Origin of the sequence: Streptantibioticus rubrisoli, assembly GCF_024436055.1 — a bacterium.
Classification (GTDB): Bacteria; Actinomycetota; Actinomycetes; order Streptomycetales; family Streptomycetaceae; genus Streptantibioticus_A; species Streptantibioticus_A rubrisoli.
In genome coordinates, this window is sequence record NZ_JANFNH010000046.1 from 1 (window position 1) to 57,671 (window position 57,671).

48 protein-coding genes and 6 pseudogenes (1 of these 54 running past the window's edge) are annotated in these 57,671 nt (G+C 67.9%); 19 read left to right on the plus strand and 35 right to left on the minus strand.

Annotated elements, in window-relative coordinates:
- The 6 genes from NON19_RS27285 to NON19_RS27310 form a co-directional block, all read left to right on the plus strand.
- On the plus strand, window positions 1-899 hold an 899-nt coding region (locus tag NON19_RS27285; protein ID WP_255931767.1), incomplete at its 5' end, for an MBL fold metallo-hydrolase.
- A gap of 699 nt (window positions 900-1,598) precedes the next feature.
- Window positions 1,599-2,453, plus strand: a complete 855-nt coding sequence (locus NON19_RS27290; RefSeq protein WP_255931768.1) for a 3-hydroxyacyl-CoA dehydrogenase family protein — start codon at window positions 1,599-1,601, stop codon at window positions 2,451-2,453.
- On the plus strand, window positions 2,450-2,713 hold the full coding sequence (locus NON19_RS27295) for an acyl carrier protein (RefSeq protein WP_255931769.1): 264 nt from the start codon (window positions 2,450-2,452) through the stop codon (window positions 2,711-2,713). Before NON19_RS27290 ends, NON19_RS27295 begins: the two co-directional genes overlap by 4 nt.
- Window positions 2,714-2,720: 7 nt before the next feature.
- Window positions 2,721-3,830, plus strand: coding sequence for an acyl-CoA dehydrogenase family protein (locus NON19_RS27300; protein ID WP_255931770.1), 1,110 nt, complete (start codon window positions 2,721-2,723; stop codon window positions 3,828-3,830).
- A 9-nt stretch (window positions 3,831-3,839) separates the two neighbouring features.
- Entirely contained in the window at window positions 3,840-4,934 is a 1,095-nt protein-coding gene (locus NON19_RS27305) for an HAD-IIIC family phosphatase (protein ID WP_303654398.1), read from the plus strand.
- Between the two features lie 45 nt (window positions 4,935-4,979).
- The gene (locus tag NON19_RS27310) at window positions 4,980-5,657 is read left to right on the plus strand and encodes an O-methyltransferase (protein WP_255931772.1); all 678 of its coding nucleotides are present in this window, start codon (window positions 4,980-4,982) and stop codon (window positions 5,655-5,657) included.
- Window positions 5,658-5,710: 53 nt separating this feature from the next.
- Here the strand turns inward: NON19_RS27310 and NON19_RS27315 are convergent, their stop codons facing one another.
- A complete protein-coding gene (locus NON19_RS27315) occupies window positions 5,711-6,934 on the minus strand; it encodes a carboxymuconolactone decarboxylase family protein (RefSeq protein WP_255931773.1) in 1,224 nt (407 codons plus the stop codon).
- 457 nt (window positions 6,935-7,391) lie between these two features.
- Between NON19_RS27315 and NON19_RS27320 the strand changes: the two genes are divergently transcribed.
- The gene (locus NON19_RS27320; protein WP_255931774.1) at window positions 7,392-18,983 is read left to right on the plus strand and encodes a type I polyketide synthase; all 11,592 of its coding nucleotides are present in this window, start codon (window positions 7,392-7,394) and stop codon (window positions 18,981-18,983) included.
- An 82-nt stretch (window positions 18,984-19,065) separates the two neighbouring features.
- Here NON19_RS27320 and NON19_RS27325 read toward each other — a convergent pair.
- The 10 genes and pseudogenes from NON19_RS27325 to NON19_RS27370 all read right to left on the minus strand — a co-directional run bounded on the left by NON19_RS27325 (window position 19,066) and on the right by NON19_RS27370 (window position 28,823).
- Window positions 19,066-20,136 (minus strand): annotated as a pseudogene (locus tag NON19_RS27325) (integrase core domain-containing protein).
- 512 nt (window positions 20,137-20,648) lie between these two features.
- A complete protein-coding gene (locus NON19_RS27330) occupies window positions 20,649-21,017 on the minus strand; it encodes a DUF5684 domain-containing protein (RefSeq protein WP_255931775.1) in 369 nt (122 codons plus the stop codon).
- Between the two features lie 77 nt (window positions 21,018-21,094).
- The gene (locus tag NON19_RS27335; protein WP_255931777.1) at window positions 21,095-21,787 is read right to left on the minus strand and encodes an integrase core domain-containing protein; all 693 of its coding nucleotides are present in this window, start codon (window positions 21,785-21,787) and stop codon (window positions 21,095-21,097) included.
- A 9-nt stretch (window positions 21,788-21,796) separates the two neighbouring features.
- Window positions 21,797-22,891: an integrase core domain-containing protein gene (locus NON19_RS27340; RefSeq protein WP_255931778.1), complete on the minus strand. Its 1,095-nt coding sequence runs from the start codon at window positions 22,889-22,891 to the stop codon at window positions 21,797-21,799.
- A 298-nt stretch (window positions 22,892-23,189) separates the two neighbouring features.
- Window positions 23,190-23,525, minus strand: coding sequence for a transposase (locus NON19_RS27345; RefSeq protein WP_372514304.1), 336 nt, complete (start codon window positions 23,523-23,525; stop codon window positions 23,190-23,192).
- Window positions 23,526-23,680: 155 nt separating this feature from the next.
- On the minus strand, window positions 23,681-24,715 hold the full coding sequence (locus tag NON19_RS27350; protein ID WP_255931779.1) for an IS110 family RNA-guided transposase: 1,035 nt from the start codon (window positions 24,713-24,715) through the stop codon (window positions 23,681-23,683).
- A gap of 276 nt (window positions 24,716-24,991) precedes the next feature.
- Entirely contained in the window at window positions 24,992-26,206 is a 1,215-nt protein-coding gene (locus NON19_RS27355; RefSeq protein WP_255931780.1) for a cytochrome P450, read from the minus strand.
- 38 nt (window positions 26,207-26,244) lie between these two features.
- Entirely contained in the window at window positions 26,245-27,618 is a 1,374-nt protein-coding gene (locus tag NON19_RS27360) for an NAD(P)/FAD-dependent oxidoreductase (RefSeq protein WP_255931781.1), read from the minus strand.
- Entirely contained in the window at window positions 27,608-27,817 is a 210-nt protein-coding gene (locus tag NON19_RS27365) for a ferredoxin (protein WP_255931782.1), read from the minus strand. The genes NON19_RS27360 and NON19_RS27365 overlap by 11 nt, the downstream gene beginning before the upstream one ends.
- Before the next feature lie 104 nt (window positions 27,818-27,921).
- Window positions 27,922-28,823: pseudogene (locus NON19_RS27370) on the minus strand (integrase core domain-containing protein).
- Here NON19_RS27370 and NON19_RS27375 point away from each other — a divergent pair.
- Window positions 28,740-29,015: a hypothetical protein gene (locus tag NON19_RS27375; RefSeq protein WP_255931811.1), complete on the plus strand. Its 276-nt coding sequence runs from the start codon at window positions 28,740-28,742 to the stop codon at window positions 29,013-29,015. The pseudogene NON19_RS27370 and the gene NON19_RS27375 sit on opposite strands and share 84 nt — an antisense overlap.
- Window positions 29,016-29,140: 125 nt before the next feature.
- Here the strand turns inward: NON19_RS27375 and NON19_RS27380 are convergent.
- Window positions 29,141-29,773 (minus strand): annotated as a pseudogene (locus NON19_RS27380) (integrase core domain-containing protein); the annotation flags it as partial.
- 283 nt (window positions 29,774-30,056) lie between these two features.
- Here NON19_RS27380 and NON19_RS27385 point away from each other — a divergent pair.
- From NON19_RS27385 to NON19_RS27400, 4 genes are all read left to right on the plus strand, one after another.
- Window positions 30,057-31,079, plus strand: coding sequence for a hypothetical protein (locus NON19_RS27385; RefSeq protein WP_255931783.1), 1,023 nt, complete (start codon window positions 30,057-30,059; stop codon window positions 31,077-31,079).
- A 185-nt stretch (window positions 31,080-31,264) separates the two neighbouring features.
- The gene (locus NON19_RS27390) at window positions 31,265-31,552 is read left to right on the plus strand and encodes a hypothetical protein (protein WP_255931784.1); all 288 of its coding nucleotides are present in this window, start codon (window positions 31,265-31,267) and stop codon (window positions 31,550-31,552) included.
- Window positions 31,553-31,773: 221 nt separating this feature from the next.
- Entirely contained in the window at window positions 31,774-32,385 is a 612-nt protein-coding gene (locus NON19_RS27395; RefSeq protein ID WP_372514307.1) for a caspase family protein, read from the plus strand.
- A gap of 300 nt (window positions 32,386-32,685) precedes the next feature.
- On the plus strand, window positions 32,686-32,994 hold the full coding sequence (locus NON19_RS27400; protein WP_255931786.1) for a hypothetical protein: 309 nt from the start codon (window positions 32,686-32,688) through the stop codon (window positions 32,992-32,994).
- A 350-nt stretch (window positions 32,995-33,344) separates the two neighbouring features.
- On the opposite strand, the gene NON19_RS27405 is transcribed toward NON19_RS27400, so the two are convergent.
- On the minus strand, window positions 33,345-33,989 hold the full coding sequence (locus NON19_RS27405) for a TetR/AcrR family transcriptional regulator (protein WP_255931787.1): 645 nt from the start codon (window positions 33,987-33,989) through the stop codon (window positions 33,345-33,347).
- A 99-nt stretch (window positions 33,990-34,088) separates the two neighbouring features.
- Between NON19_RS27405 and NON19_RS27410 the strand changes: the two genes are divergently transcribed.
- Window positions 34,089-35,081 (plus strand): 4,5-dihydroxyphthalate decarboxylase, encoded by a 993-nt coding sequence (locus NON19_RS27410; RefSeq protein WP_255931788.1) that lies wholly within the window; start codon window positions 34,089-34,091, stop codon window positions 35,079-35,081.
- A gap of 332 nt (window positions 35,082-35,413) precedes the next feature.
- Here NON19_RS27410 and NON19_RS27415 read toward each other — a convergent pair whose 3' ends face one another.
- The 3 genes from NON19_RS27415 to NON19_RS27425 are packed head-to-tail and all read right to left on the minus strand — an operon-like array spanning window position 35,414 to window position 37,514.
- Window positions 35,414-36,412, minus strand: coding sequence for an amidohydrolase family protein (locus tag NON19_RS27415; protein ID WP_255931789.1), 999 nt, complete (start codon window positions 36,410-36,412; stop codon window positions 35,414-35,416).
- Between the two features lie 35 nt (window positions 36,413-36,447).
- Window positions 36,448-37,200 carry an SDR family NAD(P)-dependent oxidoreductase gene (locus NON19_RS27420; RefSeq protein ID WP_255931790.1) on the minus strand — a complete coding sequence of 251 codons (753 nt, stop codon included), beginning with the start codon at window positions 37,198-37,200 and terminating at the stop codon, window positions 36,448-36,450.
- Window positions 37,197-37,514 carry a hypothetical protein gene (locus NON19_RS27425; RefSeq protein WP_255931791.1) on the minus strand — a complete coding sequence of 106 codons (318 nt, stop codon included), beginning with the start codon at window positions 37,512-37,514 and terminating at the stop codon, window positions 37,197-37,199. Before NON19_RS27425 ends, NON19_RS27420 begins: the two co-directional genes overlap by 4 nt.
- A 70-nt stretch (window positions 37,515-37,584) precedes the next feature.
- Between NON19_RS27425 and NON19_RS27430 the strand changes: the two genes are divergently transcribed.
- Window positions 37,585-38,421, plus strand: a complete 837-nt coding sequence (locus tag NON19_RS27430) for a LysR family transcriptional regulator (protein ID WP_255931792.1) — start codon at window positions 37,585-37,587, stop codon at window positions 38,419-38,421.
- 325 nt (window positions 38,422-38,746) lie between these two features.
- Here NON19_RS27430 and NON19_RS27435 read toward each other — a convergent pair whose 3' ends face one another.
- Window positions 38,747-39,358, minus strand: coding sequence for a TetR/AcrR family transcriptional regulator (locus NON19_RS27435; RefSeq protein WP_255931793.1), 612 nt, complete (start codon window positions 39,356-39,358; stop codon window positions 38,747-38,749).
- Window positions 39,359-39,468: 110 nt separating this feature from the next.
- On the opposite strand from NON19_RS27435, the gene NON19_RS27440 reads away from it, so the two are divergent.
- Window positions 39,469-39,942 (plus strand): nuclear transport factor 2 family protein, encoded by a 474-nt coding sequence (locus NON19_RS27440; RefSeq protein WP_255931794.1) that lies wholly within the window; start codon window positions 39,469-39,471, stop codon window positions 39,940-39,942.
- Between the two features lie 84 nt (window positions 39,943-40,026).
- Here the strand turns inward: NON19_RS27440 and NON19_RS27445 are convergent.
- Window positions 40,027-40,323: pseudogene (locus tag NON19_RS27445) on the minus strand (integrase); the annotation flags it as partial.
- 183 nt (window positions 40,324-40,506) lie between these two features.
- Entirely contained in the window at window positions 40,507-40,776 is a 270-nt protein-coding gene (locus NON19_RS27450; RefSeq protein ID WP_308213742.1) for an integrase core domain-containing protein, read from the minus strand.
- Between the two features lie 308 nt (window positions 40,777-41,084).
- Between NON19_RS27450 and NON19_RS27455 the strand changes: the two genes are divergently transcribed.
- The 4 genes from NON19_RS27455 (at window position 41,085) to NON19_RS27470 (ending at window position 43,963) form a co-directional block, all read left to right on the plus strand.
- Complete coding sequence (locus NON19_RS27455) at window positions 41,085-41,426, plus strand: tyrosine-type recombinase/integrase (RefSeq protein WP_255931796.1); 342 nt, start codon at window positions 41,085-41,087, stop codon at window positions 41,424-41,426.
- Window positions 41,427-41,439: 13 nt separating this feature from the next.
- Window positions 41,440-41,874: a DUF4234 domain-containing protein gene (locus tag NON19_RS27460; protein ID WP_255931797.1), complete on the plus strand. Its 435-nt coding sequence runs from the start codon at window positions 41,440-41,442 to the stop codon at window positions 41,872-41,874.
- 456 nt (window positions 41,875-42,330) lie between these two features.
- A complete protein-coding gene (locus NON19_RS27465) occupies window positions 42,331-42,534 on the plus strand; it encodes a cold-shock protein (RefSeq protein ID WP_255931798.1) in 204 nt (67 codons plus the stop codon).
- An 868-nt stretch (window positions 42,535-43,402) separates the two neighbouring features.
- The gene (locus NON19_RS27470) at window positions 43,403-43,963 is read left to right on the plus strand and encodes a YceI family protein (RefSeq protein ID WP_255931799.1); all 561 of its coding nucleotides are present in this window, start codon (window positions 43,403-43,405) and stop codon (window positions 43,961-43,963) included.
- A 443-nt stretch (window positions 43,964-44,406) separates the two neighbouring features.
- Here NON19_RS27470 and NON19_RS33825 read toward each other — a convergent pair whose 3' ends face one another.
- The 16 genes and pseudogenes from NON19_RS33825 to NON19_RS27535 all read right to left on the minus strand — a co-directional run.
- Window positions 44,407-44,844 carry a GNAT family N-acetyltransferase gene (locus NON19_RS33825; protein WP_372514305.1) on the minus strand — a complete coding sequence of 146 codons (438 nt, stop codon included), beginning with the start codon at window positions 44,842-44,844 and terminating at the stop codon, window positions 44,407-44,409.
- 341 nt (window positions 44,845-45,185) lie between these two features.
- Window positions 45,186-46,880, minus strand: a complete 1,695-nt coding sequence (locus tag NON19_RS27475; protein ID WP_255931800.1) for a purine-cytosine permease family protein — start codon at window positions 46,878-46,880, stop codon at window positions 45,186-45,188.
- A 112-nt stretch (window positions 46,881-46,992) separates the two neighbouring features.
- On the minus strand, window positions 46,993-47,223 hold the full coding sequence (locus NON19_RS27480) for an integrase core domain-containing protein (RefSeq protein WP_372514308.1): 231 nt from the start codon (window positions 47,221-47,223) through the stop codon (window positions 46,993-46,995).
- Complete coding sequence (locus NON19_RS27485) at window positions 47,224-47,382, minus strand: hypothetical protein (protein WP_255931812.1); 159 nt, start codon at window positions 47,380-47,382, stop codon at window positions 47,224-47,226. It lies immediately after the preceding gene.
- A gap of 264 nt (window positions 47,383-47,646) precedes the next feature.
- Window positions 47,647-47,856, minus strand: a pseudogene (locus NON19_RS33945) (IS1182 family transposase); the annotation flags it as partial.
- Window positions 47,857-48,307: 451 nt separating this feature from the next.
- A complete protein-coding gene (locus tag NON19_RS27490; protein ID WP_255931802.1) occupies window positions 48,308-49,720 on the minus strand; it encodes a nucleobase:cation symporter-2 family protein in 1,413 nt (470 codons plus the stop codon).
- 1,121 nt (window positions 49,721-50,841) lie between these two features.
- On the minus strand, window positions 50,842-51,489 hold the full coding sequence (locus NON19_RS27495) for a glycine cleavage system protein H (protein ID WP_255931803.1): 648 nt from the start codon (window positions 51,487-51,489) through the stop codon (window positions 50,842-50,844).
- A gap of 85 nt (window positions 51,490-51,574) precedes the next feature.
- A complete protein-coding gene (locus NON19_RS27500; protein WP_255931804.1) occupies window positions 51,575-52,054 on the minus strand; it encodes an integrase core domain-containing protein in 480 nt (159 codons plus the stop codon).
- A gap of 122 nt (window positions 52,055-52,176) precedes the next feature.
- On the minus strand, window positions 52,177-52,701 hold the full coding sequence (locus tag NON19_RS33525; RefSeq protein ID WP_308213743.1) for an integrase core domain-containing protein: 525 nt from the start codon (window positions 52,699-52,701) through the stop codon (window positions 52,177-52,179).
- 162 nt (window positions 52,702-52,863) lie between these two features.
- On the minus strand, window positions 52,864-53,229 hold the full coding sequence (locus NON19_RS33530; RefSeq protein WP_308213744.1) for an integrase: 366 nt from the start codon (window positions 53,227-53,229) through the stop codon (window positions 52,864-52,866).
- An 87-nt stretch (window positions 53,230-53,316) separates the two neighbouring features.
- Window positions 53,317-53,550 (minus strand): annotated as a pseudogene (locus NON19_RS27510) (MerR family transcriptional regulator); the annotation flags it as partial.
- A 7-nt stretch (window positions 53,551-53,557) separates the two neighbouring features.
- Window positions 53,558-55,006, minus strand: a complete 1,449-nt coding sequence (locus NON19_RS27515; RefSeq protein WP_255931805.1) for a biotin carboxylase — start codon at window positions 55,004-55,006, stop codon at window positions 53,558-53,560.
- A 16-nt stretch (window positions 55,007-55,022) separates the two neighbouring features.
- The gene (locus NON19_RS27520; protein WP_255931806.1) at window positions 55,023-55,148 is read right to left on the minus strand and encodes a hypothetical protein; all 126 of its coding nucleotides are present in this window, start codon (window positions 55,146-55,148) and stop codon (window positions 55,023-55,025) included.
- A gap of 61 nt (window positions 55,149-55,209) precedes the next feature.
- On the minus strand, window positions 55,210-55,887 hold the full coding sequence (locus NON19_RS27525) for an HdeD family acid-resistance protein (RefSeq protein WP_255931807.1): 678 nt from the start codon (window positions 55,885-55,887) through the stop codon (window positions 55,210-55,212).
- Between the two features lie 648 nt (window positions 55,888-56,535).
- The gene (locus NON19_RS27530) at window positions 56,536-56,958 is read right to left on the minus strand and encodes a hypothetical protein (protein ID WP_255931808.1); all 423 of its coding nucleotides are present in this window, start codon (window positions 56,956-56,958) and stop codon (window positions 56,536-56,538) included.
- A gap of 397 nt (window positions 56,959-57,355) precedes the next feature.
- On the minus strand, window positions 57,356-57,671 hold the 3' portion of the coding sequence (locus NON19_RS27535) for an integrase core domain-containing protein (protein WP_255931809.1). 212 nt of this gene lie beyond the right edge of the window; 316 of the gene's 528 nt are visible here — the last part of the coding sequence; the start codon falls outside the window, past its right edge — the gene reads right to left on this strand; its stop codon occupies window positions 57,356-57,358.

A 57,671-nucleotide genomic window follows, 5' to 3' on the forward strand; every position in this document is an offset into this window, starting at 1 on the left:
ACACCCACCTCTCGTGGGACCTCGGGGAGGTCACCGTCCGCCGCGTCGACGAGATCGCGCTGCCCCCGCAGACCGGCCCCTGGCTCCTGCCCGAGGCCACCAAGGAGGTGATCGGCGAAGCGCCATGGCTGCGCCCCCACTTCGCCGACGCCGAGGTGCCGTACCTCGCCAGCCACACCTTCGCGGTCGAGGCCGGGGGCCTGCGCATCCTCGTGGACACCGGCATCGGCAACGGCAAGGAACGCGCCAACGACGCGTGGAACGGCCTCAACACGGACTACCTGGGGCGCCTCACGGCCGCGGGATTCGCACCCGAGTCGGTGGACCTGGTGATCATCACGCATCTGCACACCGACCACGTCGGCTGGAACACCCGCCTGGACGGAGATTGCTGGCTGCCGACCTTCCCCAACGCCCGGTACCTCACCAGCCGTACGGAGTGGGACTACTGGGCCGCGACCGACCTGGACGCCAACCGCCGGCAGATGTTCCGCGATTCGGTCCTGCCCGTCCACGACAACGGGCAGTTCGACCTCGCCGACGTCCCCGAGGGCGGACTCCAGGTGGCGCCAGGCATCCGCCTGGTCCCGGCCGCCGGCCACACCCCTGGCCAGACCGCCGTGGAACTGCACGGCGCCGACCGCTCGGCCCTGATCACCGGCGACAGCATCCACCACCCCGTGCAGCTGTCCCACCCCCACCTGACCAGCTGCGTCGACATCGACCCCGAGCAGGCCGTGAACAGTCGCCGCCGCCTCCTCGACACCCTGGCCGACACCCACGACCTGCTTCTCGGCACCCACTTCCCCCACCCCACCGCCGGCCTGGTCCGCCGTGACCAGGGCCGCTACCGCCTGCTGCCCGAGCCCGGCACTCCTACTCCGGCCGCTGCGGGGTGACCGGGTGGGGCGGTCACCGGCCAATTGCCTGTTCCGTTGTCGCCGCGTCAGGCGGTTCATCCCTGCGGTGCGGCTGCCCACACCGGACCACGAACGAGGTCGCGGTGCCAGTGCAGCGCGGTGTCCGGTCCCCCCAGCAAACGCACCTGTCGCAGCGTTTGCTGGGGGCGATGAAGCAAGGCGGCGAGGAGTATGGGGTCCGTAGGCGTGAAACAGGGGCAGGCCCCCTGGAGCTGACGCTCCGGCACCCGTGAGTTGACACCACAACGCCAGGATTTTCCACGTCCTCTTCCCGACTGCTCCTTGGCAGCAGCCGGAGCACGGTGAGAGTGTGCGTCATCGTCAGGTGGGCCAGGCCCAGCAGCACGATTGATGACCGTGCCAATGCACGCCGAGCCGCCCTGGCCAAACCACGCGATCCGTCCTCTGACATGTGCGGGTGGACTTCTCGGCACCTCCACGGTCGCCGGGTGGAAGTAGGTGGTACATCCGGCCGACGAAGTGAGGCTGGAATACTGGCCACCACAATTGCCCACTGGGGTAGTTAGGGGTTGGTCCGAAGATGGACCGCCCATAATCTCTCCAGGGAAGTTGAAATTTTCTGTCAAGTGCTGCGAGACCGGAGGCTGCGGTCGTCGGTGCCGTCCTCGTGCAGGGCTTGTTCGCTCAAATGAGGATTGGTGACAGGTGTTAGCGAATATGCAATCGCATTCGATTGCTGTGTTCGGTGCAGGTGTCATGGGCCGCAGTATCACCGCACTGGCGCTGGGCCGCGGGGTGGACGTTGTCCTGGTGGACGTCTCGGACGACGTACTGCGGGATGCCCGAGCGGAGATCACCCAGCAGATGCGGCACGGACAACTCATGGGTGCCTTCCCGGCTGACAAGACACCCGGAACATTGACGACGTCGCTGTCCAGCAAGGGTGCTGCGGACGCCGCCGTGGTGATCGAGGCGATCACCGAGGACGCCGCGCTCAAGGTACGGGTCATGGCGGAGATCTCCGGCGTGGTCCCCGCGGGTGTCCCGCTGATCACCAACACGTCCGGTATCCCCATCGCCGAACTGGCGAAGTCGGTGCAACGACCCACGGACCTGGCCGGGGTGCACTTCATGAATCCGGCCTATCTGATCGAGATGGTCGAGGTGGTCCGTGGCCCGCAGACTGGCGACGACGCCATGGCCGTCGTCCTTTCCTTTCTCGAGGGGCTGGGGAAGAAAACGGTCGTCGTCCGAGACGCGCCGGGATTCGTCACCAGCAGGCTGCTGCATCCCATGATCAACGAAGCGGCGAGAGTCGTGGCCGAGGGCACCGCGAGCGTTGAGTCCGTGGACCGGCTGATGCACGGATGTCTTGGTCATCCGACCGGTCCGCTGCGCACCGCCGATTTGATCGGACTCGACAACCTCGCGGACGCTCTGCGGCTGCTCGCCGAGCGGACCGGAAATCCCACCTTCGAGCCCTGCGAACTACTCATGGAAAAAGTGAGCCGCGGTGAGCTGGGGCGCAAGACGGGGCGCGGTTTCTACGACTACGGAGAGGTGCTTTCGTGAGCCAGGACCTGACAACCACTGCTGAGAGTATCGCGCAGACGATCGCGGCGTTCGTCTCGAAGAGAGTCGGGGCGGACGTCCCGGCCGACAAGGACCTCTTCGAGTCCGGGCTGGTGTCCTCGCTGTTCGCGATGGAACTCGTCGTGCACCTGGAGCAGGCGTTCTCCGTGCAGATCCTGGGGGACGACCTCAAGCGGGACAACTTCCGCTCCGTCCAGGCCATGACCGCCCTCGTGCTGCGGTTGAACGGCGCGGAGTAGCCCGCCGATGCCTGAATCGCTCGCAGACGCCCATGAGTTGGTCGATGACCTGGTCGGTGATCAGGCTATCGAGTGGGACCGGGCCGGTCTGATCCCCGACGGCGTTCTGCGCACACTGGCGAACCGCGGACTGCTGTGTGCGGAGGTACCGGAGGCTTCCGGCGGACTCGGGATGAGCAGCGCGGCGAACGGCGAGTTCACCGCGTTCGTCGGTAGCCGGTGCAGCTCGCTGCGCAGTGTGATGACCTCTCAGGGCATGGCCGCGTGGACGATCCAGCGCCTGGGCAGTTCGCGGCAGCACGCGGCGTACCTGCCGAGACTGGCCGGTGGCCAACTCGCCGCCGTCGCGTTCAGCGAGCCGGATGCGGGCAGCGATCTGTCGGCGATGACCACCACCATCGAACCCGACGGTGACGCCGTCGTCCTTCGCGGGCAGAAGGTCTGGACGACCGCGGCCCACTATGCCGACCTGATCGTGGTCGTCGGGCGCTACGGTTCCGGGGCCGCCGCGGTCGTGGTGCCGACGTCGGCTTCGGGCGTCACCGTGACCAGGGTTCCGCGGCCGTCCGGCTGCCGGGCGGCGGGCCACGCGGACGTACGATTCGACGACGTGCGGCTGCCAGTCATCGCGGTACTCGGCGGCGGGCAGCCGCTGATGCTCCTGGTGACGACCGCGCTGGCGTACGGGCGGATCTCGGTCGCCTGGGGCTGCGTGGGCATCCTCCGGGCCTGTCTCGACGCCGCCCGTCATCACGCCCGGACCCGGCGGCAGTTCGGCAGGCCGCTCGCCCAGCACCAGCTCGTCGGCCGTCACCTGGCGAACCTGCTCACCGGTGAGCAGATCGCCACCCGGATGTGCGAACACGCCAGCCGGTGCTGGGACAGCGGCTCTCCCGACATGGTGGTCGCCTCTGTCCTCGCCAAGCAGGTGAGCGCCGTCCAGGCCGCACAGGGCGCCGCCGCGGCCGTGCAGGTCCTGGGTTCGGTGGCCGCGCACGAGGGCCATGCGGTCGAGCGTGCGTACCGCGACGCAAAGCTCATGGAGCTCATCGAGGGCAGCACGGAGATCTGCCAGTTGATCCTCTCCGACCACGCGGTGTCCATGACGGCGAGGTGAGACGACGAGATGAGTCAAGGAGACACAGTGGCTGAACAGCCCTCGATCGTGAAGTGCCTGGTGTGGGACCTCGACAACACCCTGTGGCAGGGCACGCTGCTGGAGGACGGCGAGGTGAAGCTCCCCGACTCCGTCCGCGAGCTCATCACCGAGCTGGACAGCCGGGGCATCCTCCAATCGGTTGCCAGCAAGAACGACCACGACCAGGCATGGCAGCAGCTGGAGGCGCTGGGCGTCGCCGAGTACCTCATCCTGCCGCGCATCGGCTGGGGCCCGAAGTCCGACTCGGTACGGGAGATCGCCGACGAGCTCAACTTCGCGCTCGACACCATCGCTTTCGTCGACGACCAGCCGTCGGAGCGGGCAGAAGTCGAGTTCCATTTGCCGCAGGTCCGCTGCTACGACGCCGAGCGGTTGCCCGAGTTCGCCGCTCTGCCGGAGTTCAGCCCGGCGACGGTCACGGTGGACTCGCGCCGTCGTCGGCAGATGTATCAGGCCGGATTCCTTCGCAAGGCGGCCGAGGCGGAGTTCCAGGGGCCGAGCGACGACTTCCTGCGTTCCTTGGAACTGGAGATGCGCATCGGACGCGCCACCGAGGACGAGTTGTCCCGTGTGGAGGAACTGACGCTGCGCACAAGCCAGATGAATGCCACGGGAGTGCACTACTCCATCTCCGATCTGCGTGGGCTGCTCGTCGATCCGCGGCACGAGGTCCTGGTGACCACGCTCACCGACCGGTTCGGGCCGCACGGCGCGGTCGGCCTCCAACTGCTGGAGAGGCACGCGGCTGTGTGGAATCTGAAGCTGCTGGCCACGTCGTGCCGCGTGGTGTCATTCGGCGCTGGATCGGCGCTCCTCGGCTGGCTCGGCGACCAGGCCGCGCACGCGGGCGTCCACCTGGTCGCCGACTTCCGGCGCACCGAACGCAACCGGATGATGGAGATCGCCTACCGTCTCGCCGGCTTCACCGACGAGCCCTGCGACTGCAGGGCCGGGCTGACCGCGCCCGCTCAGGAGGACATCCAGCGGCTACATCTGCTTCCGACGCCTTGCGACCCCCCGCCCACGATGAAGTTGCACACCGTCAGCCTCCAAAGCGCCTGAGTGCGGGCGCCCTCGACCGGTCCGATCAGAGAAGAAGGATGGCGCATGGCGAACCAGCTAGGTCTCCCGGCAAGACTCTCGGAGTACATCCGGGAGTCCTCCCTGCGAGAGGACGAAGTCCTGCGACAGTTGCGCGAGACGACGTCGGAACTCCCAGCGGGCAGCGCATTGCAGGTGATGCCGGAGGAAGGGCAGTTGCTGACGCTGCTGGCCGGTCTCACTAGGGCCCGCAAGATCCTTGAGATCGGTACGTACACCGGGTACAGCACCCTGTGCCTGGCCCGCGCGCTCGCGCCCGGCGGACGGCTGGTCACCTGCGACATCACCCACCGTTGGCCGCGAATCGGCGCCGAGTACTGGACCAAGGCGGGCGTCGACGGGCGGATCGACCTGCGCATCGGTGACGCGGCGAACACCCTCGAGGCCCTCCTCGCGGACGAGGGCCCCGGCACGTTCGACTTCGTCTTCATCGACGCCGACAAGCAGCGCTACTCGGACTACTACGAGTCGGCGCTGTCCCTCGTCGGCGACCACGGCCTGATCGTGGTCGACAACACCCTGTTCTTCGGCAAGGTCGTGGACCCCGAGGCCCAGGACCCGGACACCACCGCGATCCGCGCGTTCAACACGCTGGTCCGCGACGACCCGCGGGTGGAGACGTCCCTGGTCCCTATGGCGGACGGCATCACGCTGATCCGGAAGAAGCAACGGACGGGGGAGTGAAGCCCTCCGCCCCGGCCTGCCGGGCTTCACTCTGCCCGCCGCGAGTGCCGGGCTCAGCCGACCACCCTCGGCACGTACGCGGCGTGAGTCCCGTCGGCGTAGCGGCACAGTTCGACGCCGTACACCTCGGCGGGATAGAGCTGCCGACCGAGGAATTCGATGACCCGGTTGAATTCCGGCGGAAACTGGCTGGCCACGATGGCCATACGAAGTCTGCCGACAGCGAGATTCGCTTCAAGCGTGCGCAGAAACGAACTCTCGCCGAGGAAATAGCCTATTTGCGTTAGCAAATATTCGCCAGTGCTGTTGTGTAGCTGTGATGTGTACTCAAGCGACCGTTGCAGTATGTGCAGCGGCCAGTTTCGAGCACCGCTGCTCGCGTGGTCGAGTGTTTTCCCGAGGGCGTCGTTCTCATTCCATGTGTCGTGTGGCTCCACTACTTCGACCAGTGTCGGCACGCCTTTGGAATCGGCGAACAGGTGGGTGGAACTGAAGGAGTAGCCGTCCGTGTCCGGCATGACGTCCGCGGGGTTCCTGCGGATCAGCAGTAGCCGGGAGTCGGCGTCGTGCGCGTTGCCGACCGCGGACAGCAGGTCCGGGTAGCGGACGAGGATCTCGTGCAGGGGCGGTTCGGGGTGGGCCGTCGTCGGTGTGAGCAGGGTGAGCCCCGCGCCGTTCTGCAGCACGATGCGCCGGTTCCGCGCTTCGGCGCGCGGTGTCGGCGGGCGCGACCCCTGCGGGCGCGCATGCCTGCCCGACTTCATCTGCCCTGGGTCCGCGGGCAGCACCGCCGGGCGTTCCAGCCAGGGGTCGATCGGGGTGACGGAGGAGTTCAGGATGAAGGCCAGCGTCTTGTACGTCCCGGTGAGGGCCAGTAGTTCGAGGAATTGCTCCTCGGTGTAGCGCTCGGCGAGTCGTTTCCAGGTGCTGTCCGAGATCACGGATCCGGTGTGGAGTTCGTCGACGGCTGTGAGGAGGGCGGCTTCGAAGAGTGTCCACTCGGAGGTGTCCTCTGAGGCGACCCGGGCGATCTCCGTTTCGCTCAACCCGACGAGGAGTCCCGCGGGGTGGTGGTGGGCCCAGATGTACGGGGCTTGGGAACGCCATGCCGTGCGCAGGATGACGAGTTCGCGCTCGCGTGCCGGGAGGACTTCGCCGGTGACGTGCTCTATCAGCGGCTGGATCGCGGGCAGCAGCGTCGGATGGTTGGCCATGGTCCGCGTGACGTTCGGCGGGGGCCGGTCCGCGAGGAGCCCGTTCAGCGCCTCCTTGGCCATCCGGGCATAGTCCTGGCCGGCGGGTGTGACGGCGAATTCCTCCGCGTCCTGTGGATCGATCCTGGGGCGCATTCCCTCTTCCTCAAGCTCGCTCGTGTGTCGGCGTTTCAAGGGTGGGCGACTCGGTGGCGGAAGCCCAATTCGGCCGAGAGGTCCCCACGATAATGCAACGGTAAGGGCTCTCATGCATCGAGGATCGGGCATAGGGGTACCCGTCGTCGTGACGAGTAGGGGTAGGGGATGTGATTGCAATAGCAAAGAACACATGTCGATTGAGTGCCTCAAAATCAAACCGAAAGCGATTGGCGACACACGGGTTCCCCTGTAGCATCGCGCTTTGTTGGTCACGACTCGAACGGCGGTTCGGCGCCGCCGGATCCTTGGAGAACGGGCGTGTGGCGACACCTGCCCTCTCCCTGCCGAGCCTGCTGAGACGAAGAGTTAGGGGAGCGGTGCCGTGAGCCGATCCGAGTCCGTCCGCGCGAGCGACAACGCCATCGCGGTGGTGGGGGTGGCCTGCCGGTTGCCGTCCGCAGAGGATCCCCAGCGGTTCTGGCGGCTGCTGACCGGCGGGACGAGCGCGGTGGCGCACGTACCGCCGGGTCGGTGGAGCAACGAGGCACCGGCCTCCGGTACGACGGGGCGGGGTGCCTTCCTGGACGAAGTCGACCGTTTCGACGCCGAGTTCTTCGGGATCTCTCCCCGTGAGGCTCGGTCGATGGACCCGCAGCAGCGTCTCGCGCTGGAGCTGGGCTGGGAGGTCCTAGAGGATGCGGGCGTCCTGCCAGCCGCGCTACGGGGCAGCGACACCGGGGTGTTCGTCGGCGTGACCGCGGACGACTACAGCGCACTGGACCGGCGCAGGGGACCGTCGGCGGTCGGGCACCACACCCTCACCGGCCTGAACCGCAGCGTGATCGCGAACCGAATCTCCTACTTCCTGGGGTTCCGAGGGCCGAGCCTGGTGGTGGACACCGGGCAGTCATCCTCGCTCGTGGCGGTGCACCTGGCGTGCGAGAGCCTGCGGCGCGGGGAGTCGGCGACGGCGCTGGCCGGGGGTGTACACCTCAACCTGGTACGGGACAGTGCGGTTGCGGCGGACCAGCTCGGTGCCCTGTCCCCGGACGGCCGCTGCTTCACCTTCGACGAACGCGCCAACGGGTACGTGCGCGGCGAGGGCGCGGGAATGGTGCTGCTCAAGCCGCTGGCCAGGGCACTGGCTGACGGCGATGAGATCTACTGCGTCATCGAGGGGAGCGCGGTCAACAACGACGGCCCGGCCGAAGGGCTGACGACACCCGATCCACGCGGGCAGCAGGCGGTGTTGCGGGCGGCGTGCCGACGTGCGGGCGTGGACCCGGCCGAGGTGCAGTACGTGGAGCTGCACGGGACCGGAACCCGGGTGGGCGACCCGGTGGAGGCGGCGGCGCTCGGTGCCTTCTACGGGGCGGGCCGCCTCGCGGACAGTCCGCTGCTGGTCGGCTCGGTGAAGACGAACGTGGGGCATCTGGAGGGCGCCGCGGGCATCACCGGCTTGATGAAGGTCGTGCTGTCGCTGCGGAACGGCGAGCTGCCGGCGAGCTTGAACTTCGAACGGCCCAACTCGCGGATCCGCTTCGACGAATGGCGCCTGGAGGTGGTGACGGCGACCCGCCCCTGGCCCTACCGCGACGGCCGGGCGTTGGCCGGGGTGTCCTCGTTCGGCATGGGCGGCACCAACTGCCACCTGATCGTGTCCGCCGCCGAGCCAGCGCCCGGGATGGTGCCCGCGGACGCGGGAGCCAATGACGTCAGCGGCACTGTGCCGTGGCCGCTGTCGGGGCGAACCCCGGACGCCCTCCGCGCGCAGGCCGCCGACCTGGCCCGCCACATGGAGGAGAACCGGCACCTCGATCCGGTGGATGTGGGTTTCTCCCTGGCGGCCACCCGGACCGCTTTCGACCAGCGTGCCGTCGTCCTCGCACCGGGCCGTACAAGTGGACTGGGTGCGCTGGAGGCGCTGGCCGACGGGGCGTCAGTTCCCGGCGTGGTGCGGGGGACCGCCGACGTCGAGGGCAAGACGGTGTTCGTCTTCCCCGGCCAAGGCTCGCAGTGGGCGGGCATGGGCGCCCAGTTGATGGTGGAGTCCCCGGCGTTCGCCGAGCGGCTAGCCGACTGCGCCGCCGCGCTCGCGCCCCATGTGGACTGGTCGCTGCTGGAGGTGTTGCAGCAGGCCGACGGGGCGCCGTCGCTGGAGCGGGTGGATGTGGTCCAGCCCGTCTCCTGGGCGGTGATGGTGTCCCTCGCGGCGCTGTGGCAGGCGCACGGGGTGCTCCCGGACGCGGTGGTGGGGCATTCGCAAGGGGAGATCGCGGCGGCGTGCGTGTCCGGCTCGCTGTCACTTCAGGACGCGGCGCGGGTCGTGGCGCTGCGCAGCCGGATCATCGCCCGCCGACTGGCGGGGGAGGGCGGCATGCTGTCGGTGCCGTTGCCGCAGGCCGAGGTCGAGGCACGACTGTCCCGCTGGGACGGCCGGATCTCGGTCGCGGCGGTCAACGGGCCCGCCTCGGTTGTGGTCTCCGGTGGACCGGAGCCGCTGGACGCGCTGTTCGAGGAACTCGCGGGCGCCGGCGTACGGGTACGCCGTATCGCGGTGGACTACGCCTCCCACTCGGCACAGGTCGAGCAGGTACGTGAGGAGTTGACGACCGCGCTGGAGGGTATCGTCCCGAACCGTGCACAGGTGCCGTTCTTCTCCACGGTGACCGGCGGGTGGCTGGACACCACCGCCATGGACGCCGGGTACTGGTACCGAAACCTGCGACAGACCGTCGGTTTCGCACCGGCGGTGCGGGCGTTGCTGGGGCAGGGCTACCGGTTCTTCGTCGAGGTCAGCTCCCACCCCGTGCTGACCGGCGGAATCCAGGAGATCACCGATGGGGTCGGCGCCCGGGCGGTGGCCGTCGGCACGCTGCGCCGGGATCTGGGCGGCAGGGACCGGTTCCTGACCTGTCTGGCGGAGTTGTACGTCGGTGGGGCGCCAGTCGACTGGTCGCGGACGTTCGCCGGGACCGGCGCCCGGCGGGTGGCCCTGCCGACTTACGCGTTCCAGCGGGAGCGGTACTGGCTCCCGGAGCCGACCAGCGGTGCCGCGCCGCAGGAGGCAGGCGAGGTCGCGCCGGTGTCTGGGAGCGGGCAGGCCGTCGTGGTGGATGGGCACGCTGCCGGTATGGAGCAGGTTCGCGTGGGATCCGACGCCGCGTGGACGCGCGCCGGACTGGCGCGGCTGGTGCGTACGGAGACCGCGGTCGTGCTCGGCCACTCCTCCGCGGACCAGATGAACCCGGCGCGCTCCTTCCGGGAGCTGGGCTTCGACTCGGCCATGACGGTGGAGCTGGTGACCCGTCTGAGGGCCGCCACCGGACTGCGTATGGCCAACACCGTGCTGTTCGACCACCCCACGCCAGACCGGATCGCGGATCATCTGGCCGCTGGGTTCACCCGCCCGGCAACCGGTGGTGTGCCGCCGGAGCCCGGCGCCGTCGAGGCGGACGATCCGGTCGTGATCGTGGGCATGGCCTGCCGCTTCCCCGGCGGGGTGGCCTCGCCGGAGGAGCTGTGGGACCTGATCTCGGGCGAGACGGACGCCATCTCCGCGATGCCCACCGACCGCGGGTGGGCGTCGGAGATGCTGGCGACCGGCAGGCCGGGCGGGTTTTTGTACGACGCGGACCGTTTCGATGCGGCGCTGTTCGGGATCTCGCCGCGTGAGGCGCAGGCGATGGACCCGCAGCAGCGGCTGGCGCTGGAGGTGAGCTGGGAGGCCGTGGAGCGGGCCGAGATAGCTCCGTCGTCCCTGCACGGCAGCCGGACCGGGGTGTTCGTGGGGGCGATGGCCCAGGACTACGGTCCGCGGTTGAAGGACACCGCCGGTGACGCGGAAGGGTATCTGCTGACCGGTACCTCGCCGAGCGTCCTTTCCGGCCGGATCGCCTACACCCTGGGGCTGCGGGGTCCGGCGCTGACCGTGGACACGGCCTGCTCCTCATCGCTGGTGGCGTTGCATCTCGCAGCGCAGGCGCTGAGGGCCGGCGAGTGCTCCCTGGCCCTGGCCGGCGGTGTCACCGTGATGTCCGAGCCGGGGATCTTCATGGAGTTCGCCCGGCAGGGCGGTCTGTCACCCGACGGCCGCTGCAAGGCGTACGCGGAGGCCGCGGACGGCACCGGGTGGTCCGAGGGCGTGGGCATCCTGGTGCTGCAACGGCTCTCGGACGCGATCCGGGACGGCCACCATGTGCTGGCGGTCCTGCGCGGTTCCGCGGTCAACTCCGACGGCGCGTCGAACGGCTTGACCGCGCCGAGTGGGGTCTCGCAGCGGCAGGTGATCCGCCAGGCCCTGGGCGCTGCGGGCTTGGTGCCCTCGGACGTGGACGCGGTGGAGGGGCACGGCACCGGCACCCGGCTGGGTGACCCGATCGAGGCTCAGGCGCTGTTGGCCACCTACGGGCATGACCGGGACCGTCCGCTGCTGCTGGGGTCGTTGAAGTCCAACATCGGGCACACCCAGGCCGCCTCCGGTGTCGCGGGGGTCATCAAGATGGTCCTGGCGATGCGGCATGGTGTGCTGCCTCGGACGCTGCACGTGGACGCGCCTTCGTCGCAAGTGGACTGGTCGGCCGGTGCCGTGGAACTGCTCACCGAAACCGTTCCGTGGCCGCGGGCTGAGCGGCCCCGCCGTGCGGGTGTGTCGTCGTTCGGGATCAGCGGCACGAATGCGCACGTGATCATCGAGCAGCCGCCACAGAACCGGCCCGCTCGTCCCGCTGTGCCCGCACCGGCCGCGCTCCCGGCACAGGCCGGGCCCGCGGTGGTGCCGTGGCCGGTGTCGGCACGTACCGAGGCGGCGCTTGAGGCCGGGCTGGATCGGCTGACCGCCTTCGTGGCCGAGACCGGCGCGGCGGCGCCGGACGTCGGCTACTCGCTGGCGACGACACGCTCCGAGCTGGAGCACCGGGCGGTCCTGCTGGCGACGACGGGCACGGACGGCACCGTGCGCGGTGACGGGCAGGCCGCGCGGGTGGCCGGGGGCACCGCGGTCGGCGACCCCGGCCCCGTGGCGCTACTGTTCGCGGGCCAGGGCGCGCAGCGGCTGGGTATGGGCCGCGACCTGTACGCGCGGTTCCCTGTGTTCGCGGCGGCATGGGACGAGGTCTGCACGCTGCTGGACGAGCAGCTGGAGCGGCCGCTGCGCGAAGTGGTGTTCGGCGACGACGCGGGGCCGCTGAACCGTACCGAGTACGCCCAGCCCGCGCTGTTCGCCCTTGAGGTGGCCCTCTTCCGGCTGGTGGAGTCCTGGGGGGCGGTGCCCGACGTCCTGGTCGGGCACTCGGTCGGTGAGATCTCGGCGGCACACGTGGCCGGAGTGCTGTCCCTGCAGGACGCGTGCACGCTCGTCGCCGCCCGCGGACGGCTGATGCAGGCCCTGCCGGAAGGCGGCGCCATGGTCGCACTGCGGGCCACCGAGGCCGAGGTGGCGCCGCTGCTCGCCGCTTCTGGGGGCCGGGTGGGGCTGGCCGCGGTCAACGGCCCGCAGGCCGTGGTGGTCTCCGGAGAGACCGCCGCGGTCGAGGCGATCGCGGACCGGTTCGCGGCCGACGGGCGCAAGGCGACGCGGTTGCGGGTCAGTCACGCGTTCCATTCCCCGCTGATGACGCCGATGTTGGACGGCTTCCGCACGGTCGTCGAGCGCCTGGCTCTGGGCGAGCCTCGTATCCCGATCGTCTCGACCGTCACCGGGGAGGAGATCGACGCGGAGCGGATCTGCACTCCCGGCCACTGGGTGGAGCACGTCGGGCTGACCGTGCGGTTCGCCGACGCGATCGCCGCGGCGGCCGCGACCGGAGCGCGCACCTTCTTGGAACTGGGACCGGACGCGACGCTGTCCGCGCTGGTCCAGGACGTCCTGATCGGCGCGGAGGACGTCGAGGCGGTGCCGCTGCTGGGCCGAGACCGCGGTGAGGAGGCCACGGCGGTGACGGCGGCTGCCCGGCTGTACGTCCGCGGCGTGCCGGTGCGGTGGGCCGAGTTGTTCGCCGGGACCGGTGCGCGCCGCATCGCGCTGCCGACTTATGCCTTCCAGCGCGACCGGTACTGGATCGCTTCCACAGACACTGGCCCGGCGGCCGGGGTGGTCTGCGCAGGCCTGGACAGTGCCGCGCCCGCCCGTCGGACCGCCGCCACCGAGGCCTCCGACCCGCTGGCCGGGCTGACGGGCGACCAGGCCCGGGCCCATCTGCTGCAGTTGCTGCGCGAGGAGGCCGCCGCGGTGCTGGGACTGGCGGGCCCGGCGGCGGTCGCGGCCGGACGGTCGTTCAAGGACCTGGGCTTCGACTCCCTGACCGCCAACCAGTTGCGCAACGCCCTGCGCGAACGCACGGGCCTGCGCCTCCCCTCAACACTGGTCTACGACCACCCGACCCCCGAAGCACTGGCCGCCCACCTGATGACCAGGCTGGATGGTGGGACCGGCGAGCGGCACCAGGGCGCCGCACCGGCCCTGGCCACGACGCGCGGCCCGGCGGCCGGGACGCCCGATGCCGAGCCGATCGCGATCATCGGAATGAGCTGCCGCTTCCCCGGCCGGGTGCGTTCGCCCGAGGACCTGTGGGAGCTGCTGGTGACGGGCACGGACGCCGTCTCGCCGCTGCCCGCCGACCGCGGCTGGGACCCGGATGTCTACCACCCCGACCCGGAGCGGGCTGGCAAGACCTCCGCGGGGGCGGGTGGCTTCCTCGACGGGGCCGCCGGATTCGACGCGGGATTCTTCGGGATCTCCCCGCGTGAGGCGGCTGCGATGGACCCTCAGCAGCGGATACTGCTGGAGCTCGCCTGGGAGGCGTTCGAACGCGCCGGGCTCGACCCGGCCTCCCTGCGCGGAAGCACGACCGGCACGTTCGTCTCCGCGCTCCCCCAGACCTACGGTGCGGGAGCCTCGGCGGACGCCGACGGATACCAGCTCACCGGAACGATCCCCAGCGTGCTGTCGGGCCGTCTGGCCTACTTCTTCGACTTGGCCGGGCCCTCGGTGACGGTGGACACGGCCTGTTCCTCCTCCCTGGTCGCGCTCCACACCGCGTGCCAGTCGCTGCGTTCGGGGGAAAGCAGCTTCGCTCTGACAGGCGGTGCGACGGTGCTGGCCAGCCCGGACGTGATGGTCTCGTTGAGTCGACACCGGGTCATGGCGCCGGACGGGCGGTGCAAGCCGTTCGCCGAGACGGCGGACGGCATGGGCATCGCCGAAGGCGCTGGCCTGCTGGTGCTGGAGAGGCTCTCGGACGCCCTGCGGCACGGCCACCAGGTGCTGGCCGTGATCCGTGGGTCGGCGGTGAACTCCGACGGTGCCTCCAACGGGCTGACCGCGCCCAGCGGTCCGGCGCAGCAGCGGGTCATCCGGCAGGCCCTGGCCAACAGCGGACTTGCCGCGTCCGAAGTCGACGCCGTCGAGGCACACGGTACCGGCACCGCGCTGGGCGATCCGATAGAGGCGCACGCACTGTCGGCCACCTACGGCCAGGACCGTGGCGGCAACCCGCCATTGCTGGTCGGCTCGATCAAGTCCAACATCGGGCACACCCAGACCGCCGCCGGTGTCGCGGGTGTCATCAAGATGGTGATGGCGCTGCAGCACGGCCAGCTGCCCAAGACGCTGCACGTCACCGAGCCGTCTTCGCGCATCGACTGGAACGCGGGCGCGCTCCGTCTGCTGAACGAGACCACGCCGTGGCCCCTTCTCGGCCGACCGCGGCGGTGCGCGGTCTCGGCATTCGGTATGAGCGGCACCAACGCGCACGCCATCCTTGAACAGGCTCCCACGCTCGCCGATCAGCCCGTGAGCGGGACCAACGCGCTGGCCGGACTCGTCCCGGCGCCCGCCGACCAGCCCCTGCCGGGCCCGGCATCGGGCGACCCGGTGGCCTGGCCGCTCTCGGGCAAGTCCACCGCCGCGCTACGCGCCCAGGCCCGGAAACTCCTCACCCACCTGGAGAACCACCCCGAGCTGCGGCTCATCGACGTCGGATACTCGCTAGCGACGACCCGTACCGCGTTCGAGCACCGGGCGGTGCTGGTCGGCGATGACCGCGCGGCGTTGCACGAGAGCCTGACCGCCCTGGCCCAGGGCACCCCGCATCCCGGTGTGCTGCGGGGAACCGCGCCCGAACGCGGCCCGGTGGTGTTCGTCTTCCCCGGTCAGGACGCGGCCTGGCCCGGAATGGCGGCCAAGCTCCTGGACGCCTCGCCCGTCTTCGCCGCCCGCGCCGAGGAGTGCCAGGCGGCCCTGGCCCCCTACGTCGACTGGTCGCTCGCCGACGTGATGCGTGGCGAGCGTGGTGCGCCTCCGTTCGAGGGGCGGCCCGACGTGCAGCAGCCCGTGCTGTGGGCCGTCATGGTCTCTCTCGCCGCTGTGTGGCGTTCGCTCGGGGTCGAGCCTGCTGCGGTTGTCGGTCATTCCCAGGGTGAGGTCGCTGCCGCCTGCGTCAGCGGCGGTTTGTCCCTGGAGGACGGTGCCCGTGTGGTGGCGCTGCGCAGCCGCCTGATCCGTGAACGGTTGTCCGGAAGCGGCGCGATGATGTCGGTGATGGCCCCGCCCGAGCAGGTCCAGGCGGTGCTGGACGAGGTCGGCGGCGCGGTTTCGATCGCGGCGGTCAACGGCCCGAGGATCGTGACGATCTCCGGCGACCCGGCCGCTCTGAACGAGGTCGAGCGCGGCCTGTCCGCTGCCGGGCTCATGCGCTGGCGGCTTCCCGGGGTGGACTTCGCCGCCCACTCCGCGCACATCGACCAGATCGAGCCCGAATTGCTGGAGCTGTTGGCCGACGTAACGCCCCGCGCGTCGCAGGTGCCGTTCTACTCCACGGTGACCGGAGGCCGCCTGGACACCAAGGAACTGGACGCCCGCTACTGGTGCCGCAACCTGCGCGAGACCGTGTCCTTCGCCGAGACGATGACGGGCCTGGTGCGCGAGGGGCACGGCGTCATGATCGAGGTCAGCCCGCATCCCGTGCTCGCGGTCGGCACCATCGAGATCATCGAGAACGCGGGCAGCCTCGCGGTCACCCTGGGCACACTGCGCCGCGACGACGGCGGATGGGACCGCGTCGTGCGCTCGCTGGGGGAGGCCCACGCCCACGGGGTGCCCGTCGACTGGCCGACGGTGCTGGCCGGTGGCCGCGCGGTGGACCTGCCGACCTACGCTTTCCAGCACGAGTCCTACTGGACCGCCCCGCCCACCCCGGCACCCCACACATCCGGCTCCGCCGCCGGACCGCTGTGGGAGGTGGTGGACCAGCAGGACGCCGCTGCCCTCGCCACGCTCATCGGTCTCGACGCCGAACACAAGGACGCTCTCGACGCGGTACTCCCCGCGCTGTCCGCCTGGCGCAAGCGGCAGGACCAGCACGCCCTGGTCAGTACCCGCCGCTACCGGACGGCCTGGACCCCCCTGCGCGTCCCCACCGACCCGACCCTGACCGGCACCTGGCTGGCCGTCACCACCGGCGGTGCCGACGACGCGGACGTATTGGACGCCCTGACCGCACACGGCGCCCGACTCCGCCGCGTGGTCCTCGACAAGACCTGCACCGCCCCCGAGACACTCACGGCACGACTCGGCGACCTCGACGGTACTGCCGGAGTGCTCTCGCTCCTCGCCGCGGCCGAGGAAGCCGACGCCGACCAGACCGCACTACCCGTCGGCCTGGCCCTGACCGTCTCCCTGACCCAGGCCCTGATGGCCTCCGGTACCCGGACGCCGTTGTGGACGGTGACACGCGCCGCGGTCTGCACCGGCCCGGGCGACCCGGTACGCAACCCGCGCCAGGCCATGACCCTCGGACTCGCGCGTACCGCCACCCTGGAAGCACCCTCGCTGCGCGGCGGACTGGCCGACCTACCTGAGCGGCTCGATGCCGAGACAGCCAGCCGGTTCGCCTCGCTGCTCTCGCAGGGCCCGGGTGAGGACCAGGCGGCGGTGCGCTCTTCGGGCGTCCTCGTTCGGCGCTTGGTGAAGGCACCCGCACGGGCCGGCTCCCCCGCCACCTGGACACCCCGTGGCACGACTTTGATCACCGGCGGTACCGGAGCCCTGGGCGGCAGGACCGCCCGCTGGCTCGCCCGGCAGGGTGCCGAGCACCTGGTACTGCTCAGCCGCCGCGGCCCCGCCGCACCCGGTGCCGCCGAGTTGATGGCGGAGCTGAACGCCCAGGGGACGACCGCCGAGACGGTGTCCTGCGACCTGACTGACAAGGACGCCGTGGCCGCCGTAATTGACGAGCTGTCAGCGAACGGTACCCCGGTGCGCTCGGTGTTCCACCTGGCCGGTACCCGCGCCCTCGGCCCGCTCGCCACGGCCAGTCTCGACCATGTCGCCGACGCGGTGCACGCCAAGGTGGCTGGTGCCACGCACCTCGACGAACTCCTCGGCGACACCGAACTGGACGCCTTCGTCCTGCCCTCGTCGGTGGCCGGAACCTGGGGCGTGGGCGACCACGCCGCCCAGGCGGCGGCCGGTGCGTACCTGGAGGCGCTGGCGGCACGGCGTCGCGCCCGCGGTGCCTGCGCGACAGCGATCTTCTTCGGCCCCTGGGAAGAAGCCCGCGAGCAACTGGGCGAACGCGCCAGCGAGCGGCTCCTTCGCACCGGGGTGTCCTTCCTTGATGGCGGCATGGCCCTGGCTGGCCTCGCCCAAGCACTCCACGAGGACGAAAGCGCGTTGACGGTCGCCGACATCGACTGGAAGCGCTACCTCCCCGTCGTCACCACAGCAGGCCCCAACCCTCTCTTCAGCGAACTGCCCGAGGCCCAAGACCTCGCCGAGTCCGATCCCACCACCGCGAACGGCGAGTTCACGACGCGGCTACGGAGCCTCCCGGCCACCGAGCAGCGGCGACTGCTCCTGGACCTGATACGCAACGAGGCCGCGGCAGCGCTCGGCCACGCATCCGGCGACGCGGTCGCCGAGCACGCGGCATTCCGCGACCACGGGATGGATTCCCTGGCGGCGGTCGACCTGCGCAACCGGCTCGCTGCGGCGACCGGCACCGCCCTGCCCAGCACCGCCGTCCTTACCCACCCCACCCCGGCCGACCTGGCCAGCCACCTCCTCGACCACCTGGCCACCATGCCGACACCCAACCAGGGCACCGTCGGCGCCTCCCCGACGGACCTGGTCGTCCGCCTCCACCGCGAGGCTGTTCGAACCAGCCGCCTGGAGGACGCCGACGCCCTGCTGTCCAGCCTCGCCGCCCTGAGGCCCAAGAGCACCGAGCCCCTCCCGCCCATCGTGGACCGGCTCACCGCCAGCACCTCGGGCCCCCGCCTGATCTGCGTGGCCCCGGTCGTGCCCCTGACCGGCCCGGACACCTACTTCGCACTCGCCCAAGCTCTCCCCGAACACTGGGCTATCTCCTGTCTCACGCCCCCCGGCTTCGGCAGGGACGAGGCCCTGCCCGCCACCCGCGAAGCACTCGTGGCAGGGCTGGCACGGGCCGTGGACGCCGAAACCAGCAGCGACAGCACCGCCAGCAACGCGGCCGCCGAGCCGGTGGTCCTCCTGGGCACCTCATCCGGCGGCATCCTTGCCCACGAAACCGCCCGTTACCTCGCTGACCACGGCACCGCTGTGCAGGCCGTCATCCTCCTGGACACCTACGACCTGCAAACCCCCACCGCCCGCGCGCTCCTTCCCCATCTGTGGCACGGCCTGTACGAGCGCGAGCAGCTCACCGGCGGCTACACCGCCACCGCCTTGTCCGCCTATGCCTGGACCGAACGACTCCTCCGCACCTGGACCCCTGAGCCCGCCCCCTTCCCGACCCTGCTCCTACAGGCATCGGAGCTCTTCCCGGTCCCGCCGGGAACGGACACGGGACCGCACGGCTGGCAGACCACTCTTCCCCACATCACCACCACTCTCACTACGCCAGGCAACCACTTCACCCTCATCAACCAGCACGCTCTCACCGCCGCAACCCACATCACCGACTGGCTCAGTGAACGGGGGTGCACCGGCTGAACGACTCTGCCGCCTCTCGGCGGCAGACCCCCTCAGAAGAGTCCGGCGACCTTGTAGGTGCCGGAAAGTACATCCACGCTGGTCAGGCGGCATGTCGGTACGCGTGGAGAGTTCCGCCGAGTCGGTCGTGGCGGCGTATGTTCAGTTGGGTGATCTGGTCCGGATCTGTGGTCGGTGTGGGCCGTGCTCTCAAGGGTGTGCCCTGGTCGAGGGTGCGGTGTGGGCGGTGGGTGTTGTAGTGGTGCTCGAACTCGCCTAGTGCGTTGATGAGATGGCGTTGGTTCCAGATCAGCGTCCGGTCGAGGAGCTCACGTCGGCAGGTTGCTATCCAGCGTTCCATGACCGCGTTCATCCGCGGCATCCTGACGCCGGTGAGCACGGTCTCGATCCCAGCGTCGGCGAGGATCGCGTCGAAGATGTGCGGGTACTTCCCGTCTCGATCTCGGATCAGGAACCGGGCCCGGTATCCGGCGTCCTCCAGGTCCATGACCAGGTTCCGCGCGGACTGGGTGACCCAGGCGGCGTTCGGGTGGGCGGTTGCGCCAAGGATTCGAACCCGGCGGCTGGCCTGCTCAATCACCGCCAACACGTCAGCCTGGTACTGGTGAGTGTGACAGCTTCGAAGAAGTCGCACGCCAGCAGGGCGTCGGCCTGTGAGCGGATGAAGGTTCCCCATGTCGTGGTGGGGCGCTGCGGCGAAGGGGCGATTCCCGCGGCGCGCAGGATCTCCCAGACGGTCGAGGCCGCGACCTTGCTCCCGGGCACCGCGAGCTCGCCATGGATCCGGCGATAACCCCAGGTCGGATTCTCGCGCGCTAGCCGGAGCGCGAGCAGCCGGATAGACCGGACCGTTCTTGGTCGACCCATGTGCTTCGGTCGTGACCGCATGGCGTGCTGGCGGCGGAGGATGTCGCGGTGCCAGCGCAGCACAGTGTCCGGTCTCACGAGCAGCCGCAGTCGGCGCAGGGTTTGCTGGGGGAGGGGGTAGAGGAGTGCGGCCAAACAAGGCCCGGCCTGCGGGCGTGAAGCGGGGACGGGCTCCGCGGAGCTGGCGCTCCAGCACGGCGAGTTGGTGCCGCAACGCCAGGATCTCCACGTCCTTCTCCCGGTCGCTCCTGGGCAGCAGCCGTAGCACAGCGAAGGCGTTAGCCATTGTCAGGTAGGCCAGGCGAGCAGCATGATCGATCATCATGCCCGGCAATGCCGACAGCCGGTGGCGAACAGCACGATACGTTCTCTGACCTGCATGGATGGACTTCTCGGCACCCACAGGGCGAAGACCAGGTAGAGCAGACGTAGCGACACAGTCCGAGATCCTTCCGGAGCGCGGTGCTCTACCCATCGCTGCTGCCCAACCGGCCAGGCCGAGTTCTGGAACCCGACAGGCCGTTCTGGTCGCTCTAACCCCAACAATTCGTCAGGTACTGGCCTTCACAACCGTCTTCCCGCTTACCGTCGCTTGGGCCTCCATCGCAGTCCTGCTGTCTTTGACGCCCGCCCTCACTCGCCGGCCTGGCGTCGGATAACCTACGCCACGTCATCTGCTTGCTCCATGGCGTGCCCGTGCCCAACGGCCGCGCCGAGTGGTACCGCAACCGCTGGCTCAAGGCACCCGCACGCTCAGGTAGTTGCTCGTCGGAGCGCCGAAAAGCGTCCGGGGCTGAGCTATGCAGAGGGATTGGCGTCGACGTACCGAGCGCTGCCGAAGCCCAGGATCGGGATCCCGATCCACGGAAGCAGCCACAGACCGACACCGAACATGGTGCCCTTGTCGAACGACCTCGCGACGTCGATCGATACGACGAGGTGCACGATGACGTTGACTCCCGGGATGAGGTACAAGACCAGCCACCAACCCGGCCGTCCCGCCACCTTGAGCCACAGGTACACGTTGTAGATCGGTATGATCACACCCCAGCCGGGTCGGCTGGCCTTCACCAGCACCCTCCACGTCGCCGCGATCTCCAAAACCGCCACGACAAGAGCGACGACCAGCACACCTACGTGGACAGGGGCGAAGCCTGACTCAGTCATCTGAGCAGCTTCCCACGTGAGCTCTCGAAGGGCTGAACATGGGCTCTTTCGTGATCGTGCTGAAACCCTGAAGGGTGTCAAAACTCCGATCCGGCCGCTGATCTGGGCGTTTCCCGTGACGGCCGAGGAAGCGTGATTGACGCGGCGTGGTACTCGTTGAGCAGTCCGCCGAGTACTTGACGGCGCTGAACTGCTGCTGCGGGCAAGGCGATGACGTTGGGTTCGTCGTTGGGGGCTCGCAGCTGCAGGCTGCGGTGGGCGCGGCTGGTGTTGTAGTGGTCGGTGTACTTGGCGAGGACGGTGCGTAGGTGCCGCTCGCCGGTGATGAGTAGGCGGTTGGTGCATTCGGCGCGCAGGGTGCGTATCCACCGCTCCGCGAAGGCGTTCGACCGCGGGCTCTGCGGTGGGGTCTGGATGACCTCGATGTCGTTGCCGGCGAAGACGGCGTCGAAGGCGGCCGTGAACTTGGCATCGCGATCGCGGATGAGGAACCGGAAACCTTCGGCTCTGTCTCCCAGGTCCATCAGCAGATTCCGGGCGAGCTGCGCTGCCCACTCGCCGGTCGGATGTGCGGTGACGCCGAGAACGTGGACGCGCCGGGTCTTGATCTCCATGACGAAGAAGACGTAAAGGCGCCTGAGGAAGACGGTGTCCACGTGCAGGAAGTCGCAGGCGAGCAGCGTGTGAGCCTGCGAGCGGAGGAAGGTGCGCCAAGGCTGTTGCGTGGCACGTTGTGGTGCGGGAGGCAGTGCGCCTGCCGAAAATCTCATCCGCGCAGTTCAGGCGGCATGGTGGTACTCGTGGAGGACTCCGCCGAGGCGGTCTCTTCGGCGTATGTCTAGGCGGGTGATCTGGCCGGGATCGAGCGGTTCGGGGATGGCTCGCAGGGGTGCCGCCTGGTTCATCGCTTGATGGGGCCGGTGGGCGTTGTGGTGCAGCTCGAACTGGCGGAGGGCGTGCCGGAGGTGGCGCTCGTTCCAGATCAAGGTGCGGTCTAGGAGCTCGTGGCGACAGGTCTGCACCCAGCGCTCCATGATGGCGTTCATGCGGGGCCTCCGGACGCCGGTGAGCACGGTCTGGATGCCGGCGTCTGCCAGGATCTGGTCGAAGAGAGCGGGGAACTTCGCGTCGCGGTCCCGGATCAGGTATGTGACGGTGGCTGCGGCGTCCTCCAGGTCCATGACGAGGTTTCGTGCGGCCTGGCTTACCCACTGCGCGGTGGGGTGCGTGGTGGTGCCGAGGATCCGGATGCGGCGGGTGGCGTGCTCGATGACCGCGAGGATGTACTGGCGCTGGCCGGTCAAGGTGACGGTTTCGATGAAGTCGCAGGCCAGGAGGGCGTCGGCCTGGGAGCGCAGGAAGCCGGCCCAGGTCGTGGTGGCCCGGTCAGGCGCCGGGTCGATGCCCTCGGCTTGGAGGATCTCCCAGACGGTGGAGGCGGCGACTTTGATGCCGAGGGTGGCGAGTTCGCCGTGCACCCTGCGGTAGCCCCACGATGGGTTCTCATGGACCAGGCGCAGGATCAGGATGCGGATCGAACGGACGGTGGGCGGGCGTCCTGGTCTCTTGGGTCGGCAGGTGCGGGCGTGGCGTTGTTTGATCAGGTCGCGGTGCCATCGCAGCACGGTCTCGGGCTGAATCAGCAGCCGGAGCTGGCGCAGGACCTGGCGCGGCAGCGGCGCCAGCAGAGCGGCGAGGAAGGTCCGGTCTTCCGGCGAGAACTTCATCCGGTCCGCGCCGAGTTGCCGCTCAAGGACCATGATCTGGTGGCGCAGGGCGAGAATCTCCGCGTCCTTGTCGCGGTCGCTCATCGGTAGCAGACGCAGCGCGGCGAACGCGTTGGTGACAGCCAGGTAGGCGAGGCGAAGTAACACGAGTGCTCATCCTGCCGCAGCACCGAACAAGCGCCTGAGCTGCGTGGATGACATTCTCGGCAGGCGCACTGTCCTTTGCGCCGGCGGCTGGCCCGCTGGTCGTCGGGCTGCGCGATGGTTGCCTTGATCCCCCGTCAGCAGATGGATCTTGCTGGTCAGTCCGCCCCGCGAGCGCCCCAGCGCCTCCCTGCCATCCTCCTCCACGCGTGCACCGCCCCCTTTTGCGGGAAGTCGCGCGGCGGCCGGTGACGGGCCCCGGCCGCATGCTGATGTGCCCGGCAGGAGGTGGAGTCGATGTTCACCGCCCATTCGCGCCTGCTCTGCGCGCTCTCCTCCTCTGCCGCCTTGGCCAGTGCCCCGTCGGGATCGGTGGCATCCGCCTCGATCTGTAACTCGCCCAGGATCTGCCGCCAGGTGCCGTCCGCTGACCAGCGGCGGTGTCGCTCGTAGACGGTTTGCCAAGGGCCGTACCGCTCGGGCAGGTCCGGCCAGGGCACACCGGTACGGGCCGGTACAACACACCGTTGATTACTGTGCGGTGATCGGCCCACTGCCCACCAGGCTTGCCGTTGGCGGGCAGTAACGGCTCGATCTTCTGCCACTGCGCGTCCGAGAGCTCATGTCGCCGCACCATGAGACGCACCTGCCCAGGCCAGGCACTGATCCACCCACCCAGCAAGAGCCATCAGAAACGGCCTAGCTCCTCCACGGCCAAGTGCTCGGTGATGGTCTCGCTCATCAGGCGTCTCCTTGATCATCGGATCCGCCGTTGATTAGCGCCTCTGTGTGTCAAGCAGCTGCTGCGAGTTGAACTCGCTGATCTCGTTTCATGATCCGGTAGACCACGTTGGAGAGGCGTCGTTTGAGGGCTCGGCGGGCTTCGGCGGGTGTCTTTCCTTCGGAGATCTTGCGGAGGTAGTACTCCCGGCCGCGCCCATCGTTACGGATCTGGCAGACCGCGATGATGTGAAGGGCGCTGTTCAAAGCTCTGTTGCCCCCGGTGTTGAGCCGATGGCGTACTCGTTTGCCGCTGGAGGCGTCCAAGGGCGCGCTGCCGACGTAGCTGGCGAAGTGGTGTTCCGTCGGGAAGCGGCTGATGTCGCCGACGTGGCCCACGAGCTTCGCAGCCAGCACCGTGCCCAGTCCGGGCAGCGACGTCAGGCTGGTTCGTGCGGCAGCGAGAGCATCGCGCATCTGGGCCTCGTTGCCCTTGACCTGCCGGTCAAGCCTGCGCAGATCGGCCAGCAGATCACGAGCGATGTCCCGGCGGCAGTGGTCCGTCGCGGTGGCCGGCCGGATGCCCTTCATCAAAGTCGCGGCCTTCTCCGCCGACAGCCGTGTGGGGGCGCCACCGGGCAACAGGTCGCGAAGGACCGCGTGGAGACGGTTGACGATACGGGTCCGCTCGCCGGTCAGGTCGTCGTGCCGCTCGGTCAGCAGCCGCAGGATCGTGGACTGGTCCTCCGCGGTGACCCTGCGCAGATCGGTGCGGAAGAGCGCGACCTGAGCCACGTGAAGAGCGTCTGCGGGGTCGGTCTTCCGGTCCCCGCCGGTGGCCAGGAGACGAGCCCTGGCCGACAAGGTGGAAGGCACGTCAACGACATCCTCGCCCGCGGCGGCCAGCTGCTGAGCAAGAGACCGGCCGAGACCGCTGGCGCCTTCGACCGCGAACCGGCGCCCCGGCCACTGCGCGCACCAGTGCAGAAGCCGACCGAAGGTCCCGGAGTTGACGATGAACCGCCGCTGACCAACCTTGTGGCCTGCTGCATCGACAGCGACTGCGGTGTGCGAGGACTTGTGGGGATCGATCCCGATGATGATCATGCGCATCCTGACCTGGCGGCTGACGGGCAGAAATGTGCGGTGGGCACTCTGACTTGAAGTAGCAGTCACACACATTCATGCCTCTGTCGAGCCACACCGCGCGGGTGCCGGACGGCGGCGGCACGCTAATCATGAGCCAGCCCGCAGGGCGGCAAGACACTACACGAGCCCATGCCGACCGGCACCCTGGACGCTACGGCTGCAGACCGAGCGCCTGCGGTCGATTCAACAAGTCAGACACTCCCCGATTCCCCGCCAAGGTTGCTTGCGAGAGCATCAGCAAGGCCAGGGCTGCTGCATCTCGATGGGCAGGTGGCGGGGGCCGCGAAGCATGGCGGCGTACCGGTAGGGAGGAGGGTCCTGGAGCAGGTATGCCGTGCCGAGGTGGGGGATGAGCGCGCCGAGCGCGGCTTGGGCTTCGACGCGGGCGAGTGGTGCGCCGTAGCACAGGTGAATGCCGCTGCCGAAGCCGAGGTGCTCGTTGTCCGGGCGGGTGGGGTCGAACCGGTCGGGCTCGTGGAACCGCTTGGGGTCGCGGTTGCCTGAGGCCAGCGCGAGCACGGTGGAGGTGCCCTTGGCAATGCTGGTACCAGCGATCTCCACGTCGGCGAGGGGGATGCGCTCGCGCATGTGGACCGGGGGCTCGTAGCGCAGCAGTTCCTCCACCGCCCTGGGTAGCAGGTCGGGCTCCCGGCGCAGCCGGTCGAGCTGGTCGGGGCGGCGCAGCAGGGTGAGTACCCCGTTGGCGATCAGGTTGACGGTGGTCTCGTGTCCGGCGATGAGCAGCAACACGGCGGTTTCCGCGAGCTCCTCGCGGGTGAGCAGCATGGCCGGGTCTGGTTCGTTGACGAAGGCGGAGAGCATGTCGCCGGTGGGGTGGCCGCGGCGTTGCTCGGCGAGGTTCACCAGGTACTGGCCCATTTCGATCCGCGCCTGGTCGCCCGCCCGGTCCTGCTCGATGGAGTCCTTGTCTTCGGGCCTGACGTCGGCGGACGCGACGATGGCGTTGGACCATTCACGGAACAGCGGCTCGTCCTCGCGTGGGACGCCGAGCAGCCGACAGATGACCGTGACGGGCAGCGGATAGGCGAAGTCGTCGACGACGTCGATCTGGGCGCGGTCCCGGAGTCCGTCGAGCAGTTCGTCCGTGACTTCGGTGATCTCGCCGCGCATGGCGTCGATCCGGCCGGGGCTGTGCGGGGGGCCGAACGGCCGCATGGCCAGGGTGCGCAGCCTGTGGTGCTCGGGGTCGTCCAGCCGCAGGAACGGTGGCTTCGGTGCCCCCTCGGGCGGGGCGGTGAGATTGCGGGGGTCTGCGCTGAATCGCGGATCGTGGAGCAGGGCGCTGATCTCGTGGTAGGTGCCGACCAGGTAGCTTCCGTCTTCCTGCCGCACCACTCGACCGGCTTCACGGAGTTCCGCGTACAGCGGGTACGGGTCGGAGCGGTTAGCGTAGTCGGTGATCCGTTCCAGGAGGGTCTCGGCGGCCATGGGGCTCGGCTCCTCGGGGTGTGAGGGGACGCGAGTGGTCAGCTCGTGGGCTGCACCACGGTCAGTCGGCGGTCGGGCAGGTGTCCGGTGAGCGCTACGGTGGGGCCGTGGGACAGGCCCTTCGGATCGGGCACATCGGAGGGAACCGGGATCTCGGCCGCGATCGGACGGTCCGCCGCGCCGGGCACGGGTGGGAACGGTGCGGCGGTTTCGATCAGGTGCTGGTAGTACGGAAGCGACTTGGCCATGTCGACGGTGACCGCGGCGGTGACGCGGCCGCGGTAGCCGTACACCATGACTACACGGCGCTCCTCCAGCGAACCTTGGGCGATGACGACATGGTCGGAGAGGGTGGGTACGCCTACCGCCTTGATGTTGAGCCCGAACTGGGTTGACCAGAACGTCGGGAGGGCGAGGTGCGGGCGCCTCAGCGGCCCGGCACTGACCATGTTGTGGGCTGCCACCTCGGCCTGCGCGACCGCGTTGCCCCAGTGCTCCAGGGAGAGCAACTGGTACTCGAACAGTGGGTGCGGGAAGCGGGAGACATCGCCGGCCACGAAGACGTCGTCGGTGACGATCCCGTACATGTCGAAGGCTCGGCACCCGGCGTCGCAGGCGAGGCCGCGCGGACCCGCCGCCAGTCCCGCCTCGGCCAGCCATTCGACGTTGCGGACCGCCCCCAGCGCCGCGACGCACACGTCTGCTTCCACGCGGCTGCCGTCGGACAGGTCCGCACCGGTGAGTCGGCCGTTGCCATCCCCGCGCAGGGCGGTGACGGTCACCCCGCAGCGCAGGTCCACGCCGTTGTTGCGATGCATGGCCGCAGCCAGCTTCGACAGCGTGCCGCCGAGCGCGCCCACCAGCGGCGCGGGGCCGCGTTCGGTGACCGTGACCTCCAGTCCGCGTTCCCGGCAGGCCGAGGCGATCTCCGAGCCGGTGAAGCCGCCGCCGATCACCAGCACCCGCTGCGGCCCGGCGGCCAGTCGCTCGGCCAGGCCCGCGGCGTCGTCGCGGGTGCGCAGGGTGAAGACCCCGTCCAAGGCGGCTTCCCGTGGATTTGGCCAGGGCCGCGCCCGGGTCCCGGTGGCGACCAGCAGCCGGTCGTACGGCAGCGACTCGCCCTCGGCCAGCACCACCCGTTTGTCGACGGGGTCCAGGCCAGTGGCCCGAACGCCCAGTCGCCAGTCCGCGTCTGGATCCCGGCGCATCGGCAGCCCGGTGGTGTCCGCCGCGACGTGGCCGAGCAGCACCTGTTTGGACAGCGGCGGCCGGTCGTAGGGCGGATACGGCTCGTCGCCCACCACGGTCAGTGAGCCGGTGAAGCCCTCCTCGCGCAGCGCCTCAGCGGCCCGCAATCCAGCCAGCGACGCGCCGACGATCACGATGCGGCCGTCCCGACGGTCACCGGCCACGGGCGCTCACCTCCTCGCCGAGGAGGATGGCCTGGACCGGGCAGGCCGCAGCGGCCTGGCGCACGCGCTCCAGCTGGTCATCGGGGACGGCTGAGGAGTACAGCAACCCCTCTTCGCCGTGCAGCTGGAACACCTCCGGCGCGAGGAACACACACTGCGCATAGCCCTGGCAACGGGTGAGGTCCACAACGATCCGCATCCCACCGCTCCCTCTGCCGCCTCAGCTCCCTGTTCCTTCCAGGATGAGGGACGAATCAGATGCCCGCACGGGCTACCGCCGCCGACACTGCGGGTGCCGATTAATCATCCGGCCTGGTCAAGCGTATGTCGGTACTCGTGCAGGGTTCCGCCGAGTCGGTCTCGGCGGCGAACTTCCAGGTGTCTGATGTGTGCTGGCACGTTGATCGGTTCGGGCAGTGGGCGAAGGGGTGTGGCTTGCTTCAGCGTTCGTGTGGCCGGTGTTCGTTGTAGAAGGTTCGAATTCCCGGTGCGCGCGGAGCAGATGGCTCTGGTTCCAGATCAGGGTGTGGTCGAGGAGCTGGCGTCGGCAGGTCTGTATCCAGCGTTCCGTGAGCGAGTGCGTTCGGGGTATCTGGATGCCGGTGGTGACGACCTTCAGGCCGGCGTCGGTCAGCAGTGCGTCGAGGGCGGCGGTGAACTTCGAGTCTCGGTCTCGGATCAGGAACTTGGCTCTGTTGTCCGCGTCCTGCAGGTCCATGAGGAGATTGCGGCCGGGCTGCACGATCCACGCCTCGGTGGGGTGGGCTGTTGCGCCCAGGATCCGGATGCGCCTCGTGGAGTGCTCGATGACGGCGAAGACGTACAGGCGCGGCCCGGTCAGGGTGCGGGTCTCGAAGAGATCGCAGGCGAGCAGTGCGGCTGCCTGGTTGCGGAGGAAGTCGGCTCAGGTCGTGCTCTGCCGTTCAGGTGCGGGTGGGATGCCGTGCTCGCGGAGGATCTCCCAGACGGTCGAAGCGGCGATCTTGATGCCGAGGGCCGTGAGCTCGCCGTGGATTCGGCGATACCCTCACGAGCTGTTCTCGCGGGCCAAGCGCAGGACGAGGGCGCGAATAGAGCGGACGGTGGGCGGGCGCCCGCGACGCTTGCACGCAGGTCGCAGCATGGCGTCGCTTGAGCAGGTTGCGGTGCCAGCGCAGAAGCGTGTCGGGGTGTGCGAGCAGCAGGAGGTGCCGCAGCTTTTCCATGGGGAGGTGGTGGAGCAGGCTGGCGAGGACAGCGCGGTCGGTGTCGGTGAACGTGGGCTTGCCGACCTGGCGCTTAAGGACCAGCAGTTGGTGTCGCAGCGCGAGGATCTCGATGTCTTTGTCCCGGTCACTCATCGGCAGCAGGCGCAGGAGCGCGAAGGTGTTCGTAGCGGCGAGGTAGGCCAGGCGTAGCAGCACGACAGATCATGATGCCGTCGACGCCCTGAGCAGGTGAAGACTCTGAGCGATCGGCGGTCACGGCCCGGAGATTGGCGATCAAGGGCACGACCTGGACGGATGATTTATCGGCACCCGCAGAGTTGCCCTCGAGCCTGGTGCGGGCGATGACCGTTGTAGTGCCGGGCATAGGCATCGAGGACCTGCCGAGCATGGGACTCGTTCCATATCAGCACGTGGTCGAGAACCTCGCGCCGCAGGGTGCCAATGACCCGCTCGCAGTGCGCGTTCATCCGGGGAGCCCGCGGCGCGGTTCTCACCACCTCGATGTCGTCGGCCGCGAAGACCGCGTCGAAGGACTCGGTGTACTTCGCGTCCCGGTCCCGGAGCAGGAAACGCAGCGAGTCCACCCGCACACCCAACTCGACGGCGACGTTTCTCGCCTGCTGGACCGTCCAGGACCCGGTGGGATGCGCAGTCACTCCCGCGACGCGCAGCCGGCGTGTGCCGTGCTCGAGAAAGACCAGCGCGTACACCCGTCGCAGGTCGACCAGGTCGATGTGCAGGAAGTCGCAGGCGATGACGCCCTCGGCCTGCGCTGCCAGGAACTCACGCCACGTCGGGCCGCTGCGGCGCGGGGCCGGGTCAATGCCGGCCGTCGTCAGGATCTCCCAGACCGTCGTCGAGCCGAGCGAATGCCCGAGCCGAACCAGTTCGCCCTGGATCCGACGGCAGCTCCAACGAGGATTCTCGTGGGCTAGCCGCACCACCACTGTCCTCCCTCCTCTCGGCCTCCCCAGCAGTGAGGGCACCCAAAGGTTGGGCGCGCCGCAGCCTGGCCGCACACCCGGCACCTGCGTAACTGCCACGAACGCTGGGCCCATAACCACCCAGCGCTCCTCCGCTTCGCCTACTCAACCCGGCAGCCACCGCACACTCATGCCGAACTGATCTCCAAGCCCGCGACGTAGCCAAGCCGGGAGCGGCACGGAACCCCATCGTTGGCAGGTTGCGCTTCTCAGCTTTCGTTCAGGATCGCTCCCTAGCGTTTCGTCCATGGTGAACAAACGCATTGCTGCAGGAATCGGTGTGCTGATGGCGATGACCTTCACCGGCGCGTGCGGGGCGGCCTCTGGGGCTCCCGTGCCCGATAGAGCTGCCGCTCCTGCGTCCCACAACAAGATGGCGGCGAACTATCTGTACGCTTCGATCGGAGACTTCGACACCACGGTCAAACCCTTGATCGATCGCCCGGGCATCGCCGGCGTGCAGGTCGTGGTGCCGTGGAAGATGCTCGAACGAAAGGAGAACCAGTATGACTTCGCGCAGATCGAACAGGCCCTGAACTACCTGCAGCCGCGCCACAAGAAGCTGTTCGTCCAGGTCCAGGACCGGTTCTTCGCCTTGCCGGCCAAGCTCCCGAACTACCTGCTGACTAACCCGCGGTACCACGGTGGCGCAGCTCAGACAAAGAACGACAATGGCCTCGGCGCCGGTCCCCCCGGAGCCATCGCGGCACAGTGGGTTCCGCAGGTGAGGGACCGCTTCCAGCGTCTACTGAAGGCACTGGCGCAGCAGTTCGACGGTCGCCTCGCCGGAGTGAATCTCCCGGAAACCGCTACCGAGGTGGACACCAGCAAGGACCACACCGGATACACCGACGATGCCTACTTCAAGGCAGAGCTCGACAACATGGCTTACGGCAAGAAGGTCTTCACCAAGACGCCGTTCATCCAGTACGTCAACTTCTGGCCGGGCGAATGGAACAACAGCCGCAACTACATGCGGCGAACCTTCGCATTCGCCAAGGCGCACGGCATCGGCCTGGGCGGACCTGACATCCTGCCGAACCGACCGGCGCAGATGCAAAACTCGTACCCCTTCTTCGCGCGGTACCGAGGACAGCTCCCGATCGTGGCCATGGCTGTACAGGAGCCCGACTTCCAATACACGAACCCTCAAACGAAGAAGCCCTACACCCGGCAAGAGTTCACCGATTTCGGCACGAACACCCTCGGTGCCAACTGCATCTTCTGGGCCACCAGCGCGCCCTGGCTCCACCAGCCGACGGCAAAGTAGATAGGGCCACCCGTCCTGAGCAGTCTGGCGACGTCGCGCCAGGTCGCTCCGGATAAGCGAGTACGAAGCCGTTCGGGCTTCGGGCTGAGGTGGGGGCCTCGTTGGTCAGCCTGTGACAGAAGACCTCAAGGCCCTCACCACGGTGCTTCCGGATTCGGGAGGTCGCGAAGTGGGCGTCCCGGTTGTTGGACGAGCTGTCCGAGTTTGACGACGCCTCGACCGATACGGAGACCGGGGAAGCACCGGAACGTTCGAAGGGCTTGGGGACTGCGACCGGGGCGCTGCTGGCCCGGCTGGCGAGTATCGACGTTCTCAAGCCGCTGCTGGAGGCAGTGCGCGCGTGGACAACGCGCACCGGGCGCACGGTGGAAGTCAGCATCGACGGGGACCTGCTCAAGCTGACCGGCGCGAGCCAGGAGCAGCAGGAGCACGTGATCCAAGCCTGGCTTGCCCGGCACGCTCCGCTTGCCTGAGTTGCCGGCCGAGAACCGATCGGCCTTGGTGATCGCGACGGGTGTCTACGCCGACGCGCAACTGGTGCGGCTGCGTGCCCCGGCCCGCGACGCCGTGGACCTGGCCGCAGTGCTCGGCGACCCACAGCGTGGCCGATTCAAAGTCACCCCGCTGATCGACCGGCCTGCCCACGATATCCGCGTGGAAATGGAGGACTTCCTCGCCGATCGCGCCCCGGACGATCTGCTGGTGGTGTACCTGGGTGTACCTGTCCTGCCACGGAGTGCGCGACGCAAGCGGTCGGCTGCACTTCGCCGCAGCCGACACATTCAAGAGGCGCTTAGCATCCACCGGCGTCGAGTCGCAGTGGCTGCTCGACCGGTTGGACGAGCGCCGAGCACGGCGTCAGGCGCTGATCTTGGACTGTTGTTTCAGCGGCGCTTTCGATGCCACCGGCAGGAAAGGGGAGGCCGAAGGGGAGCTGCGGCGCCTACTGGTTGGGCATGGCCGCGGGCGGGTGGTGCTGACCGCCTCGCCTGCCGGGGAGTACTCCTATGCGGGCCCGGCCCTGCCCGGGGCCGAGATCACCGGGTCGGTGTTCACCACCGGGCTGGTCAAGGGCTTGCGCACCGGCGGCGCGGACAGCGATAACGACGGGCTGATCTCGGTCGAGGACGCCTATGACTACGTCTACACCTACGTCCAGGCCCACGCTGCCGCTCAGACCCCGCGACGCTGGACGTACGGCGCCGAGGGAAAGATCTTGCTCGCCCGCAACCCCGCGGGCCGACTCCGGCCCGACCGGCTGGTCACAGCCCGCGTCACAGGACCCGCTTGCCAGGACGGCATCTGATGAGCCTTCGACGACGGGCCGTGGCCGTGAGCCGATAGACGCATCCGCTGTCCACCTGACCTCCATGACCGCTCCCCAACCGCCACAGCCCCAGGAAAAGCCACAACCGCCCGCAAACGACGGTTCTTTCGACGTCGCGTGGACCGGCACAGTGTCCCTGGACAGCTACGCCGAGAAAGTTCCCGCAGTCTCCTGGCGGACCTTCGCAGGATGGACGGTGGCCCTGGCGGCCGTGGCCGTCTCGCTCATCATCACGGTAGTGCTGTACCCGTACAGAACCCGTCCGACGGGGATACTGGCATGGCCGTCATCGTGTCGCTGTTCGGCCCGCCAGTCCTCGGGCTCTGCGCGGGTGCCGTTCGAATAAAGAAGCTCACCGACCTGCCCGAACCGCTCCCAGGCTGGACCTTGCACGTCGGCCCGAACTACATCATGACCACGGCCGCTGCCGGACCCCGCGAGTTCACCTGGGACCGGATCAAGAACGTCACCATCAGGGACTTCCGTACCGGGGGGCCGTACCAGTACACCGTGCTCTTCCTGGAACTCGCGCCGGACTTCGCCCCCTCATCGTTGGCCTCGGCAGGATGGCCCCACCCCAAGGTGTAGCCCAGCCGCTACCAGAGCGTCCCGAAGGGACGCCCGGTCTGTGTCCTGGGGCCGATGACGCACGAACAGCGGCATGCCTGGATGCGGGAGATTTCGGCGTGTACAACTCGGAGATCCTGGGCGGCGCACTGACGAGACCGGCCACGGCCTGGCCATCTCACCGCCGCCGGGTGCCTTGGTGGCGATGTCTTCCAGCAGCAGGCTGACGATCTGGTCGTAGGCGCCCAAGACGAGTCGTAGGCGCCCAAGACGAGGTGTTTGAGCTGAGCCAACACCCCGATCACAGGGCGTAGACGACCACGTGATCTTGAGGCTCCGTGCCTGTGTTACTTCCCGACCCAGCCATACACCTATGCGCGCAAGCTCTTATCCGTGCGCTCGGCTCCGTCGAGCAACCCCCGGATGGCGTTGGTGAATCCCGCTGTGTCTGTCACGCCGAAGGCCACACGCTGGAGCAAGAATCCGTGCAGCAGACCGATCACTGCTCGTGCGCCGTTCTCCGGCTCCACGGTGTGCACAGCGTCAGCCGCCTGCCCGCGGCGCAGGGCGTCGGCGATGCTGCGCCGGACCCGTTCGAAGCCCTCGAAGGCGCGGGCGTGCACGGCGTCATTGCGCAGAAGTTCCGACCAGGTCTGCACGACGCACCGCAGCAGTTCCTCGACCGGCACCACCTGCCCTGCGGCGTCAGTGACGGTCTCGGCACTCAGCGCCTGCAGGGAGGCGGCGACCAGGTCGCCCGGGGACGGGGCGTCAGCGACCGCGGCCAGCCGCTCCATGGGCTCGAAGATCAGCCGGAAGGCGTCCGCGGCGATGGCCAGGATGATCTCCTCCTTGCTCGCGAAGTAGCGGTAGGGGGCACCCGCGGAGACACCGGCTGCGGCGGCGATGTCCGGCATCGAGGTCTGGTGGAAGCCGTCTCGGGCGAAACAGCGGCGGGCCGCGCCCATGATCTGCGCACGCTTGGCTTCCCGACGCTCGGGTGTGATGCGCGGCATGGCCGACCTCCCTCAAAGTAAATGAACGTTCATCTTGACGTGGGACCCTATCGGGTCCATCGTAAAAGTGAATAGTCATTCACGGAAGTGGGGATCTTGATGGGTGCAGGGCTGACCATCGGCACTTACCGGTACGAGCACACCGAGGCGCTGTTCGACGGCCGCGTGAAGATCGACGGGGTGGACGCCGCCCTTGAGACGGAGCCGCTGATCTCGGACCTCTTCCGGCACATGCTCGAAGGCCGCTACGGCATAGCGGAACTCGGGTTGACCTACTTCCTGCGCACCTTCGACCTGGAGGACGCGCTGTTCCTGGCGCTGCCCATCTTCCCGAACCGCAACTTCCGTCACTCCGCCATCTTCGTGAACACCGAGGCGGGGATCGAGCGGCCGCAGGACCTTGCCGGCAAGACGATCGGCGAGTTCGCGCTCTTCGGACACGACGCCGGGGTCTGGCCCAAGGGCATCCTCGCGGACGAGTACGGCGTGACTGTCGACCAGTGCCGCTGGGTCATCGGCGGCACCAACCATTCCATCCCCGCGTTCGACTGGGTCCCGCAGCCGGTGCCGGACGGCGTGCACGTACGGCACGCCCCGGCTGGCCAGACGCTGGGCGCCATGCTTGAGTCCGGAGAGATCGACGCGCTCATCTCGGTCGATGTGCCCCAGGCCCTGTTGCAGGGATCGACGAGGATCGCCCGGCTCTTCCCCGACTACGAGCAGGTCGAGCGCGACTACTACCGGCGTACCGGGATCTTCCCCCCGATGCACCTCGTCGCGGTCCGCAAGGACCTGGTCCACCGCACGGGGGAGCTGCGCTCGGTCTACCGCGCCTTCGTCAAGGCCAAGAACCTGGCCGAGCGTAAGCACCTCAAGGACGCCGCGAAGCAGCACATGAGCCTGGTGACCCCCTGGTTCAGCAGCCTGTTCGAACGCAACCGCCGCCTGCTCGGCGAGGACTGGTGGCCCTACGGCCTGGGTGCGAACCGCAAGGCGGTCGACACCTTCCTGCGCTACCACCACGAGCAGGGCCTCTCCAAGCGCCTGCTGACCAGCCAGGACATCTTTGTTCCCGAGTTCCTCGACACCTGAGCAGCACGAACCAGGCGCGAAGGAAGACCTGCGCATTCGGGAACGCGTTCGGCCTATTCACCTACCTCACATTCGGCCGGAGCGAGGACCGACAGCCGTCTTGCGGGTGTCAGTGCAGCGGGTGCCGCGGCGGCACGAGCAGTCTCCGATCGACTACGCGGTCCGGTGCCTGGCGGACACCGCCGCTCTGGTAACAGAAACCGCCGAACGTGACGCATCGGTGCTGATCCTCCGGTGGGTGGTGCGTTGATCACTTGTGGGTGCCATCGTTTGCCGACAGGGGTCAGACGACGTCAGAGCCTCTGTCGGCTGGGAACCCCGTGGTCGTCTGATCAACGGAGATTGAAGATGCGTTCGGCGGTGGCGTGGCTGAGGCCTGTCCGTTGGGCGTCCGTGAGGGGCGCGTCGCGGAGGAATGCGATCGCGTCGTCGGTGTCTTCGTAGGGGGCGTCGATGGCGAACATGATGCGGTCCGCGCCGACGGCGGTGAGGGCGAGGTCGAGGACGGCGGGGTCGTCGATACCGCTGGTGGTGAGGGCGAAGTTGCGTCGGAAGTACTCGCTGGGGGTGAGTTGTAGTCGGGGCATGCCGCCGACGGGGCCGAGCACGCGGCTGGCGTAGGCGTGGCGGTTGTCGATGCGCCGCAGCCAGTACGGGATGCCCTCGCCGAGGTGGCCGAGGACGATCGTGAGGTCCGGGTGGCGGTCGAGGGTGCCGCTGAGGATGAGCCGCATGGCGTGCAGGCCGGCTTCGGCCTGGTACCCCCAGATCGCGGCTTGCATGCCGTACACGTTGTAGGGGGCGAGCGTGCTCGGGAATCGTGGGTGCAGGTAGATCGGCGCCCGGTTGGCTGCGGCGGCTTCGAGGAGCGGGGCGAACTGCGGCTCGTCGAGGTAGTGGCCGCCGGTGTGGGAGTTGATCATGATGCCGTGCAGTCCGAGCGGCCCCATGATCCGTTCGATCTCGGTCGCGGCTGCGTTCGGGTCCTGTGGTGCGACGGTGCCGAGCGCGCCGAACCGGTTGGGACGCGCTCGTACCAGGTCGGCGAGCCAGTCGTTGACGGTCCGGGCGAGCGGGACGGCGTCGGCGGCGGGGTAGGGCTGGACGCCCGGGGGGTTGATGCTGAGGATCGCCATCGCCTGTCCGGCGGCGTCCATCGCGGCGATCCTCGCGTCGATGTCCGTCAGGGCTGCCCGCAGTGGGCCCGGTCGCTCGGTGACGCGCATGAGTCCGATCTCGGTGCGGTCGCCGGGGAGGACGTCGAGGCGGTGGGCGGTGTCCAGGAACGCATCGGTGGCGATGTGTTCCTCGACGGCGATGATCCGCTGCATGTCCGATCTTCCTGTTCCTGTTCTGTTCCTGCCGGTCAGGTGCGGCGTCCGCCGTCGATCGACAGCGTGGTGCCGGTGACGTAGGAGGACTCGTTGGAGCACAGCCAGATTGCGGCGTCGGCGATCTCGTCGGGGGTGGCCAGTCGGCCGAGCGGGGTGAGTGCCTCGTGTTGGGCGATCATGTCGGTGCCCTCGGCGACCTGGTCCAGTTTTGCGGTGCGGGTCATCCCCGGGGCTAGGGCGTTGACACGGATGCCGTCCGGGGCGTGATCGATGGCGGCGGCTTTCGTCAGCCCGATGACGCCATGCTTGCCGGCCACGTACGCCGGAGAGCGCGGAATGGCGTGCAGCCCGCCGCCGGAGGCGATGTTGGCGATCGCCCCGCCCCCTGCCCGGCGCAGCTCCGGGATCTCGTGCTTGATGCAGAAGAACGTGCCGGTCAGATTGATCCGCAGCACGCGCTCCCACTCCTGTGCTGTCATCTCGGTCAGTTCCTGGCCGCTGGAGGGGACGCCGGCGTTGTTGACCGCCAGGTCCAGCCGTCCGAACGCAGTCACGGTCGTGCGGATCGCCGAGCGGACGGAGTCCTCGTCGGCGATGTCCACCGGGACGGCGATCGCCGAACCGCCTGCCATGGTGATCGCCTCGGCACTCTCGTACGCAGCGGCCTCGTCCAGGTCGAGGACCGCCACCGCCGCGCCGCGGCGGGCGAGACCGGACGCGATGGCGCGTCCGATGCCGCTGCCGGACCCGGTGACCAGGCCGACCCTGCCGGTGAAGTCGCTCACGCCAGCGTCTCGTGGTTCGCCCACGCCGCCTTGTACGGGTGGCGGGTACGCCATGTGTCGAACACCTCGGTCACCTCAGGCGAGGCGAACAGGGTCCCCAGCGACTCCAGGTCGGCGAGGCCGAGCTGGATGACGACGGTGGCGATGAACGCCGGTATTTGCTCCTCGCCGGGGACCCGGATGTGGCGCTGCGCGGTGAACGTCAGGAGCGAGCCGGTGCTCTTCGTCGCCTTTTCGACATCCGCCACGTACTGGTCCAGGTCGCTGTCGGGAATCGGTTCGGTGAACTGAACGAACAGTGTGTGGTTGATCATGTCCCCATACGACCACCCGAGCCCCGGTCGCGTCCAAGACCCATCTCGCCCTGTTCGATAACCTGGGGGAATGGATCTGTTGGAGATCAGGGAGCTGCGGTACTTCGTCGCTGTCGCCGAGGAACTGCACTTCGGCCGTGCCGCCGCCAGGCTGGCCATCGCGCAGCCCGCGCTGTCGAAGACCATCCAGCGCATCGAGTCACGGCTTCGTGTGCAGCTGTTCGACCGGACCAGCCGCAGCGTCGCGCTGACACCCGCCGGCGCCGCTCTGCTCGAACACGGACGGCATGCGCTGAACGCGATGACCGTCGCCGTACAGAACGCACAGCGCGCCGCCGGCGACGAACCACTCAAGCTCGTGATCAAACCCGGCGGGGACGCGAACCTGCTCTCCGGAATCCTCGCCGCCTACGCCCAACACCCGTGCGCCCGGCAGGTCGACATCCTCTTCAGCGGCGCCACCGACCGGACCGACCATCTCCACGACGGACGCGCCGACGCAGCCCTGCTCTACGCCCCCTTCGACGACCTCACCGGGCTCGCCGCCGAAACCCTCCACGTCGAGGACCGCGTGGCCGTCCTCCCGGAAGGACACCGGCTCGCCACCCGCGACAGCATCGACCTGGACGATCTGAGTGACGAGGTCTTCCCCCGGTGGCCAGGTGTTCCCGACGACGCGAGCGGCCCCGAAATCGCCGATGCCGCCGAACTCACCGCGCTGGTCAGGATCGGCCGCGTCGTCGCGGTCGTACCCCGCTCGCTCATCACGCCCGCCCCGGCGGGCATCGTGTGCGTTCCCGTCACCGACGCAGGCCCCAGCCGGATCGTCATCGCCCGCCGGGAGCACGACCACCGCGACCACGTCACCGCCCTCATCACCGCCGCCGCATCACTGCGACAGAAATGACCAGCTGCAGCACCGCCTTGGGTGAGCCCCTCATGAGCCTGGCGCGAGGGCGGTGCCTGGGCCTTGCCCCAGGCACGTCCCCCGTACCTGCTGGGCGGCCTGCCCGAACCCGTCTGCGGGCGTAGCTTCCACACGCAGCTGAGTGAAGTCCACATCCAGCTGGGTCTCGTACGCCTCCGGCTGGATGCGGAGTTCGTGGGTGCTGTACTCGCCGAAGCGTTTGATGGGTCCGGTCAGGTACGGCGAGACATGGGCCAGGTCCTCGGGGTCGATCTCCCACCCCCCTCCAACAGCCGACGGACGATCTCCCGCCTTCGGCTGCTTGTCATCGCGGGGGTTTTGCGAGGTCGGAATCGGAATGAGTGCGCATCAGCAGGCGTGCTGCGTCTCCGGCCTGGCGGGCGGGTTCGGGCGTGTGGAAGATCGCTGACGTGGTGATCGCTCCTTCGGCGAGGAGCGCGAGCTGGTCGGCCAGTTCGGCGGGCCGCCCGGACGCAGTCACAAGCCGGGCGAGGTAGTCGTGGAAGGCCCTCTTGTGCTGCCGGGCCTGCTCTGCGACCCCGGGCGAGACCGCGCCCAGCTCGCCGAAGGAGTTGATGAAGGCGCACCCGCGGTAATCCGGCTCGGAGAACCACTGGTACAGCCAGTCGAACACCGCGGAGATCCGCTCCTCGGGACCCGGCTGCGCCGCGACGTAGTCGGCGAGGGCACGCTGCCACCGTGAGTCCCGCTGCTGAAGGAACTCGAGCACGAGCTCGTCCTTCGAGGGGAACAGCTGGTAGAGGCGCTTGAGCGACACCCCGGAGGCGTTGCGCACGGCATCCATCCCGACCGCCTGGATGCCGCGGCTGTAGAACAGCTGCTGGGCTGCGTCGAGCACCTGCTGCCGCGCCGTTTCCCGATCCACCGTCTCTACCCGCCTTGCGTGGAGAACCATCGTTCTCTACTCTAGCGGTGGCATATGGAGAACGATCGTTCTCCAATGGCTTCCGGTCTCACCGGTCCGTGTGGAGACCCGGCCCCGAAGTCCGAAGGAGCTGACTCGACATGGCTGACACGACCCGCCCACCGGTACCGCCGTTCACCCGAGAGACCGCCATCGAGAAGGTCCGGCTGGCCGAGGACGGCTGGAACACCAGTGACCCACAGAAGGTGGCGCTCGCGTACACGGTGGACTCTCGCTGGCGCAACCGCTCGGAGTTCGCCACGGGCCGGGACGAGATCGTCGCGCTGCTGACCCGAAAGTGGAACACCGAACTCGACTACCGGCTGATCAAGGAGCTGTGGGCCTTCGGCGGCAACCGCATCGCCGTGCGCTTCGCTTACGAGCACCGCGACGATGCCGACAACTGGTACCGCTCCTATGGCAACGAGAACTGGGAGTTCGACGAGCAGGGCCTGATGCACACCCGCCACGCCTCGATCAACACCCTCCCGATCGCCCAAGCCGAGAGAAAGTACTTCTGGCCGCTGGGCCGCCGTCCCGACGACCACCCCGGACTCAGCGATCTCGGCTTCTGAGGGCGCCTCCCCGCTCCCCGGCGCGGGGTGTCACGACACCAGCCGCCGCCGGACCCGGATCCCGGTCAATGGCGCCGAACTCGTCGCCCGCGCAGGATGTGCGGTGACCCCGAGGACATGGACGCGCCGAGTCTTGATCTCCATGACGAAGAAGACGTAGAGACGCTGGAGGAAGACAGTGTCCACGTGCAGGAAGTCGCAGGCGAGCAGCGTGTGGGCCTGGGAGCGGAGGAAGGTGCGCCAGGTCTGTTGGGTGGCGCGCTGCGGTGCGGGCGGAAGGCCCGAGCGGCGTAGCACGCGGCGGATGGCGGCAGCCGCGACCCGGTAGCCGAGGCGCCGCAGTTCGCCTTGGATCCTGACGTAGCCCCAGGTCGAATTCTCAGCGCTCCGCCCGCTGATCAGACACACCGCGCCAGTAAAGACACCCCTCAGGGCTCCGCGCGGGGCGTGCGCGTGGCGGCGCAGGTTCTGCCGGGCGTCGTATTCGTTGAGCCGCGCGGTGCTGCCGACAACTTCGACGAGCTGCGGGTGGGGTGCGCCTGCCGAATATCTCATCCGGCCGGGTCAGGGAGCATGGTGGTACTCGTGGACCACTCCGGTGAGCCGGTCTCGGCGGGGTATGTCCGGATGGGAGATTCGCCTGAGATCGGTGGTCGGTTTGGGGACAGCGCGCAGTGGTGCCGCCTGGTTCATCGCTTGGTGGGGTCGGTGAGCGTTGTGATGAAGCTCGAACTGGCGGAGGGCGTGGCGCGGGTGGCGTTCGTTCCAGATGAGTGTGCGGTCCAGGAGTTCGTGGCGGCAGGTTTGGACCCAGCGTTCCATGATGGCGTTCATACGCGGGATTCTGACGCCGGTGGGTACCGTCTGGATGCCGGCGGCTGCCAGGATCTGGTCGAAGAGCGCGGGGAACTTCGCGTCTCTGTCTCGATCAGGTACGTGACGGTGACTTGGGTGTCCTCCAGGTCCATGACCACGTTCCGAGCAGCCTGGGCGACCCAGTTCGCAGAGGGTGCGCCGTGGCGCCGAGGACGGGGTCGATGGCGTATCCCGGCAGCTCAGAGCATGATCGTCGCGTTAGGTATGTGAGGCACGTTCCTCGTGGGCTGTTTGCCACTGCGTTCCGCGGTGGCGGTCCCGGACGCATGGACGAGCCTGCGCTGTGGCGGCTAATGAAGCGGCTCGCTGGCAAGGCCAGCCTGCCCAAGGCACTCATCGCCGACCTGCACCCGCACTCGCTCCGGCACTCGGCCATCACGGGAGCGCTCGAGGCCGACGGATCCCTGCGGGACGTCCAGGCGATGGCCGGGCACGCGGACAGCCGGACGACGGAACGTTACGACCGGATGCGTGGGCGGCTGGATAAGTCCCTGGTGTACGCCCTGCTGCCGCGCTGGCCGAGTAGGCGACCGTCACGGTCCGGCAACATGCCGCACTTCGTCTCCCCGGTGCTGACAAAGTGCCTGGGCAGGATCACCGAACCGTAAAGGGAACACCAGCATGAACGACCTCCAGCCCGCGGCCGCGGGCCCGTTGACCGGCCTGGCCATGAAGAGCCGCGGATCCGTCGCGGTTTGGCTCGGCCTGCCGCTGATCACCCTCGGGATCTATCACCTGGTCTGGTATTACAAGATTCACAAGGAGCTGCAGGAGTTCGACCGGCGGCGCGTGCTCAGCCCGGCGGGCAGCGTGCTTGTCCTGATCTTCCTGGGTTGGACCGTGATCGCTCCGCTGATCTCCTTTCACAACACCGGGAAGGCAGTCGCGAACGCGCAGCGGGCGGCCGGGCGGCCGGTGACGTGCAGCCCGGCGGTGTGCTGGCTGCTGGCATTCGTCTTCGGCCTGAACGTCTGGTACATGCAGCGTGAGCTGAACCAGGTCGTTGACGCCTACCCAGGCGCTGCCCCCGGTACCGAGGTGGCGCTGCTCGCCTGACCCTTCGCGTCCCCGACGAGAGAGGGTGGGCAGTACTGCCCACCCTTGGCGGTGGCCTTGCGCGCGTGTATTTCGTTTACGATCGGTGGCGCCGCCGACTGTGGCCCTCGCGGGACCTGTGGTGCCTGTCCGGTTACGCAGACTCTGGCCTCACTCAAATGGCCCTGGCTCGCGGACCGGCCGACTTACACGGTCCCGTAGGCCAATGACCTGCCTCTCTGCCTGTTCCTCCGGAATCCGTCGAGGTGGTCGAGAAGGCGCTCTTTGCTTGTCCTGTGGCCGGGTGGATGTGGCGCGTGTAGCGTCGAGGGCAGTAGTCGTGGTTCCGAAGGCTGTTCGCCCGTGGCACGCTCACGGGCGTTCTTGCTGTCTAGCGCATCTCCGGACCAAGGCGATCACCTCCGGAGACCCGCGCGGTGCGGGGTTCCGATACGAGTTCCCTTGAAGGAGATAGGCATGGCCAGCGGCACCGTGAAGTGGTTCAACGCGGAAAAAGGCTTCGGTTTCATCGAGCAGGACGGCGGCGGCGCCGACGTGTTCGCGCACTACTCGAACATCGCAACCCAAGGTTTCCGTTCGCTTGACGAAGGCCAGAAGGTGACGTTCGACGTCACGCAGGGCCAGAAGGGCCCCCAGGCGGAGAACATCCGCCCCGCGTAACAACGCACCGAGAGCCCCGGCCGGGATAGTTCCTGGCCGGGAGCTCTTTGCCGCCTAGTGACCGTTCCTCCACCGGTCGGCCACCAGACAGCCCCGCCGCCCGGGGATTCACCGATACGGGTAGCGGCGGGAGTTGGGGCCGCCCGCAGGCCGATCCGAGTTAGCGGCGGACAACCGGTCCGCCTCAAACGGGGAGGGGTGTTGCAGGCCTGGGCCCCGCACGCGCGCGCGTAGGCCAGAACGGTCGGCAGCTGGGGCACCCGCCTCCCGGAGGCAGCCCGCTGCAGCGTCGTATTCGGCCAGCGGCATTTACGCACCGTCCTGGACGAGTACGCCAAGCACTACAACGGACGCCGGCCCCACCGCGGACAACAACTGCACCCACCACGGCCCGACCACCCATCGCAGACCCCTCCCACGAACGGATCAAGCGCCGACAACGACTCGGTGGCCTCATCAACGAGTACGAGCGGGCGGTATAGGTGAGCAGTTCAGCGTAGGTGGCCCTGTTCTGGAACCTCACAGGGGCGAATATCGCCCAAGATCGACGAGCAAGGCTCTCACCTGCCCGGATGATTTATCGGCACCCGCAGAGCCACGCGAAGGTCCGCGTGGTGAGCAGGTAGATCATCCATACGGGCACGACGACGGATCATGCCCGACCGCGCGAACAACGACCAGGTCAGCAGCGGTGAAGCAGTTTTGAAGCGCTACGGGCTCCTCGGCTCCGGCCCCGGCCCAGTGGATGTCGGCGGTGGACAGGCTTAGCCTGAAGCTGATCGAGGCTACGCCTCGGCCATCGCACGGGCCGGTCTGCGCACCCCACAGGTCGCCCGGACTTCCTTGCTCGCCTGTGAAGGAGTTGCTGATGGCCAGCACCAGATGGTTCTTCGAACCGGGTCACACAGCCGGTGAGTTCAGTGCCCGGCACATGATGGTCACCTATGTGCGCGGACAGTTCAAGAACATCCACGGTCGGCTGGAGGCGGACCCGGAACATCCCGAGCAGGCCAGGGTCGAGGCGACCGTCGACGCCGCCGAGGTCTACACCGGCCAACCCGAACGCGACGCGCATCTGCGCAGCGCTGACTTCTTCGACGTCGAACACCACCCCACCTGGACCTTCACCGGCTCCAGCGTCCACCAGGTAGGGTCCAACGCGTTCGAGGTCACCGGCGACCTCACCATCCGGGGCACCACACGTCCCGTCACTTTCGACGTCACCTACCTGGGCCAGTGGGACACTCCCTGGTGGGAGGGCGACCAGAACCTCGGCACCCGCCGCCGGGCCGGCTTCGTCGCCCGTACCCGGCTCAACCGCCACGACTTCGGCGTGAGTTGGAACGACACACTCGACCGCGGCGGAGTCGTGGTCAGCGACCTGGTCGACGTGACCGTCGACATCGAGGCCGTCCTGGAACCGGACTAGTTGAGATCCGGCGGCGGCGCCGGGTGCCCCTGAGCTCTGCTTCTGTCGGCGGAGCACTGAGACCTCGTGGCGCAGGACGAGGATCTCGGCGTTCCTTGCAGCTGATGAGCGCCCCAGCAGTGCCAACCAGTCCAACACCCGGCAGAAGATCAAGTACAGCAGTTGCGGACCCACGATCAGCAATCATGCCCGGGACGCAGGGGTGCACAAACCCGCCGATCAGACACACTGCGCCAGTAAAGACACCCCTCAGGCGTCCTCCGTGAGCACACGAGTGCAACCGCCTGACCAGCCCCGATGAGGTTTTCGGCAGGCGCAAGGCGCGTGACCTCCTTATACTGCTGGAAGACCGCGTTGACCAGGTGAACTTCCTGATCCGTGACAGAGATGCGAAGTTCACCGACGCCTTCGACACCGTCTTCGCCTCCGAGGCCATCCAGGTGCTACTCACTCGGGTCCGTCCGCGGGCGAACGCGTACGTCGAGCGCTGGATCGGCGGCTGCAAAGCCAGCCCTCTCGTACAGCCGCGCCGAGTTCGGATTCGCATTCAACTGGATCCGGTCCACACGGTTCGCACTCGCCCAGGCCAACGTCTCGTCCAGCAGAAGACGCCCGACACCAGCGTTGCGCCCTGCGCGCTCGACGAAGACCAGGGATACGTGCGCCCAGCGCCCAGCGGCTTGACCAGGCCTGGGCAGTTTTGTCGACCACAACCAGGACCAGGACACCGATGGCCCGCCCGGCGCGCTCGGCGAGCCAGGTCGGACGACGATCGAGGTCGGCGAGCCATGCCGCAGCGAAACGGTCCACAAAGCCCTGCTCGTCGGCCGCACCCAACTCCCGGTCCATCTCCAGTTGAAGACGAGCGACAGTCGCAGCATCGACGGCGCCAGCCAGGCGCATGTGGACTATTTCGGTCACGCTTCAACCTATCGTTCACATCAGGCGCCTGGCAGGGCGAACCTTTCCTGATGAGGCACTAGCTTCGTCGACCGACTCGGCATTGGAGCACTGCGAGTTGTGCCGCAGCACGAGCAGCTCGATGTTGTTGGTTGCGTTGCCCAGCAGCCATGTGGTGCAGCTCCCGCAGAGGAACGGAGCAGCTCATCGACCCGAACCCGAGTTTTCACGCGGAACAGGCTGGCGCCTGACCATACGCACGCCCCGGCCCGCGTCGAAGGGCGCGGGCCAGGGTAGCCGAGATGCGGATGCGTGGAGGTGGTCAGTCCGCGGACCGCAGAGCGGGCAAGGCGAGGTCGACAGGCCCGCTGCTGGTGCCGCTCTTGCAGGAGTCGTGGCAGTCCTTCTCGAGGCTGCAGCACAGAGAGCAGATCGCGCCCTGATGGAAGGGGCACTTCGCCATGTCGGGCCGCTCGAACTCGGTCGTGCACACCGTGCAGGTCAGCGTGGCCGCCGAGGGCAGGCCGTCCGAGCCGAGCAGCGGCTCGTCGAGGTCGTCGACCCGGGCGATGTAGTACTTGCCCTTGGTGAGCACCGCGAACAGCGGGGACAGTGCCATGGCCAGGAACAGCGCGATGAACGGCGAGTACGCCTTGCCGTAGTCGCCGAAGGCGTCGAAGTACGCGGCGATGGAGACGGCCGAGGCGATCAGCATCGAGCCGAAGCCGACCGGGTTGAAGTGGTAAAGGTGGGCGCGCTTGAACTCGATGTACGAGGGGCTGAGCTTCAGCGGCTTGTTGATGACCAGGTCGGCGACGACCGCGCCGATCCAGGCGATGGCCACGTTGGAGTAGAAGCCAAGCACCGTGTTGAGGAAGCCGAAGACGCCGCCTTCCATCAGCGCCAGCGCGATGCCGACGTTGAGGAAGATGTAGACGATGCGGCCCGGGTGGCGGTGGGTGAGTCGGGAGAAGAAGTTCGACCAGGACAGCGAACCGGAGTAGGCGTTCGTGGAGTTGATCTTTATCTGGGACAGGATCACGAAGAACGTGGCGAGCCCCAGGGCGACCGGTGCGGCGAAGGTCTTGAAGCCGTGCACATACTGCTGGATGGGCTCGTTGGCCTTGGCCAGGCCCACGCTGCCGGCGATGAAGAAGGCGAGGAAGGCGCCGCCGATCTGCTTTGTCGCTCCGAGCGCCACCCAGCCCGGGCCTGCGGAGAGCACCGCGCCCCACCACTTCTTCGCGTTCTCTGGCGTCTTGTCGGGCATGAAGCGCAGGTAGTCGACCTGCTCACCGATCTGCGCGATCAGCGACAGCGCCACGCCGGCGCCCGCACCGACGCCGAGCATGCTGATACTGGAGCCGGTGGGCGAGTTTCCGGTGAAGTGGGTGAACTCGGAGAATTTCCCGGGCTCCTGGATGGCGATGGAGACGAACGGCGCGACCATCAGCACCAGCCAGACCGGTTGGGTCCACACCTGCATCTTCGACAGTGCCGTCATGCCGTAGATGACCAGCGGCAGGATGATGAGCGAGCAGATCAGATAGCCGACGGCGAGCGGGATGTGCAGGCCCAGGTCCAGGGCCTGAGCCATGATCGAGCCTTCGAGGGCGAAGAAGATGAAGGTGAAGCTGGCGTAGATGACCGAGGTGAGGGTCGAACCGAGGTAGCCGAAGCCCGCGCCCCGGGTCAGCAGGTCCATGTCGATGGAGTACCTCGCCGAGTAGTACGAGATCGGGATGCCGGTGAGGAAGATGACCACCGCCGCGGCGAGGATCGCCACCATGGCGCTGGAGAAGCCATTGGATATCGCGATCGAGCCGCCGATGGCGAAGTCCGCGAGATAGGCGATGCCGCCCAGGGCCGTCGTGGCCACCACATACGGCGTCCAGCGGCGGAAGGACTTCGGAGCATAGCGCAGCGAGTAGTCCTCCAGGGTGTCGTTCTGCGTCCAGCCGTTGTACGTCCGCCCGGTTGCCGTTGGCGGCGCCTCATTGTCGATGATCTCCGTCACGACGCTTCCCTCTCCCACACGCAAGGTCAGGTGTCCCGGAAGAGTCCCGCCGCGTTGTTTCCGAGGAGTTTCGCTCTCTTTAAAGCCTGTGGGTGCCCGATACTCGGCCGCGCTATGAGACCTGCGTGTATTCGTGGATCGCCCCACCGAGTAGATCACGACGGATGACCTTGCCGTCCGGGCCTACTGGATCGGGTAGCGGGCGCAGTGGTGCTGCTTGACGGAGTGCGCGGTGTGGGCGATGGGTATTGAAGTGCGTCTCGTACGCGGCCAACACGTGTCGCAGGTGCCCATCGTTGACGATCAGCGTGCGGTCGAGGAGTTCCCGTCGGCATCCTCCGATTCAGCGCTCGATGACTGCATTCGTCCGCGGTGCCTGGACCGGAGTGAGCAGCACCTGGATGGCCTCGGACGCGAAGACGGCATCGAAGGCGTCGGTGAACGTCGCATCTCTGTCCTGGATCAGGAACTTCATCTGGTCAACGCGGTCAACCAACGCCATGAAGAGGTAGCGGGGCCTGCTGGACTGCCCCGTATTATGGCGAGGCCAGCCGTAGACGACCAGGCGGCAGACCCTAACCGCCCTCGGTGTCCTTGTCCCGCCGCTTGACCATCTCCCGCCCCCGGCCGCGTGTAGTTCTGCAGCAGCACCACCGCAGGACCTGCACGGTCGGCAGCTCGCGCTAGCCAAAACGGCGAGGTCGATGCGTAGACCGCCTTGAGTAGGGCGAAACCGTCTCTGCCGTAGTCCACAGCGAGCTGATCCCTGCAGCACAGTGACCAGCGCCAACCGCCCCGGCGACCACGCCGGCCTACCCCGGGCGCCGAACCCGCCCGCGAACTCGGCATCAGCGAACAACTCGCCAAGCCGGTCACGGATCTGCACTGGCAGCGGTGCCTGCCGTCTGCCCGAGCACGTCGCCCGAACAGCGGCAGCGATCTCCGGGGCCGGTTCCGGCCAGGGCTGCGGCTGCACCGACACCGCACTCTCCATCCTGCCAACAGACACCGCCAGTCAGCCTGCCGGAAGAACACACTTCACACATTCCTGACGAGCAGTTACCCAGCCCAGGAATTAACCCCCAGGATCGCGCAATGCTCAAGGCGGGCGAGTACCGGATGACCTGTCGGCACTTCCTCGACGGATAGATCTGCAGGAGCTGTCGACCGCAAGTTGTGGTCTGCGGCATAGGCGAGCGCGGCAGGCCCGAGGCCGCAAGATAGCGGAGCTGCGGGAAGCCCTCACCGGCGATTCACTTCACCAGCCCACGACCTGACATCAGCAAAGTCCCCACCCACAAACACACCAGCGACCAGCCCGGCCAGCAGTCACGACAAAGACTGTTGCAGTACTGGCCGCCGATCACTCTGCGGAGGTCCCGCTGCACCGGCCGCCCACCTGCTGAGGAGACGGCCAGCGACCCGGGTCAGGCCTTGGCGGTCTGGACCTCCGAGTCCTCCCGTGGGGCGGCGGGCAGGGCTGTTGTCTGTTCGCGTCGGTTCGCCGCGCCCAGGTGGTTGAAGACGAGGTTGAGGGTGAAGGCCAGCAGCACGGTGAGTGTGATCGGGCTACCGAAGATGGTCTGTGTCCACTCGGGGAAGTGCTCGAAGAAGACCTCGTTGCCGAACCGGTCGGTGGCGACCGCCGGTAGCATGCCCACGCCCAGTGAGACGGCGACGATCAGCAGGTTGTGGTTGTCGCGGAACTCGACCTTCTTCAAGGTCTGGATGCCCACCGCCGTCACCATGGCGAACATCACCAGGGCCGCCCCGCCGACCACCTGCTCGGGGACGGCCGCGACGAACGCGCCGACCTTGGGCACCAGGCCCATGAGCAGAAGGATCACGCCCGCTCCGGCCACCACCCAGCGGCTGCGCACCCCGGTCATCTGTACCAGTCCGACGTTCTCCGCGTAGGCGGTGTCGGGGAAGGAGTTCATGCAGCCGCCAAGTACCGCGGAAAGGCCGTCCGTTGCCAGGCCGCGGGCGATGTCGGCGTCGGTGAGTTCCTTGCCCGTCATCTCCGCCACGGCGAGCATGTCCGCGGTGGACTCGGTGTAGGTGACCAGCATGACGACACACATGGAGAGCACCGCGGCGGCGTCGAAGCGGGGAGCACCGAAGTGGAACGGTGCCGTGATGCCGAACCAGCCAGTGCTGGCGACGCCGTTGAGGTGGAAGAGGTGCATCGGAATCGCGATGAGACTGCCGGCGGCGATCGCCAGTAGTGGTGCGATCTGGCCGAGGAAGCCGCGGAGCACTCGGCTGAAGATGACGATCAGGGCGACGGTGCCGAGACCGAGCGCGACGTGTGAGACCTGGCCGTACTCCTTGGCAGCGGTGTCGTGCCCGGCGATCATCCCGGCTCCGGGGCCGATCAGTGACAGGCCGATGACGGTGATCACCGTTCCGGAGACCAGCGGTGGGAAGTACCTGATCATCTTGGCGAACGGTTTGGCGATGAGCAGGCCGAAGACTCCGGAGGCGAGCATGGCTCCGTAGACGGTCGGCAGCCCGTGCCTGGCAGCTATCGTGATCATTGGGCTGACCACGGTGAACGTCGCTCCGGCGACGACCGGCAACCGCACGCCGAAGACCTTGCGGATGCCCACCGCCTGGATGATGGTGGCGATGCCGGCAACGAGGAGATCCGCGTTGACCAGCATGGCGATCGTCCCGAGGTCCAGTTTGAGCGCACTGCCCACGATGAATGGCACGGCCACAGCGCCCGCGTACATGATGAAAACGTGCTGCATGCTCAGGACTGCCAACCGAGGAGGTGGCGGCACTTCGTCGACCGGGTGTCCTCCACCCGCTTGGGAAGACAGTGGCAACCGCATGGTCCCTCCGGCATATGGGAATTGGCTGAAGAAGAGGGGGCGCAATGCCTGCTCGCGGGCGTCCCTGCCGGTGACACCGGCGACGGGCTTTCCGGGAGCGGGCGCTCGCCTGTCGCGGTGGCGTCATCGGCACCGTGTCGGATCGTGCCGCCTCTTGAGGTCAGGGGGCGTTGGTCCCCGCACTGGCGGGGTGCCGACATCCGATCTCAACGGCAGTGGTGCGTGACCCGCTTTGGCGGGTCTTCCTCGCTCACCGAAGTCTTGTCCAGGACGGGTCTTGAACGACTCCGGTTCGTCGGCTGACAACCGACTGTGAAGTGGCTGTTAGTAAAGCGGCTCGTCAAGGCCGCGTGCCACTGTGGGAACATCCATGAATCCCGCCTGAAACGGGGCCCTGATTGTAGGGTCATACAATGCTGACCGTGTTGTCCCGCAGCGCCGGATCGGAAACAGGGAAGTAACACACTTTAAACCCGTGGCAACCCTACAGCGAGCACAATCTGTTGGGGGTTGAACGGCAACGGTGGTGGCCCTTGAGCACCGTGTCCGCCGCAGCGCGATCCTCGTACCGGCTCATCCGGCCTCTGCCAGGTCACGAGAGGGTGATGGTCGTGCCCGGGGTGCAGGCCAGGACTAGATGAGGTATACGGGGGGGTGAGGAACATCGGAACGAAAACCGGCGCTAGGCATCTGCCTGCCCTGGTGGGCGGCTGACGGGGCGTCGGTCGCGGCCTGGGCGAAGGGGCTTACCCGGCCGGACTCCGAGATGCGGGCCCGCTCGAAGATGGCTGTGTCGCCCTATGCGACCTGCGAGTACTCGTGGATGAGGCCGTCGAGTCGGTAGATGCGGTTTTCGCCGCCGTCAGCGCGTGGCTCGGGGGCAATGAGTTGGTTCGGAGCCCGCTGCTGGAAGGGTCGGTGCGGTCAATGGGTGGCGGAGGGGCGATCCGTACGCTGGGGCGCGGGGCGGGTCCCAGCCTCCTTCGAGCTCTCCCAAGGCGCAACACATGGCCCCGCGTCGTCTCTTCGAGCGGGACAAATCAGCCGTACCAGGTGACGCTGCACACGTAGACGCATTGTTGGCGTGGGACGGCGAGGAAGTTGATGAATCCGCGTCCGCTTTAGTCCGTAGGGCCGCCAATGTATATGTCGTACTCTGGAGCGTCGCACAGTGCGTAGACCGAGTTTGGTTCGGTCATGGTGAACTTGAACAGCCATGCTCCTCCGTAGGGATCCGAGTCGACGAGTTCAGGGGAGCTTTCCAACGCGTCATTGACGGCGATGATCTTGCCGTCGAGCGGCATGTCGACGTCCGCAGTAGCCTTGGCTGACGCCACAACTACACAAGGCATCCCACTCGAGAAACTAGCTTCCACCTTCGGCAGGACCACGTGCACGACGGTCCCCTGCCGACCGGCCGGTTCCGTACCGCCCGCGGTGCGCTTCTCGCCGCTGCAGGTTTCCACCCAGCCGCCGAGGAGGAGCACGCGGCGGGTCAGGCCGCGGGCCGCCATGTCGCCGCTGAGCCGCTCCCAGCAGTAGACCAGGCACACCCGTTCGCATCCCTCTGCGGCCCGCATGGTGCGGAGCAGGGTGTCGAACGCCGGGCGGTGGTCGTTGAGCAGGGCAGAGTCGCCGGTGTCGCGCCACCAGCAGCCCTGCGCGATGACGTACTCGCCGCACGCTTTCAGGCGACGCTCCAACTCCGTCGTGTCGGAGGTGCAGGATCGGTCGTAGACGAACGAGAGAGTGGGCTGGTGGCTGCTCAAAGTCGGCTCCATGAACGGCACTTGTCTTGGCCCGTAGTGCTTCAGAATGGCTTCACTGGCTGTGAGCTGGGACTTTGTCTGATGGTCAGCTGGCTGGGTGGTACTCGTTGATGAAGCCGGCGACGGCTTGTCGGCGTTCGGTTCGGACTGTGGGCAGGGGGATGACGTTGGGGTCGTCGTTGGGCGCGAGCTGGTTGCTTCCTTGATGGGGGCGGTGGCTGTTGAAGTGATGGGCGTAGTCGTGGAGGCTCTTCTCGGCGTGACCGCGGTCGAGTAGCAGGACCCGGTCGGTGCACTCCTCCCGTGCTGAGCGTATGAACCGTTCGGCGTGGGGGTTGCAGTTGGGGCTGCGCGGAGGGATCTTGACCACGGTGGTGCCCTCGCTGGCGCACACGGCGTCGAAGGCGGCGGTGAACTTCGCGTCCCGATCGCGGATGAGGTGGATGAACTCTCGAGCGCGATCGCCGAGTCGCCACAGGAACTGCCGGGCCTGCTGGGTGGCCCAGGGGGCGGTGGGGTGGGCGGTGACGCCCAGGATGTGCACGGTGCGGGTGCGTACCTCCATGACGAACAGCGCGTAGAGCCGTTGCAGGCCGATGGTGTCGACATGGAACAGATCGGTGGCGAGCAGACCGCTGGCTTGGGCCTTGAGGAAGGCGGCCTTGTGAGTGCGCGATATTCGGCCACCTATGCGACCTGCGTGTATTCGTGGATCGCTCCGCCGAGGCGGTCACGGCGGATGACGTTGCCGTCGGGATGGACGGGATCACGTAGCGGCCGCAGTTGTGCTGCTTGGCCGAGGGCACGGTGCGGGCGATGTGCGTTGAAGTGCGTTTCGTACGCGGCCAGAACGTGACGTAGGTGCCGTTCGTTGACGATCAGCGTCCGGTCGAGGAGTTCCCTCCGGCATCCGCCGATCCAGCGTTCGATGTAGGCATTGGCCCTCGGGGCCCGGACTGGGGTGAGTAACACCCTGATGCTCTCGGAGGCGAAGGCGTCGGTGAACTTCGCGTCTCTGTCCCGGATCAGGAACTTCACCTGGCCAACGCGGTCCTCCAGGTCCATCAAGAGGTCGCGGGCCTGCTGGAGTGCCCAGTTGCCGGTTGGGTGGGCGGCGACGCCAAGGAGGTGCACTCGACGGGTGGAGATCTCCATGGCCACCATGCAGTACAGGCGTCGCAGCAGCACGGTATCGACGTGGAAGAGGTCCACCGCGATGATCCCGGAAGCCTGGCTGCGCAGGAACTGCGCCCACGTCGGGCCCGAGCGTCGTGGCGCCGGATCGATCCCCGCCTTCTTTAGGACCGCCCACACCGTGGAGGCGCCGACCGGGCGGCCCAGGCCGGCCAGTTCACCAGCGATCCTGCGGTATCCCTAGGTCGGGTTCTCCGCGGCCATGCGCAGCACCAGCTCCCGCACGCTGGGCCGGGTCGGCGGACGGCCAGGGCCTCGGCGCTTGTAGGTCCAGCGGCGTTTGACCAGGTCGGCATGCCAACGCAGCAGGGTGCCGAGGGTGACGAACAGATGCCCACGCAGCGCCTTGGGCAGCGGTCGCGCCAGTCCCGCGATCACCGCCCGGTCCGCCCACGAGAGCTTTGGCCGGACGACCTGACGGCACAGGACGGCGAGTTGGTGCCGCAGCACGAGAAGCTCCGCGTTCTTCGATGCCTCCGATCGCGCCAGCAACGCAATCCACCCCAGGACCTTCAGGAAGGTCAGGTACAGCAGTCGCAGAGCCATGCCTCAGAATCCCGCCTCGCCTGACCCCGATGGCAAGTCCCAGGTCAGCAGCGGCGGCCGAGTTTCGGGCACCCACAGGGCTACCGCTTGGGCGTGCTCGGGGAAGTCGCGCAGGGTCTCCTGGTACTGGGCGGGCGTCACGCCCTCGAACAGGTTCTCCGGTCGGTTGATGGTCGTGGGTTTGCCGTCCTTCCTGGACTGTTCCAGTTCGGCGATCGTGCGCGAGACGGTGCAGGCCAGGGCGTCGAGGCGGTCGCGTTCGGCGAGCAGCCGCCGGTGGTGGCCGCCCAGCGCTTCCACCTCGTCGACCTGCTCGGCCAGCCGCGGTTCACGCTCGTGCGACGAGCCGCGAGACGATCGGCGTGGCCGCATCATCCGCTGCCAGGGGTGTTGTGGCGAACTGTGCCTTGATGCCCTCGGTCCAGCGCCGGCAGCGCTCGGTGAGCTGGTAGTCGTCGGTCTGTAGGCGCCCGCGGGTGACGAGCACGCCGAGTTCGGCGCCCTGGCAGCGGTAGTCGCCGGGCTCGGCGACACGCATGTAGAAGGCCTCGGACTCGTCGATCAGCGAGTCCCAGTCGTTGCCCCAACGCGCGAAGGAGATTCGCCCGTCGTCGTCGAGGTGCCACACGCCTGTACGTGGGGTCGCGGTCAAGCGCTCGAGATCCGGCGAGGTCTCCCTGATCATCAGCTGAGCCCAGACCTCGTCCTCGCCATAGCCCCGCTCCCAGCGCGAGTTGATCTCCTCGATGTCGAGCTCGTACTCCACGTCCATGTACTCGAGCAGGTGGAAGAGGAACAGCGGCATGTCGGCGTAAGCCTCGGTGGTCAAGTTCGTCATCGGGCTCACACCGCTCACACGCGGGTTCAACTCGCCGAGGTAGAGCTCACCCGAGTCCAGGTCGTGCAAGAGGTCCACCTCGAAGTAGCCGCAGTACCCCTTGCGGCGCAGGCCGTCACCTAGCTTTCGCACCATCTCCCGCGCGGCGTGCGTCTGTTCGCGCGGCAGCACCCCGCGCCAGATGTCATTGCCGCACCAGCCGCCCTGGTACGGAGTCAGCTCTGGGTAACCGACGAGACTCGTCATTGCGGGGCCGACCACGGTGCCGTGGCGCGTCAGGACGCCCTCGAGGCACACCTCGACATTGCGGATGCGCTTCATAACTTTGAGTTCCTGCGCGACCAGGTCACCAGCGCAATGGTCCCAATCGCGCTGACCGCGCACGAAGAACGTCTCATTGCCGGAGTCGCCATACGGAGCCTCGACGACGAGGTCATCTCCCAGCCCGGCGCTCTGCGCGAGCGCAGTCAGCTCGTCGTAGGAGCCGACTCGCCCGATTGTGTTGGGCACGCTCGATACGCCCACCTCCTCGGCTAGGCGTGTCATGACGATCTTCGAGTCCAGGTGATGGCGCAGCGCCGCCGATGGGTGCATGACCTCGAGCCCTGCCCTGTGTGCGAGTGCCTGGGTCTCCTCGTCAAACATCACAAAGCAGGCCTTACCACCAGGACCTCGGCGCGCGAGGAACTCGAGTGTCTCGGGATCGCGCAGGAGGTGGTTGCACACGTCCTCCATGCACCCGAAACCTCTGCGGTCGCGCCGCTGCGGCACGGACACGCGCGGATGTGCGCCCTCGAAGGAGTCAAAGTAGGTCAGGTAGAAGAAGTTTCGTACCCACCGGTCGATGCCCAGCAGGTTGAACGGGGTCGGCGAGATGAAGTACAGCGGTACGGCGTTGGTGTGGAAGAACGCGCGCACATCTGAGATGCCGTTCAGCACGCGGCCCGGCTCGGGCTCAGGCCCGTCGGCCCGCACGATCTGTCCTGTCGGTTTCGGTCGAGTTCCCGACCACAGCGGTCACGATCTCCCGGCTTTCACGGATGACGGCCAGAATCTCTTCCTGCCCGAACGTGCTGGCCATTGTCGTAACCTCCTTGTCCGCTGCTATCGACAACCTCCTGTTTCAGGGGCCATCGCGCAGATCAAGGGTGACCGAGATGCGGGCGCCAGGTGTGGCGGGGAACGGTCTGTCCGGCCGGGGTGAGTTTCCGTAGCTGGTGGCGCAGCTGGAAGCCGTGGACAACCTCGGTCAGCCCGAGTACGACCAGCACGATGCCGGTGACCTCGGTGAGCACGGCGATGGAGGCGAACGGAAAGATGATCAGCACCATCCCGGCGAGCAGCGTGGTGATGCCCAGGAAGATCTGCCAGCCCCGCGCGGGCATGGCTGGGGCCGAGGCCGCCGAGGCAGCGATCAGCATGCCGCGCAGCAGCCAGCCGAACCCGATCCACAGGGCCAGCAACAGGATCGACTCCGCGGCGCCGCGGAAGCACAACACGCCCAGCAGCACCAGGAGCGCACCACTGACGAAGTGCAGTGCTCGCAGGTGTCCCGGAATGTGGCTGCCGAAGGTCGCGGCGAGGTGGAAGACCCCGGTGGCCAGCAGGTAGATGCCAAACAGCACGCCGACCACACGTAGCGAGGCGCCTGGCCACACCAGCACCACCACGCCGAGGGCGACTGCGGCGACCCCGGTGGCGAGTACCGCCTGCCAGGCGGCATCTGCGAGGGCGCCGAGTGGGCCCCCGTGGGGCGGTGCGCCATGGGTTTGCGCATCCGGATCGGTGGTTGGACGCGGTTCGTCAGAGGAGCGGCTCATCGTCACTTCTCCCCTCATCTCGCGGGAGCGGATGGTTGTATCTGGCGCCCCTCGCGCGGCCGAAGCTGGTTCAGGCGGCCTCTTCTGCTGCATCCGCACCGCCTGCCTTCGGCAGTTCGAAACTTCCTTTGGCGAAAGGGGCGTAATTCCAGCCTGCAGCACTTTGGTGGTGCGCGCACCCAATCAGCGACGCCGACCTGCCGTCAGCCAGCCCGGTCGTCCGTCACAGCCGCGCGAGCGAGCCGTGCCCTGCGGTCAGGCACCCAGTCACCTTGGGAGGGAACGCCGTAAGAACCGGACCCAGGTGACCACAGCCGTGAGGGAGATCATCAGGTCGTTACGGGGGCTTACGACGGCCGCGCCTCACGACGTGCGTACGCGTACAAGGGAGCGGCTTTCTACCCCGGTGCCGACCTCGCGCAGTGCCGTCCGCGGGGTGGCCACCGCGATGGCGGTCCCCGCGCAGCGGCCATCGCCAGCCGCCGCGAGGGGATGCCGACCACTACGGCCAGGGGAACAGAAGCGCGCCGATCAGCGGCTCGTGCACGTTGGCGATGAGCATCGACGTGGTCGGTGCCCCGGCGACATACGGGCCGCTCCAGGTGGCCCGGGGCGGCCCGGCTCCCTCGGCAAATGTCGTCGGGCGCGCTACCCGGTTGTCTTCTGCTCCGCCTCCATGCGGGCCAGCCGGGCATCGAGGACCGTGTACTCGGCCTCTTCGATAGCGGCCAACGCGAATCCGACTGCGGCGACCGCATCCGCCTCGGCCCGGTCGGCCTCGCGGGCCGCGCGAGCCGCGCTGTGTTCCTTTCTGCGGGCTTCGATGTCTCTGCTCACCTTGGCCGTGTGGTCGCGCCAATTCTGCTGCATCTCGGCCCACCACTGCGACACCTGCGCTTCCGCGCCGCGCGCCGACTCTTGGATTTTGGCAGCTTGGGCCTGGGCGTCCTCGCGGGCCCTTTCAACCTCGGCTTGCAACTGCTCACGGCTCTGGGCTGCGGCCTGGGACACGTGATCTTCGGCAGCCTTGGCCCGCTCAGCCAGGGTAGTGAGAGTGTCAGACAAGGCCATTGGTTGTCTCCTTCCTGGGACAACCCCCACGAGACACGATCCCTTCCGTGTGTCCGCCTCGCAACTTCGGTTCAGCACCGTGATCTCAACCCTGAGCAGCAGATTTATCGGCTCGGGGCGTTTTGCGCTTGCGAATTCGCTACGAGGGCGGAGGGAGTGCGCCGCATCCCCCGGCTACGAGTGGTGACCTGCTCCTTCTGCCTATGAACCTGGTACAGACCCAGCACCCTGGCGCCCATCGAACCTACCTGCGCAGCGGCTTCCATTTCGACTGCCACCACCTGGCCCTCATCGCTGGATAAGCCGCCAGCACACCGCATGGAACGGGCGACGCGGGCGCGTGACGGCATCACGGCCCGCCCACCTCACGACCGCAGTCGAAGCCGATCCGACTCCCTCATGGAGAAACCACACGACGATGCCCGGGAGAAACCCCACGACGACGCCCGGCCCAAACTCCCGCATGCAGGAAGGGTGTCAAAACTGCGGTCAGGCCGCTGATCTGGGGGGTTCCCTGTGGCGGCCGAGAAGGCGTGATTGACGTAGCGTGGTACTCGTTGAGCAGTTCCGCCGAGTTTCGACGGCGCCGAACTGCCGTGGCGGGCAGGGGGATGACGTTGGGTTCGTCGTCCGGGGCCCGTAGCTCCAAGCTGGGGTGGGCACGGCCGGTGTTGTAGTGCTCGGCGTACTCGCCGAGCACGGTGCGCAGGTGC

Coding starts and splice junctions, on each gene's coding strand:
- NON19_RS27290 (WP_255931768.1), top strand. CDS start 1,599: ATGCAATCGCATTCGATTGCTGTGTTCGGTGCAGGTGTCATGGGCCGC.
- NON19_RS27300 (WP_255931770.1), top strand. CDS start 2,721: ATGCCTGAATCGCTCGCAGACGCCCATGAGTTGGTCGATGACCTGGTC.
- NON19_RS27305 (WP_303654398.1), top strand. CDS start 3,840: ATGAGTCAAGGAGACACAGTGGCTGAACAGCCCTCGATCGTGAAGTGC.
- NON19_RS27310 (WP_255931772.1), top strand. CDS start 4,980: ATGGCGAACCAGCTAGGTCTCCCGGCAAGACTCTCGGAGTACATCCGG.
- NON19_RS27315 (WP_255931773.1), bottom strand. CDS start 6,934: ATGGCCAAGGAGGCGCTGAACGGGCTCCTCGCGGACCGGCCCCCGCCG.
- NON19_RS27330 (WP_255931775.1), bottom strand. CDS start 21,017: ATGACTGAGTCAGGCTTCGCCCCTGTCCACGTAGGTGTGCTGGTCGTC.
- NON19_RS27335 (WP_255931777.1), bottom strand. CDS start 21,787: ATGAGATTTTCGGCAGGCGCACTGCCTCCCGCACCACAACGTGCCACG.
- NON19_RS27345 (WP_372514304.1), bottom strand. CDS start 23,525: ATGGTGCGGCGACATGAGCTCTCGGACGCGCAGTGGCAGAAGATCGAG.
- NON19_RS27350 (WP_255931779.1), bottom strand. CDS start 24,715: ATGATCATCATCGGGATCGATCCCCACAAGTCCTCGCACACCGCAGTC.
- NON19_RS27355 (WP_255931780.1), bottom strand. CDS start 26,206: ATGGCCGCCGAGACCCTCCTGGAACGGATCACCGACTACGCTAACCGC.
- NON19_RS27365 (WP_255931782.1), bottom strand. CDS start 27,817: ATGCGGATCGTTGTGGACCTCACCCGTTGCCAGGGCTATGCGCAGTGT.
- NON19_RS27375 (WP_255931811.1), top strand. CDS start 28,740: ATGGCGTCGCTTGAGCAGGTTGCGGTGCCAGCGCAGAAGCGTGTCGGG.
- NON19_RS27385 (WP_255931783.1), top strand. CDS start 30,057: ATGGTGAACAAACGCATTGCTGCAGGAATCGGTGTGCTGATGGCGATG.
- NON19_RS27400 (WP_255931786.1), top strand. CDS start 32,686: ATGGCCGTCATCGTGTCGCTGTTCGGCCCGCCAGTCCTCGGGCTCTGC.
- NON19_RS27405 (WP_255931787.1), bottom strand. CDS start 33,989: ATGCCGCGCATCACACCCGAGCGTCGGGAAGCCAAGCGTGCGCAGATC.
- NON19_RS27410 (WP_255931788.1), top strand. CDS start 34,089: ATGGGTGCAGGGCTGACCATCGGCACTTACCGGTACGAGCACACCGAG.
- NON19_RS27415 (WP_255931789.1), bottom strand. CDS start 36,412: ATGCAGCGGATCATCGCCGTCGAGGAACACATCGCCACCGATGCGTTC.
- NON19_RS27425 (WP_255931791.1), bottom strand. CDS start 37,514: ATGATCAACCACACACTGTTCGTTCAGTTCACCGAACCGATTCCCGAC.
- NON19_RS27430 (WP_255931792.1), top strand. CDS start 37,585: ATGGATCTGTTGGAGATCAGGGAGCTGCGGTACTTCGTCGCTGTCGCC.
- NON19_RS27435 (WP_255931793.1), bottom strand. CDS start 39,358: ATGGTTCTCCACGCAAGGCGGGTAGAGACGGTGGATCGGGAAACGGCG.
- NON19_RS27440 (WP_255931794.1), top strand. CDS start 39,469: ATGGCTGACACGACCCGCCCACCGGTACCGCCGTTCACCCGAGAGACC.
- NON19_RS27450 (WP_308213742.1), bottom strand. CDS start 40,776: ATGAACGCCATCATGGAACGCTGGGTCCAAACCTGCCGCCACGAACTC.
- NON19_RS27455 (WP_255931796.1), top strand. CDS start 41,085: ATGGACGAGCCTGCGCTGTGGCGGCTAATGAAGCGGCTCGCTGGCAAG.
- NON19_RS27460 (WP_255931797.1), top strand. CDS start 41,440: ATGAACGACCTCCAGCCCGCGGCCGCGGGCCCGTTGACCGGCCTGGCC.
- NON19_RS27465 (WP_255931798.1), top strand. CDS start 42,331: ATGGCCAGCGGCACCGTGAAGTGGTTCAACGCGGAAAAAGGCTTCGGT.
- NON19_RS27470 (WP_255931799.1), top strand. CDS start 43,403: ATGGCCAGCACCAGATGGTTCTTCGAACCGGGTCACACAGCCGGTGAG.
- NON19_RS33825 (WP_372514305.1), bottom strand. CDS start 44,844: ATGCTGCGACTGTCGCTCGTCTTCAACTGGAGATGGACCGGGAGTTGG.
- NON19_RS27485 (WP_255931812.1), bottom strand. CDS start 47,382: ATGGCGTTGGTTGACCGCGTTGACCAGATGAAGTTCCTGATCCAGGAC.
- NON19_RS27490 (WP_255931802.1), bottom strand. CDS start 49,720: ATGCGGTTGCCACTGTCTTCCCAAGCGGGTGGAGGACACCCGGTCGAC.
- NON19_RS27500 (WP_255931804.1), bottom strand. CDS start 52,054: ATGGAGGTACGCACCCGCACCGTGCACATCCTGGGCGTCACCGCCCAC.
- NON19_RS33530 (WP_308213744.1), bottom strand. CDS start 53,229: ATGGCTCTGCGACTGCTGTACCTGACCTTCCTGAAGGTCCTGGGGTGG.
- NON19_RS27520 (WP_255931806.1), bottom strand. CDS start 55,148: ATGGCCAGCACGTTCGGGCAGGAAGAGATTCTGGCCGTCATCCGTGAA.
- NON19_RS27525 (WP_255931807.1), bottom strand. CDS start 55,887: ATGAGCCGCTCCTCTGACGAACCGCGTCCAACCACCGATCCGGATGCG.
- NON19_RS27530 (WP_255931808.1), bottom strand. CDS start 56,958: ATGGCCTTGTCTGACACTCTCACTACCCTGGCTGAGCGGGCCAAGGCT.